Consider the following 57671-nt stretch of genomic DNA (forward strand, 5'->3'; position numbering starts at 1 on the left):
TTTATATGCATAATTCACTGTGCTGTCAAACAAAAAAACAACAATAGGAGCTAACAGCTATCCTTACCATTTCTTCTCAAATTGTTTTCCTTTAAAATGTTTCAGTGGTTATGTAATTAAATTCCATTAACCTATATAAATAACTAGTCCAAAAAAAATCTATATGCATATCATGTTATAGTAAAGAATTTAGGAGATCCTAAAAGGAGGCATTTTCATGTTTGAAGATAAATCTAAAATAAATTACCCATATGAATTTACTGAAACTACAACAGTTCCTCTAAAGAACCCCATTGATAAAAAATTCAAGAACGGGACAGGTACACATAACTTTCCAATTAAGAAGCACTATAAAGAGCAAGTTCTATACACTGAAAAAATCAATAATAATAAAAATAAATAATTGTATAGATCCTTATAACAATTAGCCAAATAAGAAGCAACATTTGGCCATGCATAGTTATTTGGTTAGTAATGTAGAAACCTTTATTATACAATTCATGCACCTTTTAAAAAGTGCTGTATACAGCGCTTTTTTATACATAGATAAATTTAAGCTAACGCAACCAAGAAATAAACTGCAAAATTACTCCACCTTATTTTCGTTTAACAATTAAATCTACATATTAAAAGGGAGCAACAGTAAATGTTGCTCCCTTTTGAAATGTAATTTTATTCACCCTACATAACCCTCTTAAACATCTTCTCCAACTCATAAGTAGAATGATGCACAAGAATTGGTCTTCCGTGCGGGCATGTGTACGGGTTTGTTGTTGTACGTAGTTCTTCCAGTAAAGCAAATATTTGATCGTTCGTTAAATATTGATTCGCTTTAATGGATGCTTTACAGCTCATCATGATGGCTGCTTCTTCACGTAACTTTTTAATATCAACTTTTTTTAGTTTAACGACTTGCTCCATCATTTCATCGATAATTTCTGTTTCTTGTCCTTTCGGGAACCACGTTGGATGTGAGCGGACGATAAAGGATTGATGGCCGAATTGTTCTAAAAATAGCCCGACTTTTTTTAGTTCTTCTAACTGTTCTTCGACACGTAAAAATTCAGTAAGAGATAGATCAATACGGTACGGTACAAGTAACTCTTGTACTTCTTGCGCTACTCTTCCTACTTTATCACGGAAGTATTCATAATTAATACGTTCCTGCGCGGCATGCTGGTCAATCATATATAAGCCTTTATCATTTTGAGCGAAAATATATGTTCCGTGCATTTGTCCAATTGGATAAAGCGGTGGTAAGTCATTCCCATTCATTTCAATCTCTTTTATTTCCCGAACTTCTTCTTCTAATTCCTCTAGTTCAAAGTCCTCTTCATTACTGTCCCACGATTTCTCTTCTCGAATTGGTTCTTCAATTATCGGTCTAGTAGATGGCTGCCAACTTTGTTCTTCTCTTATGAGCGACTGTGGTGGTTGCCATTCTTGTTTCGGCGGTTGCCACAGTTGTGCTGGCTGTTTCACAGGCAGCGGTTCTTCTTGTTTTTCATCCATGCCAGTTGGTAAAACGATGTCCGGCATGGATGGTTCTTTCGGCTTCGCATGCTCAAACTGGAACTGTTCTTGCACACTTTCGTCTTTTTCTTTTTTCTTCGTTGTTACGCCTGCATCTGGAATGAGCTGTATTTTTTTAAATGCAGCTTGCAATGTTTCTTCGATAAGCTTTAGCAATTCTTGTTCTTTACTAAAACGAACCTCTAATTTCGCTGGATGTACGTTAACGTCAACTAGCATTGGATCCATTTCAATCGATAAGAAGCCAATTGGATATCGGCCGACTGGCAGTAATGTATGGTATCCTTGCTGAATTGCTTTCATTAGTACAAAGTTTCGAACGTAACGACCATTTACGATCGTTGACATATAATTACGAGATGCTCTCGTTACTTCTGGTAATGTTACATAGCCTTTAATTGTAAAGTCTAAAGATTCCGCTTCAATTGGAACAAGCTTCTTCGCAACTTGAATACTGTAAATCGATGCAAGTACTTGTCTTACATCACCGTTACCTGATGTATGAAGCAATTTCTTTTCATTATGAAACAGTTTTAACGATACTTCTGGATGTGACATTGCAATACGATACACGATATCTGTAATATTCCCGAGCTCCGTATGAATGGTTTTCATATATTTAAGACGCGCTGGTGTATTAAAGAATAAGTTTTGTACTGTAATATCTGTTCCTTTTCGGCTCGCAGTTTTCTCTTGCTTTATAATGTCTCCACCTTTAATGATGAGGTGTGTACCAGGCGCATCACCTGTGCTAGTAATTAATTCTAATTCACTAACAGAGGCAATACTCGGCAATGCCTCACCGCGGAAACCGAGTGTTCTTATACGAAACAGATCGTTTTCATCTTTAATTTTACTCGTCGCATGGCGTTCAAAAGCGACGATACAATCTTCTTCTGCAATACCATCACCGTTATCAATGATACGAATTTTCGATAACCCAGCTTCTTCTAAGTGGATTTCAATAGATGTACTATTCGCATCGATAGAATTTTCCACAAGTTCTTTTACGACTGAGGCAGGACGCTCTACTACTTCCCCTGCCGCAATTAAATTAGAGAGTTGGTCATCGAGTTTGCGAATTTTCCCCATCTACTTACTCATCCTTTCTTTAACTTCTTCTGTAAGCGATACAATTCGTTCATCGCTTCTAAAGGTGTCATATCAAGTAAATCGATTTTTTTAATTTGCGCAAGTACTGCGCTTTCTTTTTGATCAAGCACAGGCTTGTCTTGTTTTTTTGAAGATTGGTCTCCTCCAAAGAAAGATAGTTGTGACTCTTCTTCAGTCTCTTCTTTCTTTTCTTCTATTTCTGCCGGTTCTTCTTTTACAACTACAGGTTCTGGAACAACTTCTTGTACCTTTACTTCTACACGCTTTGGAATAATAATTTCTTCCTGTCCTTCTAGTTGTGCTAACACTTCTTTCGCGCGGGCAATTAAGCTATCTGGAAGCTCGGCAAGTTGCGCAACGTGAATTCCGTAACTTTTATCAGCTGCTCCATCTTGAATTTTATGAAGGAATACTACTTTTCCATTCTCTTCAATTGCTGAAACGTGTACATTTTTCAGTTGATTTAAACTCTCTTCTAACACAGTCAATTCGTGATAATGCGTAGAGAATAACGTTTTTGCACCAATTTGGTCATGAATATGTTCAATGATTGCTTGTGCAAGTGCCATGCCATCATACGTAGATGTACCGCGTCCAATTTCATCGAATAAAATTAAACTTCTTTCTGATGCATTTGCAATTGCATTTTTCGCTTCTAACATTTCGACCATAAATGTACTTTGACCTGAAATTAAATCATCTGCTGCACCAATTCTCGTAAAGATTTGGTCAAATACAGGTAATACTGCTTCTGTTGCTGGTACGAAACAACCAATTTGTGACATAACCGTTACAAGTGCTAACTGTCTCATATACGTACTTTTACCAGACATGTTCGGTCCTGTAATTAAAAAGACATCCATCTCCTCTGGCATAATACAATCATTCGGTACATACAATTTCCCGTTCAATACTTTTTCAACGACAGGATGACGACCATCTTTAATAAAGATTTCACGCTTCGTTGTTAGTACAGGTTTTACAAACTGTTCTTCTTCACTAACTGTCGCAAAACTTTGCAGTACGTCTAATTCACTAATTACTTTCGCTAAATGTTGTAATTTCGGAATAAATACTTTTACTTCTTCACGAAGCGCTGTAAATAAATCGTATTCTAGTTGTACAATTTTTTCTTCTGCTTCTAAAATTAACGTTTCTTTTTCTTTCAGTTCATCTGTAATGAAACGTTCAGCATTAGCAAGCGTTTGTTTTCGTTCGTAGCGGCCTTCTGGAAGTGCTGCAAGATTCGCCTTCGTCACTTCAATGTAGTAGCCGAAAATACGGTTGTACCCGATTTTTAACGATTTAACTCCTGTAATATCACGCTCTCGTTTTTCAAGCTCAGCGATCCACGTTTTTCCGTTTTTACTAACGTAACGATATTGATCAAGCTTGTCATTATAACCGTCTTTAATAATATCTCCATCTTTAATAGAAAGCGGTGGGTTTTCTTGAATACTTCTTCCTAGTAATTCAGTTAAGCTCTCACATGGATCCGCTCCTTGAATTAACCTTGCTGCATAAGCATTATCTAACAAACTAATCGCTTCTAAAATAGCTGGCACTTGAAGTAAAGATCGTCTTAACTGTAATAAGTCCCTTGCATTGACATTACCAAATGCAACTTTTCCTGCTAAACGTTCTAAATCATATACTTCTTTTAATTTTTCTTTTAAATCTTCACGTAAGAAGTAATCATTTACAAATGTTTCAACCATTTCTAAACGCTCTTCAACTTTTTCTTTCTGAATAAGTGGACGTTCCATCCACTGTTTTAACATACGACCACCCATAGCTGTTTTTGTTTTATCCAATAGCCATAATAATGATCCTGTTTTTTCTTTCGTTCGAAGTGTTTCCGTCAGCTCTAAATTTCGCTTTGAATGCACATCAATTTTCATAAATTGATTCGTATAATAAATTTCTACAGGTTGTAAATGATCTAATGAACGTTTTTGCGTTCTTATCACATAGTTAAATAAGCGTCCAATTGCTTTAATTAACTTTGCTTGCGAAACATTTTTCACAAGATGTTCTAATCCTTCAGGAATTGCCGTTGCATCTTCATATGAAATTGTCATTTTTAACGTTTCAGTTAATTTATTTAATTCATCTTTAGAAAATGAAGAATCTACAACAATTTCTTTCGAACCAGTTGCATACACTTCCAATAAAATATCTTCTACTGAACCAGTCAATAACGTTACTGTATTTTGTCCAGTCGTTAAATCATTACAAGCTAAAGCATATGATCCATCTTCAAAATGTGTTAATGCGGCTAAGAAGTTGTTTTCTTTCTCATCAATTGTACGCCCTTCCATCATCGTTCCTGGCGTAATTAGTTGTACTACTTCACGGCGCACTACACCTTTAGCTGTTTTTGGATCTTCCACTTGCTCACAAACAGCAACTTTATATCCTTTTTCAACAAGTTGTTCAATATAATTTTTAGCTGCATGATGGGGTACACCGCACATCGGTATACGATCACTACTGCCACCATCTCGGCTCGTTAATGTAATCTCAAGCTCATGAGCTGCTTTAACGGCATCTTCAAAGAACATTTCATAAAAATCGCCTAATCGGAAAAATAAAAAGGCATCTTGATAGTCTGCCTTAACCTTTAAATATTGCTGTATCATAGGGGTATATTGCGTCATACTTTTCCTCCATAATTCTTACATAGTAATCAATTTTCATATATGTCACATTTCACGGACATCCATATCTCCTATTTCAGGAGTCTATCTTCATTATAACATATTTCATAAAGAATCATGTTCATTCAGCGCCACTTATGTAAAGTAAAAAGCTAGGAAGAACTTCTCCCTAGCTTTCTATTACTCTTCTTCTGCATCAACGATAAAGTTCGGATCTAATTCTTCAAATTCATCATCAGCAATTTGGAAATCATCATCTGATTCTACGCAGCCTTCAGGATTTACACTTACACAAATTTTCGTTTCTCCAACTACTTCTGTTACAAATTCACGTTCTACAGTTACAACAATTTTATTACCGTTTGGTGATACAAGCGCTTCTAAACAATTTGGTGGCTGAATAACACGAGCAATAATTTCTAAATCGTCACCAGAAAAGTTTTTATCACGATAACCAATGCTGACTTCGTCCGTGTAGTTCACGCGTTCTGTTACAACTTCAGTCTTTGTATTTCCATCAAATGAATACCAAGTGTTCACATCATAGAAACCTTCAATTTCCACATGCTTCCCATTCTTTCTTGCTTCGTACGAGTGGTTAATTACCCAGCACCCTAAAATACTTGTTGGTTCATTATTCGATTCACATGTATGCGTTGACTTTGTATACTTACGTCCTTTTCCAACCACTGCTTTTGTAATAATCTCTCTAAATTCGGACATTCGTAACCCTCCTCAATCACTATTCACTTAATCATATGCGTGACAATAGCGGAATGTGTCATTCTTTTTTTGAGAAGAACTTACGTTTAATCAACTAAAAAAAAGAGATGTCAATATGACATCTCTTTAACAACCACAATTTCCTTTTTTACTTTCTACCGCTGCGCCAGTTTCACCCTTTAGTACATCGCCACCAGTTGAAATTAATATTTCATCTGTTACGTTGTTAGAAATTGTACTAGCAACTAACTGTAATAAGTCATTTACATATGTTTGTGAAGATTTAAATTCTTGTACAACTGGAATACTGTCTAACTTATCTTGCAATGCATCAATTTCAGCTTCTACCTTTTTTAAAGCTTCCCATTTCCCGTAATGTTGCAAGTTTACTGCTTGTTTTTGCAGTGCTTTAATTTCATCGATTGCGCGCTTTACATTTTCATTTTTATGAATTTGCGCCTCTGCTTTCTTAAAAAAATCAACCTCTTCTGTTTCAGAAATCATTTTTGCTAATTCTTTCGCTTGTTCAACAATGTCATCTTTCGAATATACTTTCATCTATTATTTCACCTCAATCGGCTCTTCAACTAATTCCCCGTTAAGAGACCAAGTTTTTGCTTCCGTTACTTTTACTTTCACAAGCTGACCAATTAAAGATTTTGAAGCAACGAAGTTTACAAGTTTATTCGTACGAGTATAACCTGCAAGTACTTCTGGATTATTTTTACTTTCCCCATCAACTAACACTTCTACAATTTGACCTTTGTAACGACTATTCTTTTCAATTGCCAACGTATTTACTAGTGTATTTAAGCGTTGAAGACGTTCTTTCTTTACTTCCATCGGTACATTATCTTTCATTTTTGCAGCTGGTGTACCTTCGCGCGGAGAATAAATGAATGTAAAGGCAGTATCAAACCCTACTTCACGATATAACGACATCGTTTCTTCAAATTGCTCATCTGTTTCATTTGGGAAACCAACGATAATATCTGTTGTTAATACTGCATCTGGAATTGCTTCTTTAATTTTTCTTACAAGTTCTAAATAATGCTCACGCGAATATTTACGTGCCATAATTTTCAGCATATCCGTACTTCCAGATTGAACTGGTAAATGGATATGTTCTACTAGGTTGCCACCTTTGCCAAGCACTTCAATTAAGTGATCATCGAAATCACGTGGATGGCTCGTTGTAAAACGAATACGGGCAATATCAACTTTACGAAGTTCGTCCATTAAATCGCCAAGACCGTATTCTATATCTTCAAAATCTTTACCATATGCATTTACGTTTTGACCAAGTAACGTAATTTCTTTATAACCATTCGCAGCTAAGTGACGAATCTCTTGGATAATATCTTCTGGACGTCTACTTCGCTCTTTTCCGCGTGTATACGGTACAATACAATACGTACAGAATTTATCACAGCCATACATAATATTTACCCAAGCTTTAATATCACCACGGCGTACTTTCGGAAGGTTTTCAATTACGTCGCCTTCCTTTGACCAAACTTCAACTACCGTTTCCTTCGAGAACATCGCATCTTTTAGAATGTACGGTAATCTATGAATATTATGCGTTCCAAACACCATATCTACATGCTGATTTTTTTGCATAATTTTATTTACAACAGATTCTTCTTGAGACATACAACCACATACACCAATTAAAAGGTCCGGATTTCTTCGTTTTAGTGACTTTAAATGGCCTAGTTCACCAAACACTTTATTTTCAGCATTTTCACGAATGGCACAAGTGTTTAATAAAACTACATCTGCATCCTCAGTTGAAAAAGTTGGTTCATATCCAAGTGTTGTGAAAATACCTGCCATTACTTCCGTATCATGCTCATTCATTTGACAACCATATGTACGAATATAGAACTTTCGGCCTGTACCAAAATTGCGAAACTCTTCAGGTAAGCCAAAATCCCGTTCAATTTTAACTTCTTCTTTCCCGCGCTTTTTCGCATCCTTTAAGGAAGGTGGTTGATATACACTTTCAAAGTATTTACTATAATCTTTCTCTTCTTTTTTCGTAGAGGAATTTGCTTGTTGACTTGCTAATCGTTGTTGCTCGTTCATCGGTAATCTCCTTTCACCCTTAACTATACACACTCTATAGTCCATTTTAATGCGCTTAGACTCACCTCAAAAATGGTTAGATAGCTTGGAGATAACTTGTCCTTTGAAACTTGAGTAATCAATCTAATCATTCATAAGAATGAAGTCTTCCCCACGCAAATAGACATTCCCTTTTTATCATTTCTTGTTGTCCTACCCAAAAGCATATTGCTTTATCCCTATAAACATTACCATAGTATGACGTGTTTCGCCAATTTTAACAATTCAGAGGCCCTTTATTATCTTACATTTCATAAGCAATGAACTTGCCATTTTCATACAACGATTTACATATTATTTTACCATTCTGAATTTTCTAAGTAAATAAAACTACCCTATATTTTTTGCACATAAAAAAGGTTGCCAAATCGGCAACCTCCTCTTCTTACATTACATAAATTCAGCAACAAGCTCATCAAACATTTTCTGATCCATATTTAAATCAGATTTCACTAAAGGCTCTTCACTATAGCCTTTAACAAGTTCTTGATATGATGGTTGCTTAGTATTTTGATAAATTAAACCTGTTACTAAACCGTTATTTTCCATTAACGTTTGCATAGCCATCATGCGATTAGATGGATCATATCCCTCTACTGTGCTTAGTTTCGTTAAATTCTCTTTAAACCAATCGTAAGTATTTACTTTATTGTAAGTAACACATGGGCTAAATACGTTAATTAATGAAAATCCTTTATGGTTAATACCAGCTTCAATAATTTGTGTTAATTCTTTTAAATCACTCGAAAAGCTTTGCGCCACAAATGTCGCACCAGCTGTTAAAGCCATTTCCATTATATTTAGTGATGGTTCAATTGAACCTTGTGGTGTGCTTTTCGTTTTAAATCCAGCTTCACTACGTGGTGAAGTTTGCCCTTTTGTTAATCCGTAAATTTGGTTATCCATTACGATGTACGTAATGTCGATATTACGACGAATAGAATGGATTGTATGTCCCATACCAATCGCAAATCCATCACCGTCACCACCTGAAGCGATAACTGTTAAATCACGATTTGCCATTTTCACACCTTGTGCAATCGGAAGGGCACGACCATGAATACTATGCACACCATATGAATTAATATAACCTGAAATACGGCCTGAACAGCCGATACCAGAAATAACAGCAAGTTCATCTGGATTTAAGCCAACGTTAGCTGCTGCACGTTGAATTGCAGCTTGCACTGAGAAGTCTCCGCAACCTGGGCACCAGTTTGGCTTTACACTGTTACGAAAGTCCTTAAATGTTGCCATTTAATACAACCCCTTTTTTGCATTCGTTGTAAATCTCTTTCGGCAAGAATGGGTTTCCATCATATTTTAAAAGACTAGAAATTTTCTCACCATTACCAAGATTCATTTTCATAATGTTAGCAAGTTGACCTGTTGCATTGTTTTCTACTACTACAACACGCTTCGCCTTTTTCACAAGTGGATCGATTTCAGCTGTTGGGAACGGGTGAATTAAACGCACATGAGCATGGTTTACTTTCATACCCTCTTGTTCTAAACGCGTCATTGCCTCTTCGATCGCACCACGAGTTGAGTTAAATCCAACAAGCAATACATCTGCTTCTTCATGCTTAACATTTTTATAAACAGGGGTATTAAACTTCAAGTTCTCCATTTTACGGAAACGTTTGTCCATTTGATCTTTACGGTTTATTGCTGATTCCGATGGCTTTCCAGTTTCATCATGTTCTACACCTGTAACATGGTGAACACCATTTTTCATACCAGGTAAAACACGCGGCGAAACGCCGTCTTCAGTTACTTCATAACGCTTGAAGTATGCTTTATTTTCACGTTCTGGTAATTCTGCTTCTAAATCAAGCTTACCACGACGGATTTCCACTTTATCTAATTTAAGTGGTTCTACTGTTTGTTTTCCTAACGAAAGCTGTAAATCTGTTAAGAAAATAACAGGAACTTGATATTCTTCAGATAAGTTAAATGCTTCTACAATGTCATAGAAAGCTTCTTCAACTGTACTTGGCGCCATTACGATTTTTGGAATTTCACCATGCGTACCGTAAATCATCGCCATTAAGTCAGACTGTTCTTGTTTCGTTGGTAATCCCGTACTTGGACCACCACGTTGTGTATCAACAATTACTAATGGGGTTTCTGTAATACCTGCTAAACCGATTGCTTCCATCATTAATGACAGACCAGGACCAGCAGATGCAGTTAATGTACGAACACCAGCATAGTTTGCGCCGATTGCCATTGTACAAGCTGCAATTTCATCCTCAGTTTGGATTACTGTTCCGCCGACTTTCGGTAATTTTTTAATTAAGTATTCCATAATTTCTGATGCAGGTGTGATTGGGTATGCTGACATAAAACGAGCACCACCAGCTACCGCACCAAATGCGATTGCATCGTTTCCAATCATAAACATGCGTTTTTTACCATCAGCTTTTTCAAGCTGCATCATGTTTACTTTCTCACCTAGTAATTCTTTCATATATTGAGAGCCGCGTTTAATTGCGTCCATATTCTTTTGAACGACTTGCTCTCCTTTACGACCAAAGATTTCTTCAACAACATCTAAATAAGCTGTTTCGTCTAATCCTAATACTGCACTTGATGCTCCAACAGCAACCATGTTTTTCATTAATGATGTGCCTAATTCTGAAGCAATATCTGTAAACGGTATCACATATAGATTTACATCTGTATTGTCGGGTATTGTTGGATTAAATTTCGCATCCGCAACTACAATTCCACCTGGACGTAGTTCGTGGAAGTTAAAATCAATTGTTTCTTGGTCAAAAGCAATTAAAATATCTAAATCATCTGAGATCGCGCGTACTTCTGTTGTACTTACACGAATTTTATTATTTGTATGGCCGCCTTTTATACGTGATGAGAAGTGGCGGTAACCGTATAGGTAATATCCTAATCGGTTTAATGCAATACAGAAGATTTCTCCTGTACTTTCAATTCCTTCACCTTGTTGGCCTCCAACTTTCCATGAAAGTTGACTAATCATCTCCTACACCCCTTTTGGCTGCATTCATTGTAGTGTATTTTTTTACAGTAATAGTTTAGCATTTTTTATGCAAATAAACTACAACGGACGCAAATTATGCCTCTTCTGATTTCCCTGAATCTTTAGTATAAAGCTATTTTGTTTTTCATTCTAGTATTAGGTCTTAAAAAAAGCAATAAAATCAAATGAATTAATTTTAATTTTTCTGAATTTTAAACCGCAAACTTAAAAACTCATATGTTCAACAAAATTATCATATAAAAATCTTTCTACAGTAGATGCAGCATAGTATTTATAAAGCTCATTCATGACATTTTCATAATCTCCATAGGCAGATACATTGACAACCGTATCTACAATCCCATCAAAATCTGAACCAAACCCTATATTGTTTTCTCCACCTAGCGAGCAAATATATTCGATATGTTTTATGATATCAGTTATATTTGCTTGCCTTTCACTTGTTAGAAACTGCGGTACAAAAGTGACACCGATCATGCCATTTTTCTTTATAAGAGCTTTAAGTTGTTCATCGTTTAAATTACGTGGGTGCTCGCAAAGTTTCATACAATTTGAGTGGGAAGCAATAGGATTTTTTGCAATCTCTATAACATCCCAAAAACTTCTTTCATTTAGATGAGACACATCAGTCCATACATGTAGCGCATTCAGTTCTTGTACAACCTGTTTACCAAAATTCGTTAAACCCGCCCCACGTGTCTCTAGCGCACCATCAGCTAAGAGATTGGCATAATTCCATGTTAGTCCAAAAGAACGTACTCCTAGGCGATACAACAACCGTAATTTCATTGCTTCTTTTCCAATTGCTTCGCATCCTTCTAGTGTTAATATCGCTCCAACCTCGTCCTGTTTTAACATGTTAATATCATCTTTTGTCTGAATAAACTTTACACCTGGTAGGGATAAAATTTCATTATAAAAAATATCTACCATTTGTAATGCTGCTTCAAATCGGTTTTCATATGCCACTGTTTCTGGTACATATATAGCAAAACATTGTATACTTCCTTTTCTTCTCTTTAACTGTTCAAATGTAATATGTAATTGTGAATCATCGTTAAAATTCCTTTTCCCTTGTGCACTCCATAACTGAAGAAGCACGTCACAATGAGCATCAAAAATTTTCATTTTCAGTCCTCCATTATAAAAACAACCTGTTTGCATACTGCAAACAGGTTGTTTAAAACTTAACGAGGTTCTACAATTAATTTTATTGCTGTACGCTCTTCGCCATCAATCATAATATCTGTAAACGCTGGGATACAAATCAGGTCCAAACCACTAGGCGCTACAAATCCTCTTGCGATTGCTACTGCCTTTACCGCTTGGTTCAATGCACCTGCACCAATAGCTTGAATTTCTGCTGTTCCGCGTTCGCGAATAACACCTGCAAGTGCACCAGCTACAGAATTAGGGACCGACGTTGCTTTAACTTTTAATATTTCCATTCCGCGTTTCCTCCTCGTTTCTTTAAAAAGTATTAGCAATTATTTCACTTTAACTTATATTCACGAGGAATGGCGCGTATTCCTGCTAAATTTCCGTAATTTTTCTAAAAAATTAAAATATAATAACTTATCTAAAATTTAACGGAAATTTACTCAAAAAATGGTTGATCGTCATTAATTAAAATGCGCTCAATTTTCTTTGCTTTTCCTGTATTTGGATCCACATCAATTAACACTGCACTTAATTGCGTTCTACCACTTGTTACTTCAAATCGTACCGGTAAGTTCGTTAAAAACTTCTTCAATACCGCTTCTCGGTCCATACCTAATATTCCATCATATGGCCCTGTCATCCCAACATCTGTAATATATGCCGTTCCACTTGGTAAAATACGGTTATCCGCTGTAGGGACATGCGTATGCGTACCTACTACTGCTGTAGCACGTCCATCTACATACCAACCTAGCGCTTGTTTTTCACTTGTAGTCTCCGCATGGAAATCAACAAAGATAATATTCGTACGTTTTTTCGCAATATTAATTAATTCATCCACTTTACGGAATGGACAATCAATCGGAGGAAGGAAAGTACGTCCTTGTAAGTTAATAACTGCAACTTCTGTTCCATTACAGTTCACAAAGATAAGTCCTTTTCCTGGAGTTCCTTCTGGGAAGTTAGCTGGTCTTGCAAGATATTTTGCATCATCTATGAATTCAAATACTTCACGATTATCCCAAGCATGGTTTCCAAGTGTAACTGCTTGCGCCCCACACTCTAAAAAGTTTCGATATATTTTTTCTGTAATCCCACGGCCACCTGCTGCGTTTTCTCCATTAATGATTGTTACTGTAGGTGTATATTTTTTCTTTAATGCCGGTACGTATTGTTGAATCATACCTCTACCAGGAGATCCTACTACATCCCCAACAAATAATATTCTCATATGTCTTACCCTTTCTATGTACTGCATTTTTTATTGCTATAGCATTAAGGAAATTCCTTATAATATGTTTATTATAAGTTTGTTTCACTTTTACGCTATATAACTAACTGTCTTTATTTTATCCAATTCCAACACAAAAAAATAAAGTGGTGTTTCACCACTTTATTTTGCGTATTCCACTGCACGTGTTTCACGAATAACAGTTACTTTAATATGTCCTGGGTAATCCAGTTCATTTTCAATACGTTTTCGGATATCACGAGCTAAACGATGAGCTTCTAAATCATCGATTGTATCTGGTTTTACCAAAATACGAACTTCACGTCCTGCTTGAATTGCAAATGATTTTTCAACGCCTTCATAAGACTCTGAAATCTCTTCTAACTTTTCAAGACGACGAATGTAGTTTTCAAGCGTTTCACTACGAGCTCCCGGTCTTGCAGCTGATAAAGCATCTGCTGCTGCAACTAAAACTGCAATGATAGAAGTTGGTTCTGTGTCACCATGGTGAGATGCGATACTGTTTATAACTACAGGATGCTCTTTATATTTCGTTGCGAGTTCAACACCAATTTCAACGTGGCTACCTTCTACTTCATGGTCAATCGCTTTTCCGATATCATGTAATAGACCAGCACGTCTTGCTAGTTTTTCATCCTCGCCAAGCTCTGCTGCCATAAGTCCAGTTAAATATGCAACTTCCATAGAGTGTTTTAAGACGTTTTGTCCATAACTTGTACGGTATTTTAAACGACCTAAAATTTTAATTAAATCTGGGTGTAATCCATGAACACCCACTTCAAACGTTGTTTGCTCTCCGACTTCGCGAATATACTCGTCCACTTCACGTCTTGATTTTTCGACCATCTCTTCAATACGCGCTGGGTGAATACGTCCGTCCTGTACTAGTTTATCAAGAGCGATACGAGCTGTTTCACGACGAATTGGATCGAATCCAGAAAGGATTACCGCCTCTGGTGTATCATCGATAATTAAGTCAATACCCGTTAACGTTTCTAACGTACGAATATTACGACCTTCACGCCCGATAATACGTCCCTTCATTTCGTCATTTGGAAGATTTACAACCGAAACGGTTGTTTCAGCAACATGATCAGCTGCACATCTTTGCATTGCAAGAGATAAAATCTCTTTTGCTTTCTTATCCGCTTCTTCTTTCGCGCGAACTTCACTTTCTTTTACCATAACAGCGATTTCATGAGAAACTTCATTTTCTACTTTACCAAGAATAATTGCTTTCGCTTGTTCGCGTGTCAGATTGGAAATGCGCTCTAATTCTGTTTGTTGCTTTTGAACTAACTCTCCCACTTTGCTTTCCAACTCTTCAATCTGTTGTTGTCTCGCTACAAGAGAATCCTCTTTCTTCTCTAACTGTTGCTCGCGTTTATCGAGCGTTTCGTCTTTACGATCAAGGTTCTCTTCTTTTTGCATTAAACGATTTTCTTGTTTTTGTAATTCGCTTCTACGGTCACGAATTTCTAATTCAGCTTCTGTACGAAGTGTATGAATTTCATCCTTTGCTTCTAAAAGCGCTTCTTTCTTAAGTGCTTCAGCCTCACGATTCGCTTCGTCTAGAATACGTTTCGCTTCATTAGCCGCACCATTAATCTTCGCTTCAGCAATAGACTTTCGAACAAAAAAGCCAACAACTGCACCGACTGTTGTTGCAAGCAAAATGGAGATGAGTATCCAAACTGTACTACTCATGATTTCACCTCCCCTTGCTATGAATGAAAAAAGACTGTCGGCATGTACATTAAATTACAACATACAGCAAAGACCGTCGTCCCGCTTTTTTAAGGGACTTTCTTCATTTCACAATTAAAATGTCATATTATTATTTCGGTAAGTTTTAAACCTTACTCCGAATATTACTTCTCTTCTTGAGAAGAGTATATCGTATATAAGAAAAAATATACATTCTCATTGTATCTATCGTAATTTTCATTGTCAAGCGTTGTCTACTTTTACTTTCTTTACCTTCAGTCCTGAATGTTATCTGAATTTGAAAAATTGATAGCATATTATCCTGGAAAACCTTAGTAAATACCATTTTATTCCCTTAAAACGCATGAATATTCCTCTTTACACATCCCATTTGAGTCAAAAAAATATTTTAACCACTACGATAGATACCCCTTTAATAGAAGGTAAAAAATAAAAGACACGGGACCCGTGTCTTTTATTTTTTAATCTTGAAGAGTTGAATCTTCCGTGTCTTCCACACCAGAATCTTCACCAATTCCGTGATGATCACGAACAAAGAAGGCAATTTCCTCTCTTAAGTCCGTATTCTCTTTTAAGAATTGCTTCGAATTTTCACGACCTTGTCCTAAACGTTCTTCATTATAAGAATACCAAGCACCGCTCTTTTGAACGATATCAAGCTCAGAAGCCATATCCAAGATTTCACCTTCTCTTGAAATACCTTCTCCGTACATAATATCAACTTCAGCAACACGGAATGGTGGCGCTACTTTATTTTTCACTACTTTTACTTTTGTTTTATTACCAACGATGTCGTTACCTTGCTTTAATTGCTCCGCACGACGCACTTCAAGACGGACAGTTGAATAGAATTTCAACGCACGACCACCTGGAGTTGTTTCTGGGTTTCCGAACATAACCCCAACTTTTTCACGAATTTGGTTAATAAAGATTGCAATTGTTTTTGATTTGTTGATTGCCCCTGAAAGCTTACGAAGTGCTTGTGACATTAAACGTGCTTGTAAACCTACGTGTGAGTCACCCATGTCGCCTTCAATCTCTGCTTTCGGTACAAGAGCTGCTACAGAGTCAATTACGATAATATCAACCGCACCACTTCGTACAAGTGCTTCTGCAATTTCTAATCCTTGCTCCCCTGTATCAGGCTGTGATAATAGTAATTCATCTATGTTAACGCCTAATTTTTGTGCATATACAGGATCCATTGCGTGCTCCGCATCGATGAATGCTGCTTGTCCACCTTGACGTTGTACTTCTGCAATTGCATGTAATGAAACTGTCGTTTTACCTGAACTTTCAGGTCCGTAAATTTCGATAATACGGCCACGTGGGTATCCGCCTACCCCTAGCGCCACATCAAGTGCTAAAGAACCACTTGAAATTGTAGAAATTCTACGTTCCGCTTGTTCTCCTAATTTCATAATTGAACCTTTACCGAATTGCTTCTCTATTTGTTTTAACGCCATATCTAATGCCGCTTGACGATCACTCATTCAAAATTCCTCCTTAACTGAATTGCTAATCTTATTATACCTATTTTCAATTCAATTTGCCAACAAAAATCGAACATTTATTCGATTTTTTTATTTTCCATCACACAAATACGGAATTTAACTATAAAAAAAGCTAGAAGAAACTTATATCTCTTCTAGCTTTTTATATAAATGATAAAATCCATATTTTGCTGATCGTTCTCTAATTTGTTGACGACTTCCACTTAAATTAAGAGGAAAGACTGCAGTTTGTTCACCTTTAATCGCTAATCCAACAAATACTGTTCCTGGCTCTTTCTGTTCTGAAGCATCTGGCCCTGCTACCCCAGTGAAACTAATTCCGATATCCGCTTTTAATAAATCCTTAACATTTTCAGCAAGATAACGAGCACATTCCTTACTAACTGCACCATCAGTATGCAACACTTCTTCAGGCACACGTAAAACATGTTGCTTCACATCATTATGATAACAAATGACACCGCCCTTAAATACAGAAGAAACACCAGCATTTTCAGTTACTTGATTTCCAAAAAGACCACCTGTTAAACTTTCTGCACATGCTAAAGTTAACCCTTTTCTCTTCAATAACTCGATTGCCTTATAATGCAAAAATTCTTGGTCATATCCGTAGAAAAATTCTCCTACTCTTTCTAAAATCAAATCTTCCACATGTTGAATTAGTTTCTCCGCTTCGCTAACATTTTGATGCTTAGCGGTTAAACGTAATGTCACTTCTCCATCATTTGCTAGCGGGGCAATTGTTGGGTTTGTTTGTCCATCAATTAAATCTTGAACTTTCACCTCTAATTGGGACTCCCCAATACCGAAGAAACGAAGCACACGTGAATAAATGTTTTCTCCTGTTGTAAAATTACGTAAAAAAGGCTCTACGTAACTTACATACATTGGTTTCATTTCTTTTGGCGGCCCTGGTAATAAAATATAAACTTTTCCGTTCTTATTTACCCCCATACCCGGCGCCATACCGTGGTCATTTGCAAATACTGTTGCTCCATTTAAAACGAGCGCTTGCTTTTTATTATTCTCCGTAAATTCACGGCCTGTACGCTTAAAGTAATTACTTATTAAGTCTAATGCCTTTTCATCATACACAAGCTTTTCATCTAAACTAGTCGCTATCGTTTCTTTCGTTAAATCATCTTTTGTCGGTCCTAATCCACCTGTAAAAATAAGGATATCAGCACGTTCTTCCGCAGCTTCAATCGCCTTTTGCAGTCGCTTATTATTATCACCAACAACAGTATGATAGTACACGTTAATTCCAATTGAAGCCAACTTTTCAGATAAAAACTGGGCATTTGTATTTGCAATTTGTCCAAGTAATAATTCAGTTCCAACCGCAATAATCTCAGCATTCATCCCAATTCCCCCATAAACTTCTATTTTGAGTTTACAAAAGCAGCTCTATTTTTCCAGAAATAATCCCATCCTGAAATAACAGTAAAGATTAATGCAATCCATATGAAGATATCCGCAACTGGAATATGGATTAAATTTAAAGGTACATCGTGTAATAAATATGCTGCAATCGCAATAATTTGTGTCCATGTCTTAATTTTCCCTAGCTGATTTGCCGCAACTACTTCCCCTGTTCCAGCAAGTACAAGACGTAAACCTGTTACAGCAAACTCACGACTGATAATTACAATAACAATCCAAGCCGGTACATATCGCATCTCTACCAATGTAATAAGTGCTGCTGAAACCAGTAATTTATCAGCTAACGGATCAAGAAACTTTCCTAAGTTCGTTACAAGATTATACTTCCTTGCGTAATGTCCATCAATCCAATCTGTAGCTGAAGCAACGATAAAGATAAGTGCCCCCACTAAATGTTGAATTGGTAAATCAACATCACCAATTGTGTATGAACCCCAATTAAAGGGCGCTAACATAATTACCATGAAAATTGGAATTAAGAAGATTCTAGATATTGTAATTTTATTTGGTAAATTCACAGCTATTCCTCCATCATATCAAAAACATTTGTTCATTGAAAAAAGTCATCGAAGCGATGACTGTTATTGTGCAGGTTGCCCTATCCCTTGGTTTTTTATCACCAATCTTTGGTGAAGTTCTTTTTCTGGGTCCAATGGGAAAGCAACCACTTGGCCATTCAGTTTAACTTCAACATTCGTTGCATTTCCAATATTAAGTCGTACTTCTTTTAATGTTGATACATCACGTTTTTCTGTTTGACCACCTTGTACTGTAGTGTTTAAAATTTCGTTACCCGCATCATCTTTAACATCTACATAGCTTGTACCCTTCGCTATGATTTCCAATTCTAACGTTTTATTATTATGAATTTCCAAAGTAGATACCTTACCAGTTGTTCCAACTACTTTCACTTCTTGCTGTCCCGTTGGTGGTGCTGGTTGCTCTTCTTTCTTTGGTTCTTCTTTCTTTGGTTCCTCTTTTTTTGGTTCTTCCGCTTTCGCTTCATCTTTCTTCGTATCTAACGGAGAATCTTTTGCTTTTTGAACTTCAATTTTCTCACTTTGAGCACTCGGAACTTTTTCATCATCTTTTCCAGTTAACGCTTGAAACACAAACCAGATTACCACTCCAACTGCGATTACTAACAACGCAACTAAGATTTTCGGCATGTGATCTGCAATTGGCCATGATGAAGATTTTTGCATTGTTTCTTGTGTTTTTTGTCCCGTTGATACTTGTGGAACTTCACGCTTCTCAGATTGTGGTATCGTACTCTGATGTTCTACAAGCAGTTCCTCTCCATTTAATCCAACCGCATCTGCGTATTGTTTAATGAATGCACGCGCATAAAAAGCTCCTGGCAATACATCATAATTGCCTTCTTCAATTGCCACTAAATGGCGTTTTTGAATTTTTGTAATCTCATGCAGCTGATCAATAGTCAAGCCTTTCGCTTCTCTTGCTTCTTTCAGCTTTTGTCCCAATTCCGTCACTACTAACACCTCAATATTTCTTTAAAAGTCAAACATAGAGAAATTATTTTGCGTACCTTGCTCAATTTCATCTACTAAATTATATTGAATTTCTTCATCATAATCGTTGCGCAACTCGATAATATAATCAAAATCATCCAATGTGTATTCTGACTGACTCACAAATACATCAGGATGTTCTACAACTTTTGTTGCAGGCAATCTCATAATTTCACGAACGAGCTGCCAATGTCTTTCGTTAGCACGCTTCGTTGACACAATTCCATCTAGGATGAAAATATTGTCATCGCTATACTCATCTTCAATTAATTGACTACGAACAGTTTGCTTAATAAGAGTAGATGATACAAATAACCACCTTTTATTTGCACAAACACTTGCAGCAACAATGGATTCTGTTTTTCCGACACGAGGCATTCCGCGTATCCCAATTAGTTTATGGCCTTCTTTTTTCATAATTTCTGCCATAAAGTCTACAAGTAAGCCTAATTCATCACGCACAAATCGAAATGTTTTCTTATCATCTGCATCTCGTTGTATGTACCTACCATGCCTAACCGCTAGCTTATCTCTTAGCTTGGGCGGACGATATTTCGTTACCGTTATGTTATCCATCGTATTTAAAATTGATTCAAGTCTAGAGATTTGCTCTTGATTATCACACATAAGAAGTAACCCACGTCGTGCATTATCTACACCATTAATTGTGACAATATTAATGCCGAGCATACCGATTAACGAAGAAACGTCACCAAGCAAGCCAGGTCGGTTTTTATGTATTTCATATTCAAAATACCATTCAATCATCCAAGATCACTCCCCTTGCTTACTTTACACCTACGTACTATATTATATGATTTCACCTTAATAGGGAAGCTAAATGTATAATCTATCCTGTGTAATTATTATACAAAAAAAGTAGAGAGGAGAATCTCCTCTCTACTTTTACTTATGTTGTACAAACTTAACCATTAAGTTTGCAATGGTATGTTGCTCCTGTTCATCAGCAACTTTCCAAAGCTCAGCTAATAATTTCTCTTGGTCATTGCGTCCTTCTACTTCATTAGCAAGGTAGTCGCCAACACGAAATGCCATATCTGATACCGCACCGCCGTCTAAACCTTTTCCTTGCGCTTGCTCTAAACGATCTCCTAAAAAGCTCTTCCACTGATCAAAATTATCTAATACTGACATAATTAAGCACCTCACTATTGAGTAATAAAATCATGCTTAATTTGTGCAACTATTCATTTTTTATGTAAGAAATTTTTAGCAGTGCCAACCACCATTCACTCCGATGATTTGTCCAGTTATGTAAGATGCTCCTGGTGATACGAGGAATGCAACTGTTTTTGCTACTTCTTCTGGTAACCCTATTCTACCTAATGGTATATCTTCAGCAATTCCCATTTTATCTTCTTCAGAAAAAACACTTAACATTTCCGTTTCAATTGCTCCTGGTGCTACCGCATTCACACGTAATCCACTTAAAGACACTTCTTTCGCCAAAGCTTTCACATATGAATTTTGCGCCCCTTTTACCATTGAATAAAGCACTTCACAAGAAGCCCCTATTTGTCCCCATATAGATGAAACAATTACAATATTACCACTTCTCCTCCCAATCATAGGCGGAAGTGCCATTGAAAGTAATTTATATACGTTCTTCACTTGAAGTTCTACCATATAATCCAATTCATCGTTTGTTACATCTGTTACTAGTCCAAAAATACTCTTCCCAGCTGCATATACAATAACATCAATAGGATGTTCAATTTGTCTCCACAATTGCTCTGCTCCATCACTAGAAGCCAAATTCGCTTGCACAGGGATAACTTCCCCCCATGCTTTCTGCAATTCCAATACCTTTCCTTCACTGTTATTGTAATGAACATAAACTGTATATCCATCTTGAATTAATTGTTTCGAAATAGCAGAGCCAATCCCTCCGCTCCCTCCAGTTACTAACGCATACTTTTTCATAAATTCCCTCTCTTATCTCTACAAGTTCACTTTTCACACAACTAAATAATACCCTCATCTTACAATTTTTCAATGATAAGATGAGGGTATCTTTAAAATGTTATTTTTTCGGTAACACCTGACAAACACTCATTTTTTCTTCTGATAACAATAATTTTGCTACTTCTTGTAAGTCTTGAACGGTTAGCCCTTCTAATACAGTCAATGCATCAAATAGACTAGATTCATTAAACGCATATCGTGTAAATTGATTTGCAATATATTCTGGTGAATTCAACGAGCGTAAAAAACCACCAATTTTCTTTTTCTTCACTCGTTCTAATGCCGCCGCATCTAATTGATCATAATCTGTTTTTAATAAAATATCTTTTAAACGATCTGCCAATTCATCAGGTTGTTTCGTATCACCGCCAACCATTGCAAAACCGAAGTTATTTTCTTCTGTATAGTCATACGAGAATGAATCATCAATAAGCCCTTCATTATATAAAGCTTCGTAATGAACAGAACTTTTTCCAAATAAATAATCTAAAAGTAACGTAAGCGCAATTTCTTGTTTTAAAAGCGCTTGCCCTTTTTCTTTTAAATTAGTCGCTTTAATACCAACTAAACATTTCGGTGTTTGCACAGGCATTGAAATAATTTTTTTCTTTTCATTTACCTCATTTGGTTCCTCTTCAAATGAACGCACAATTTCTGGCTGGTTTTTATAATCTTTTTTTGCTTGATTTTCACGTACTAAATCCATTGTTTTCTCTGGATCAATTGCACCCACAACAAATAATAACATATTGCTCGGATGATAAAATGTTTCATAACATTCATATAATAAATCTTTCGTAATTTTACTAATAGATTCGATTGTCCCTGCAATATCAATTTTAATTGGGTGTTTTACAAACAAGCTATCAATTAACCCAAAGTACAAACGCCAATCTGGGTTATCTTGATACATTTGAATTTCTTGCCCAATAATCCCCTTCTCTTTTTCAACTGTTTTTTCAGAGAAATAAGGCTCTTGCACAAAGTTTAGTAATGTATTTAAATTTTGTTCTACGTTTGAAGTACATGAAAAAAGGTAAGCTGTTCGTGTGAAGGATGTAAAAGCATTTGCCGATGCTCCTTGTTTACTAAACAATTGGAAAGCATCGTGATCTTCTTTTTCAAATAATTTATGCTCAAGAAAATGTGCAATCCCATCAGGTACACGAATCATTTCTTCTTTCCCTAATGGTACAAATGTATTATCTACTGAACCATATTTCGTCGTAAACGTCGCAAATGTTTTATTAAATCCTTGTTTCGGTAAAACATATACATCTAATCCATTAGGAAGTTTTTCATAATAGAGTGTTTCTTTTAATTGCTCATAAATAATTTTCTCCATTTACTCTCCCTCCGTTCCTTGTAAAAAGTAAATTGTATCTAGTTCAATATTTTTAGCAACTTTTACAATTTCTTCTTTTGTCACACTTTCTATACCTGTAAGCCATTCTTCAACTGGACGTGTACGATCTGAAATAATACCATGATATAGCATTTCTACAAATCCACGCGGTGTATCAATCGCCTCTAATATTTGATTTTGGATGACACTTTTTGTTTGATGTATTTCTTCTTCAGAAAACTCTCCGTTTTGCATCGCAAGCATTTGTTCTTTAATAATCTCAACTGCTTTTTCATAATTTTTCGCTTCAATTCCTGACATAACAAATAATAAACCTTTATGACTTTCAAAGCGCGATGCTGCATAGTACGCTAAACTATTTTTTTCACGCACATTTACGAATAACTTCGAATGAGAAAAACCACCAAACAATCCATTGAACAATTGCAATGCAAAATAATCTTCATCTTTATATGTGACAAATGTACGATAACCGATGTGTAATTTACTTTGTTTTAATTCTTGTTTTTCAACAACTTCTTTTTCTTCATTATTTCGTCTATGAAGGAGTACATTTCTTTCTCTCACTGGACGAGCTGAAATAGAAAAATACTTACTTACAAGATCAACGGCGTTTTCTGAAATATCACCAATAATATATAGATCCATCTCATCTTCCGCTAACACCTTTTGATAATATTGATACAGACTTTCATTTGTAATAGAAGCAACACTCTCTTTTTTTCCATTTGCACTTAAACGATACGGTTCTACTTTGCACATTTCTTCAATTAAACGCTCGTTTGCATAACGCATTTTATCGTCATAAGTAGCTTCAATTCTCTGTAACAGTGCTCTTTTTTCACTTTCTACGATAGAAGGTAGGAAACCGTTCCCCTCCGTCGCTGGATGTAACACAATATCCGACAACATAGAAAGCGCTTTTTCAAATAACGGTGGTGCATCATGTAAATATACTTCATTTGCAATGTCTACATAAATGGAGATAATATGGTCTTCCCCTTTTTTACTTACATCTACTGCTAAAGAAGACCCGTATAATTCTTCTAAATATTGACGAAGACGAATTACAGAAGGTAATTTTTCTGTCGCACTTTGCAATACGTATGGCAATAGGGCACGCTCTGTCACCGTCTCCTCATTTAAAGGCGCTTTAAAACGAAATACAAAGGTATTCGTTTTATATTTATCAGTCGGAATAATATGTACGCGCAAACCACCTAACTCATGTAGTTGTTGTTCCATTAGTTTCATTTATAGCCCTCCTTTACGTATATAGGAATATTCCTCTTCAATATACAGTTTTTAGAAATAAAAAATCAACTTTTCTTCCTTATTATGCTTACATATGATTCTTTCTAAAAACTTTAATATGTAAGGAACATAGTAAAATTCCGTATTAAATATATTCTATGTAAAAAAGCCCACACTAATGTGCGAGCTTTTTTATACTTATAAAATACTTATAAAATACTTATAAAATACTTATCGTTTTCCTTTTTCATAAGGAGTTCCTAATGCTTTCGGAGCTTCAGAACGACCTACAAAACCAACAAGCGCTAATATTGTGAATACATATGGTAATATCGTTAATAAAACACTTGGAATTTGATCTAATACAGGAATTGTTCCGCCCGTTACACTAAGAGATTGTGCAAAACCAAAGAATAGAGCTGCACCTAGTGCGCCTAGTGGATTCCACTTTCCAAAAATCATAGCAGCTAAAGCTAAGAAACCTTGTCCTGTAATAGTTGCCCCTGAGAAGTTATTAGAAATTGACATTGCAAAAATCGCTCCACCAATTCCAGCAAACACTCCTGAAATACAGACTCCAATATAGCGCATTTTATATACGTTAATCCCCATCGTATCCGCTGCCATTGGGTGTTCACCAACAGCACGTAGACGAAGACCGAACGGTGTTTTATAAATAACATACCAAACAACGAATGCTAAAATAATGGCAATATACGACGTTATTGGTACGTTCGAGAAAAATATTTTCCCTAAAACCGGAATATCCGAAAGGCCTGGAATATCAATCTTTTCAATACGATACTGAATAAAGTCAGTCTGCCCTTTATCAAAAATCTTCTTAATTGCAAATACCGTTAAACCAAGAGATAAGAAGTTAATTGCTACACCACTTACAACTTGATCTGCTCGGAATGTAATAGAAGCTACCGCATGAAGTAATGCAAATAATCCACTACCAATTGCCGCAAATAATAACGCAATCCACGGAGTCATCGTTCCCCAAGTATCACCCATTAATAAGTTTGTAACAACTCCAATAAATGCACCAAATAGCATTAGTCCTTCTAATCCGATATTTACAACACCCGATCGTTCACTAAATACACCACCTAGTGCTGTGAAAATGATAGGTGCCGATGTATATAACGTACCCGTCACAAGAATGGCTAATATATCTAAAAAGCTCATTTATTTCCCCTCCTTGCTCATGCGTGTAAGCGCCCATCTTAACACATAACTACATGCAACAAAGAAGATGATACATGCAATAATTACATTAATAAGCTCTGATGGTACATCTGCCTCAAAGTTCATTTGAGGGGAAGCACTTTTCAAACCACCAAATAATAAAGCTGAAAGGATTATCCCAAACGGATTATTCCCTCCAAGTAATGCTACAGCAATCCCATCAAATCCTACTCCTGTAAACGAAGACATCGCTGTCATACTCTGGAATGTTCCTAATCCTTCCATCGCTCCACCAATCCCCGCAAATGCACCAGCAATTGTCATGGAGAATACTACATTACGAGAAACTTTCATACCTGCATATTGAGAAGCATGCTGATTAAATCCTACCGACTTTAATTCGTAGCCTAAAGTTGTTCGATCTAATAAGAACCACATTAAAATAGCAATTAATATTGCTACAATAATTCCCCAGTGAAGACGCGAACCATCAGTAATAGAAGCAAGCCAGTCTGAAGATAGTGATGCACTCTCTTTAATGTCATACGTTTTATCATTACCTTCATGTAAAAAGCGCTTAATGATGTCATATGTTACATATAATGCGATATAGTTCATCATAATTGTTACAATAACCTCATTAACTTGAAACTTTCCTTTTAAATATCCAGGAATGAAGCCCCAAATTCCTCCTACCAATGCTGCGAATAAAATAGATAATGGAATATGAAGGAAAGCTGGTAGTGAAACTGCATAACCGAACCAAACCGCTGCAAGCCAACCAACTAGCAATTGACCCTCTACCCCGATATTAAATAAACCTGTACGAAATGCAAACGCCACTGATAAACCAGCAAGAATAAGCGGTATCATTGTACGAAGCGTTTCACCAATCGCACTTGCGCTGCCGAACATCCCTGTCCAAAGTGCACTATAACCCACAATTGGATCATAACCACTAACTAGCATTACAATCGCTCCGACAAGTAAGCCAAAAATAACGGATAGTACTGGGACTAAAATATTTATCGTTCGTTCTGTTAAAAGTTTTTTAGCCATTTGTACCCACCTGCTCCTTCTTTGTTCCTCCAGCCATTAACAATCCAAGCTGTTGTTCATTCGTTTCTTTCGCATCAACTATTGCTACAATTTTCCCTTCATAAATAACAGCAATTCGATCGCTAACATTTAAGATTTCATCTAACTCTAGTGATAAAAGTAATACACCTTTCCCTTTATCCCTTTGCTCTATTAATCTCTTATGAATAAATTCAATTGCTCCTACATCTAAACCACGTGTTGGCTGTGCTGCAATTAATAAATCCGGATCGCGGTCTACTTCACGTGCAATAATTGCTTTTTGTTGATTTCCCCCAGATAGAGCGCGTGCTAACGTTTGCTCACTAGGTGTACGTACATCAAACTGTTCAATAAGAGCCTTTGCTTTTTCTGTAATTTTGCTGAAATTTAAAATCCCTTTCTTTGAAAACGGATTCTTATAGTACGTTTGCAGAACTATATTATCTCTAACAGAAAAATCAAGGACGAGTCCGTGTTTATGACGATCTTCTGGAATATGACCAATTCCTTCTTCTGTTATTCTTCTAACAGGCCAATTTGTTATTTCTTTCCCTTTAATTGCAATAGAACCTGACTCAACTTTTCGTAAACCAGTAATTGCTTCTATTAATTCACTTTGTCCGTTTCCATCAATCCCTGCAATCCCAACAATTTCCCCCGCACGAACAGTTAAGTCAAGGCCTTTTACAGCAGGTAGTTGACGTGCATCGTGAACAACAAGGTTTGCAATTGAAAGTACCTCTTCTTTTGGTTTCGCGTCTATTTTTTCTGTTTTAAAATTCACTTGACGTCCGACCATTAATTCTGCAAGTTTATTTTCATCCGTATTTGCAACGTCAACCGTTCCAATTCCTTTTCCTTTACGAATAATCGTACAACGATCGCAAACTTCCATAATTTCTTTCAACTTATGTGTAATAAGAACAATAGATTTTCCTTCTTGCACAAGCTTTTTCATAATTTGAATTAGCTCATGAATTTCTTGCGGTGTTAACACAGCTGTCGGTTCATCAAATATTAAAATTTCTGCACCGCGGTAAAGAGTTTTTAATATCTCAACACGCTGTTGCATACCAACTGAAATATCCTGTATTTTCGCATATGGATCTACAGCTAAACCGTATTGTTCAGACAGTTTTTGAATTTCTTTAGCAGCTTCCTCAACAGCAATTTTCCCTTTTTTCTTCGGTTCATTTCCGAGAATAATATTTTCTGTAACTGTAAAATTATGAACAAGCATAAAGTGCTGATGAACCATTCCAATACCAAGGTCATTTGCCACATTCGGATTGGTAATGTTTACAGACTTTCCTTTAATTTTAATTTCACCTTGTTCTGGTTGGTACAAACCAAATAGTACATTCATCAATGTGGATTTCCCTGCACCATTTTCTCCAAGTAAAGCATGTATCTCACCCTGCTTTACTTGCAGCGTAATATCATCATTCGCTACAATGCCTGGGAATACTTTCGTAATGTTATTCATCTCAATTACGTATTCCATTGTGTTCCTCCTTTTAACAGGGAACATTCCCTATTACACTATTAACTTATTAAGCAATTCGGAAGTTTTATACATACAAAGGTTAGTTCTATGAACTAACCTTTGCTATTTCTCTATTTATTTTTTTAGAGAAGCTTCATATTCTTTATACTCTTTATCTGTAGCTGGTACTTTAATTTCACCGTCTGTAATTTTCTTTTCAAGCTCTTCTACTTTTGTTAAAATTTCAGGGTTAACTTTTTTCACGTTGTCAGTTGTTTTTGCAATACCAACACCGTCATCTTTTAAACCAAACGCTTCTACTTTACCGCCTTTTAACTTACCGTCTTTCGCTTCTTGTGCTACTTTTTCAACAGCGATATCTACACGTTTTACCATTGAAGTTAATGTTACGTTTTCAGGCATACCTTCTTGGTTTTGGTCACGGTCAACACCGATTACCCAAACATTTTCACCTTTTTTCTTACGGTTTTTCGCTTCAGTGAATACACCGTTACCTGTACCACCAGCAGCATGGTAAATTACGTCTACGCCTTGACCGTACATTGCTGATGCAAGAACTGTACCTTTTTCAGGTTTATCGAATGCTTCTGCATATTCAGATACGATTTCAATGTTTGGATTTACTGCTTTTGCACCCGCTTTAAATCCATTTTCGAATTTACTAATTAAATCACTCTTCATCCCACCAACAAATCCTACTTTATTTGATTTTGTTGACATAGCTGCTACCGCACCTACAAGGAATGATCCTTCATGATCTTTAAATGTAATGCTCGTTACGTTTGGTGCATCTACTACAGTATCAACGATTGCAAATTGTTGTTTTGGAGATTCTTTTGCTACTTCTTTAATTGCACCTTCTAATTTATAACCAATTCCGAAAGATAAATCATACTTATCTTTTGAAAATTTCTTTAAGTTTGGAATATAATCCGCTTCTTTTTCAGACTGTAGGTAACGATAATTTGTCTTTTCCTTTAATCCATTATCTTTACCAAACTTTTTTAGTCCTTCCCAAGAAGATTGGTTGAACGATTTGTCATCAACGCCCCCAACATCCGTTACCATACCAACCTTGAAGTCTTTCGTGTCTTTCTTGTCACTGCTTGCCTTATCCGAGTTACCACATGCACCTAAAACTGTACTTGCTACTAATGTTAATGATAATAAAAGACCTGCTTTTTTCTTCATACTAGAAACCCCTCCAAAAATGATATATATTTATTTATTCTTTCGCTGCTGTCCCTTACTTCTTGCTGTCACCTCCCTAAAAAGGAACTTACCTACATACGCTTTCTTAATACGTGGAAGCTAAACTTATCAGCTCTAAAGTAATTAATAGAATATAAGATTGGCTCATCATTTTGATCATAGTGCATTTGTTTTAATACAAGCAGTGCTGTTTCAGGCTCACATTCTAAAATTGGTGAGATTTTAGGGTGATAGCCAATTGGCTCAATGTGAGCAACCGCATATGTTATGCGCTTATGCGTGTTATTATGTATCACCGTTAATAATGATTCCTCATTGTAACCCGATAAATCTGGCAATATTTCTTTTGCAAGTTTATCGATACAATATACAACAGGTTCCCCATCTGCTGTACGCACGCGTTCAATCATCACTGCATTAAAACCATCTTCACTATTAAACTTCTCTTTTTCCTCTTCTGTTAAAGTTGTAGTAGATGATGATAAAAAAATCGTTCCTGGTGTTTTCCCCACACTAGAAATCATATCTGTAATACTAGAAAGTTGTTCTATTCCAGAAGAAAATAATGGCTTTGCATTTACAAATGTCCCTACACCATGTCTACGAATGACAACATTTTCTTCTTCTAAAATACGTAACGCTTCCCTTAAAGTCGCTCTACTTACGCCAAGTTCTTTCGCTAAATCAAACTCTGATGGTAACTTTTGTCGTTCTTTATAAGCCCCATCTTTAATTTTTTCTTTGATGTGATCAATCACCCGTAAATATAGGTGACGACTATCGGATTTTACTGACATAAGACTCCCCCGCATTTCAATTATTCGACCTCTGATGTAAGACTTCTTTTCTCTTTTTTCAACTTACAACATAGTACAAATGACTAACCACTAAAAATAAGCACAATTGTCGAATAAATAATAATAATTTTTTAAAATGAAATTTTCACTCTTTACTGTATAAAAAAAACTTTGCACCATAAACATTCCTCATTTCGAGAAAAAGTTCGGCACAAAGATCCTTTACATCCTTTGTTACACACTTTTCCCCTCATAGTCTAGCAATTCATGGTTGCCAGGTAGAAACTTATGGACCTTATCTCCAAGATTATATGAGGCAGTGATTCTTTTCGAAGTAATCTTACCACTTGCTCTCATACGTGTCAACAAAATCCAACATTTTTCTGTATTAAATATCGAACATTTACATAAAACACACTCAAAGTATTCGTATTCTATAGGGACCTTATAAATGTAAGCCCTTTCTTTATTGCTGAGTATAGTATATAACAAAAACACTATATAAAAAAGCCTAATTGTAAAAACAATTAGGCTTTTTTTAAGAACTTTTTTCTTGTACATCATTAATGAGTACTTCTCTCGGTTTACTACCTTCATATGGACCTACTACACCATTCATTTCCATTGCATCAATTAGACGAGCAGCTCGCGTATAACCTACTCTAAACCTACGTTGTAGCATAGAAACAGATGCTGTTTGCATTTCCACTACAAGTTGAACCGCTTCATCATATAATTCATCTTCTACTTCCTGCTTCGTATCAGGAACATCTTGCGGAATCATATCTTCTTGATATTGTGCTTTTTGCTGTCCAATAACATATTCTACAACTCTCTCAACTTCATCATCTGATAAAAATGCACCTTGTACACGTACAGGTTTCGATGCACCAATTGGTATAAACAGCATGTCGCCACGACCTAGTAGCTTTTCTGCACCACCACCGTCAAGAATTGTACGAGAATCTGTTTGAGAAGATACAGCGAATGCAATACGTGATGGAATATTTGCTTTAATAACACCCGTAATAACGTCAACTGACGGACGTTGCGTTGCAATAATTAAATGAATACCAGCAGCACGAGCCATTTGCGCTAGACGCATAATCGCATCCTCTACATCAGACGAAGCAACCATCATTAAATCTGCTAACTCGTCCACAATTACTACAATATACGGTAATTCGGGTTGTTTCGCTTCTGATTGACTATTATGTTCTTTTATATAATCATTGTATCCTTCAATGTTACGTGTACCACTATGAGCAAATAATTCATAACGACGTTCCATCTCACTCACAACTTTTTTCAATGCTTGCGATGCTTTTTTCGGATCAGTTACAACTGGCGTTAACAAATGAGGCACACCGTTATATACATTTAACTCTACCATTTTCGGGTCAATCATCATTAATTTTACTTCATGCGGTTTTGCACGCATTAAAATACTAACAATAATACCATTAATACATACACTTTTCCCGCTACCTGTCGCACCAGCTACGAGTAAATGGGGCATTTTATTTAAACGGGCTAATACAGCTTCACCTGTAATATCTCGGCCAAGACCAATTAACAACTTCTCTTCCGGATGATTATTAGCCTTAGAATCAAGAACTTCCCTCAGCGTTACCATCGAAACTTCTGAGTTCGGAACTTCGATCCCTACAGCTGATTTCCCGGGAATTGGCGCCTCAATACGAATGTCCTTTGCAGCTAAAGCAAGGGCTAAATCATCACTTAAACTGACAATTTTGCTTACCTTTACCCCCATATCAGGATACACTTCATATTTTGTAACTGCAGGACCTCTATGCACTTTGGTTACTTTCGCTTTCACTCCGAAACTTTGGAATGTACGTTCTAATTTACGAGCATTCTCATAAATTTCCGCGTTTTCATTTGTAACTTGCTTATTCTTTGGAAATTTTAATATATCAAGTGAAGGAAGCTTGTAATCTTTATTTTCTACATTTGAAAATTGCATAGGAGGTGCTTGCGCTTCACTCTCTAACGATTCAACAATTTTTTCTCCACGCTTTTTCTTTGATTCATCAATTGGTGGAGTCTCTTCAATAAACGGTGAAGTGATCAAATCTTCTTGCTCTACTTCAATTCGTTTACCCTCTTCTTCATTTACAGGATAATTCTCAGTGAAATTTGAAATAATTGGCGGATCAATTTGGATTTCTTCCATCGGCTCAATAACTTCTTCTTGTTCTGCAGCACGTTTGCTTCTTGTACTTCTTGTTGTTTTTTTCTTTTCTGTTTGTTCAGCCGTTCTTTTGGATCTCCAATCTTTATAATCCCCTTGTATCACTTGAAATTGACTTCTAAGAATTCTACCAACTGGAGCTAACACTTCTCCAATATGTTTATTTGTTATACAGAGTACCCCGAGAATAACTAAAATAATTCCAATGATATAGGCTCCTACTTCGTCGAATAGGAAGTAACATGTCGCGAACATAAGCGCACCAAACATACCACCACCTAAATGAACGCTATCTGGCCCTTTTTTCATTTCAAGAAAGAAGTTATCTTTCGTACTCACAATAACAGAAGTATTTTGCACTGCTCCATCTTTTGTAAGAAGGTTAAATAATGTAATATGACTAAACATTAATATTGCCAATACAATTAAATAAAATCCAATTAACCGTTTATTTAAAAGGTTCGGCCATCCGCGTTTTATAACAAAGGAAACCGATAAAGCTATTACACCTAACACACCAATTATGTACCACTCACCAAAGAAGAAGCGAAAAAATAACACAAACGATTTCCCTACAACGCCTAGCTGTAAAATCGTAATGATCGAAAGTGCAAAAAGAGTTAAACCGACGATTTCATAATACAAAGTTGGCTTTATCGTACGTCTTGCCTTTGCCTTCGTCCCTCTTTGCTTTTGTTTTGCCATTTCTTCACCTCGTGTTCTACATATAAGTAAAGCTCTCCTAAAAACGCTCTATTTATATGTCTGTTTTCTCTATTTTTCAGGTCTTTATATCTTCTATTTTTACACTTCTTGTAAAATGCTAAATAAACAGAAGAAAGCAGCCTACTCATGGCTGCTCAACCGTCTTGTTTTTTATATTATACCATAGCTTCTAAACAAAATCCTTCTTTTTGCTAAAAGGTTATTTTCTGACCTGGCTCAAACTCTAAATAGTGAAGTGGGTCCGTACTTAGCACACGTACAATAGAATAACACCCATGTTCCTCTTCAGAAACCATTAATTCCACACCATTTATATTTACAACTTTTTGACTTTCACATTGTGAATAATCGGCCGGATACACAAGTTGCTCTGGCATAATTGTATATAAAATCATTGTAACATTGTCCCTTCTGCACTACCTTCCGCGCGAACATCGATTAATTCGTTTAATTTTCGAATTGCATTTCCAATACCACCAACATCATCTATAAGACCGTACTTTACTGCATCCCCACCAATTACATTCGTCCCAATATCTCGCGTTAAATTTCCTTTCGCAAACATAAGCTCTTTAAAACGATCTTCTGTTACTTTCGAGTGCTTCGTCACAAAACGAATGACTCTTTCTTGCATCTTATCCAAATACTCAAATGTTTGTGGCACACCTATGACAAGACCTGTTAAACGAATCGGATGAATTGTCATCGTCGCAGTTTCCGCAATAAACGAATAGTCAGTAGAAACAGCAATCGGTACACCAATGGAATGTCCCCCACCTAAAACTAAAGATACTGTTGGCTTTGAAAGTGAAGCTACCATTTCAGAAATTGCTAGTCCAGCTTCAACGTCACCTCCAACCGTATTTAATATTAACAGCAAACCTTCAATTTTTGGATTTTGTTCAATCGCAACAATTTGCGGAATGATATGCTCGTATTTTGTTGTTTTATTTTGCGGCGGTAATTGAACATGACCTTCCACTTGTCCGATAATCGTTAAACAATGAATACGTGATTCATTCATCTGTGGTACATTTGTCTGTCCAAGCTGTTGAATTTTTTCTACTATTGAAGCCTCTTTTCCAACTTCTTTTGGCTCAGCTTCTTTTTCTTCATTTGTATATCGATCACGTTCTGTCATTTCGCATCCCCTTTCACTCGTATATAACTATTATTTCTTAAGTTATAAATTTCATTCGATAGGGTTAAAAAGAAAAAAAGATCACCCATAAGGGTGATCTTTTTTATACTTCCATAATAATCGGTAAAATCATAGGTTTTCTCTTTGTCTCTTCGTACAAGAACTGTCCTAATAATTCACGAATATTTTGTTTTAACATTGACCATTCAATCGAATATTCTTTAATTGACTGCTCAACAATCATACGTACAATCTCTGTAGATCGTTCAATTAACGCTTCTGATTCACGAACATATACGAAACCACGTGAAATGATTTCTGGACCAGAGATAATTTTCTTTTCATCTTTACCAAGTGTTACAACAACTACTAATATTCCATCTTGAGATAACATCTTTCTATCTCGAAGAACGATATTACCAACGTCACCTACACCTAATCCATCAATTAAAACATTACCAGCTTGTACTTTACCGACTAAGTTCGCTTCATCGTCACCAAAAGCAATTACATCACCTTTTTCTACGATAAAGATATTTTCTCTTGTAATACCTACATCTTCAGCTAAATACGCATGTGCTTTTTGCATACGAAACTCACCATGTACGGGTACAAAGTACTTCGGTTTCATTAAATTTAACATTAATTTTAATTCTTCTTGGCTACCGTGACCTGAAACGTGAACTTTTCTTTCGCCGTAATAAACAACTTCAGCTCCAGCTCTAAATAACAAATCAATAATTTTTGATACAGATATTTCATTACCCGGAATTGGCGAAGCAGCAATGATAACAGTATCACCTTTACGAATTGAAATTTGTTTATGTGCTTGTTTTGCCATTCTAGATAGAGCAGCCATCGGTTCACCTTGACTACCTGTCGTTAAAATAGCTACCTTTTTCTCTGGGAAGTTGTCTACTTCTTGTAATGAAATAACCATACCTTCTGGAACATCTAAATAACCAAGACGTCTTGCAATGTCTACTACTTTCACCATACTACGTCCTACTACCGCTACTTTTCGCCCTGTTTCGGCAGCTGCATCAAATACTTGTTGAATACGATGTACATTCGATGCAAATGAAGCAACGATAATACGACCTTCTGCACCGTAGAACACTTTAGAAATTTCTACACCAACTTCTTTTTCTGAACCTGTATACCCTGGACGCTCTGCATTTGTACTATCAGATAATAGGCAAAGTACACCTTCATTTCCGATTTGCGCCATTTTCCCAAGATCTGCTCCACTATTTCCAATTGGAGTTTGATCGAATTTAAAGTCTCCCGTATATACGATTGCACCTTTTGATGTATGGAAACAAACGCCAACAGAATCCGGAATACTATGTGTCGTTCCGAAGAATGACACTGTTGTAGTGTTAAACTCTACTGTTGAATTTGAATCGATTGTTTTTAGGTCTACACGGCCTAACATGCCCGCTTCACCAAGTTTTTCTTGTATAAGTCCTACTGTTAATTTCGTTGCATAGACTGGAATAGATAATTTACGAAGCACATACACAATTCCACCAATATGATCTTCATGACCGTGAGTAATAAATAAACCTTTTACTCGCTCTTGATTTTCCACTAAATATGTAATATCAGGAATAACGATATCAATTCCAAACATTTCATCTCCCGGGAACATTAACCCCGCATCTACGATAAAGATTTCAGAATCAATTTCAACACAGTACATGTTTTTCCCGATTTCACCTACTCCACCAAGAGCAAATACTTTAACAGACTCATTCTCTTTTCTCTTCATGTTGTTGCCTGGTTTAAAAATCTTGCAAACACTGATTTCACTAAAATTGCAGAGACACCAGGGGAAACTCTACAACCACCATATTTTCACCGTCCAAGACGAATGTCCTTACCGTTATGCGATATCATGTCCTTGTTTATTTTTTAAACCAGGTTTCACCTCTCTTTCATTATATAAATCAAATATCTTATTCGATATGATATGAAAATTTAATTAAATTATAATTTTTCCCAATTTTGCTAAGCATACCCGTACTAAGCTACTTAGCCATATTATACCTGATACAAGAAATAGAACACAAGTTAAATCGTGCGAAAGAAAAAGTAAAAGAAAGGAACAGCACTAAAAGTATATGGCTTATTTCCGCTGCTTTTATACTCCATGTTATTTGAAAAAATAACTTAAATACTTTAAATTACTTTCATTTGATGGATTTCCTAGATTTTTTTCTTGAATTGCACAAAAACACTTATAAAATGAAGCTTTTTTATAGATTACGTCATATTTGAGGCAATTCCTATAAAAACATAATCGAAAGTATTTTCTGTACTAGCAACTACTTTTCAACAAAATTAAAGATGTAAGATCCTTTTCTTATAAACATTGCATTACATGACAAAAGGCTATGAATTACAAAATCTAATAGAAATTTAATAAGGTTAAATTTTTAGCAGGATTTGACAGCCATTATCGAGAAAAAGATGTTGGAACCAAATTAATGAAAGAACAATATCATACTTTAACAAGTAGAGAACGCGTAGCGTAATATACTCGTTTTCAACATAAAATGTTTTCTATATTATAGGGTCATATACAGACGAGAAAGGCGATCCTAAAATCATTTTACAAAAGATTCACTTTAAAACAGATTCAAACATTTTCATATCAATAAAAAAATGACCTAGTTTCACACTAGGTCATTTTTATTAACGAGGAATAGATTGCATTACAGATTGTAACGTTACTCTTTCTTCTTCTGTTAATGGAAGAAGTGGTAAACGTACAGAACCTACATCTAATCCAACCATTTGTAACGCTGTTTTTACTGGAGTTGGACTTGGCGCCATAAATAACGAATCAGTTACTCTTACAAGTAATTGATGTAATTTTTGTGCCTTTTTAAACTCTCCTGCTTGAAATGCTGTAATCATTTCTTGCATTTCATTTCCGATAACATGAGATGCTACCGAAACGATACCTTTAGCCCCAACTGCCATAGCCGGTAACGTTAAACCGTCATCACCGCTGTATACCGCAAAGTCGTCCGCTGTTTTTTCAATGATTTCTGTCATTGTCAACACATCGCCGCCGGCATCTTTAATAGCAACAATGTTTTCTATTTCTGATAAACGAACAACTGTATCAACGGAGATTTGTACAATAGATCGTCCTGGAACGTTATATAGCATAACCGGAAGCGGCGTACTTTCAGCAATTGCTTTAAAATGCTGATACATTCCTTCTTGACTCGGCTTATTATAATACGGTGCTACTAGCATTACTGCATCCACACCAACTTCTGTTGCCTTTTTAGTTAAGTCAATAGAAGCATGCGTATTATTGCTACCTGTTCCAGCGATTACGGGCACTCTTTTATCGACAACAGATACGACATGGCGATATAACGCTACCTTCTCTTCTGAAGTTAATGTAGGAGATTCTCCTGTCGTTCCTCCTACCACGATTGCTGTTGTACCGTTATCAATTAAATAATTTACCAATTTCGTTGTCTTTGCAAAATCGATATTCCCGTTTATATCAAACGGTGTTACCATCGCGGTTGCAATTGTCCCAAAATCTATCATGGTCTCACTCCTTATTGTTCCAGTTGCTTTTCTTTTGAAAGCTCAAACGCACTATGTAATGCATTTACAGCCTCCACTAAATCAGTTTCTTTTACAAGAACCCAAATTGTTGTATGACTATCTGCCGATTGCAGGATTTGAATACCTTTTTCCGCTAAAGCTGTAACGATTTTCGCAGTAACCCCTGGGTATCCTGCCATTCCAGCTCCAACGATAGATACTTTCGCACAATGCTCTGTCACAATTGGCTCATATCCAAGGTTCTTTAATAATTTAACTGCATGACTTGATACATTATCACTCACCGTATATGCTACACCAGTAGGTGAAATATTAATTAAATCGACACTTATTCCTTCGTTCGCCATCTCTTTAAACACATGTTGTTGCAAATCATATGCCGTTTCTTTTGCAAGCACTTTAATTTGCGTTACGTTTGATACGTGGGCGATACCTGTAACAGGACGTTCTTCTACATCACGACCTCTTGTAGCACCGTTATATGCTGAAATAAGCGTACCTTCACTATCAGAATACGTAGAACGTACACGAAGTGGCACTTTTGCATGCATCGCAATTTCAACTGCACGTGGATGAACGACTTTCGCACCTTGATAAGCCATGTTACAAATTTCGTTATACGTTACAGTTTGAAGATGACGTGCATCTTTTACAATACGAGGATCCGCAGTCATAACACCTTCTACATCAGTGAATATATCGATGTATTCAGCATGAAGTGCAACACCTAATGCTGAAGCTGAAGTATCACTACCTCCGCGTCCAAGTGTTGTCGTATCACCTTTTTTCGTTTGCCCTTGGAATCCTGTAACGACGATTACATCTACATTTTCTAACTCTTCATGTATACGATCGCAATTCATTTCAATAATCTTTGCATTCGTAAAGTCATCATTCGTTACAAAACCAGCTTGTGCACCATTTAATGCTGCTGCTTTTATACCGTTCTCATTCAACATATTAGAGAAAACAATTGCAGAGATTAACTCTCCGCACGATAATAATAAATCTTGCTCACGTTTAGAAATAGTAGATTCCTCTTGATTTACAAGACTTAATAACGTATCCGTTGCATATGGTTCACCTTTACGACCCATAGCAGATACGACAGTAACTACTTTATAACCAGCAGCTAATGATTTCTTTATATGATGAAGCGCATGCTTACGTCCATTGTCATCACGTACTGATGTGCCACCAAATTTTTGAACAATTATTTTCATATTTTGCACCTTCTCTTAGCCGTTTACACTAATTGTAATTTTACTAAGCGCTCTGCAATTTGAACAGAATTCCATGCAGCGCCTTTTAATAAGTTATCAGATACGACCCAAAGATGGAATCCTTTATCGTTATTTAAATCTTTACGGATTCTTCCAACGAATACTTCGTTTTTACCTACTGCAGTAGCTGGCATTGGATATAACTGCTCTTCTGGATTATCTTGCAGAACAATACCTTCCGCATTTGCAAGTAAGCTCTTTAATTCTGCTACTGTTACGCCTTCTTTTTCTACTTCGATGTAAACAGACTCAGAGTGTCCTGATACAACTGGTAAACGTACACATGTTGCCGCTACTTCTAATTCAGGCATATGCATAATTTTTTTTGTTTCGTTAATCATTTTCATTTCTTCAAATGTAAATCCATTATCTTGGAACTTATCAATCTGTGGAATCGCATTAAAAGCAATTGGGAAATGCTTCTTATCACCTGATACAGGAAGAACATTTGCCTTAACTTCTTCGCCATTTAAGATTGCTTGTGATTGTTCATGAAGTTCTTCAATAGCTGCCGCACCAGCACCTGATACAGCTTGATATGTGGAAACGATTACTCGTTTTAAACCATATTGCTGACGAACTGGCTCAAGAGCTACTACCATTTGAATTGTAGAACAGTTTGGATTTGCAATAATACCATTATGTTCTTTTAAGTCGTTTTCATTTACTTCAGGTACAACAAGTGGCACGTTTTCTGTCATACGGAATGCACTTGTATTATCAACAACAATCGCACCGCGTTTTGCTGCTTCTGGCGCTAATTGTTTCGATACAGATCCACCAGCACTAAATAGTGCGATATCTACTCCTTCAAAGCTTTCAGGAGTTGCCTCTTGAACTGTAAATTCTTCGCCTTTAAATACAAGTTTCTTACCTGCAGATCGTTTAGATGAAAGTAACGTTAATTTCCCGATTGGAAATTCTCGTTTCTCTAAAGTATTTAACATTTGTTCACCAACTGCGCCGGTTGCTCCAACTACAGCGACATGAAAAGTTTTTTGCTTTTCCATCACTATGCCCCTTTCTAGATACCAATCCTTCTATAACTTAGAATCAGAAGGAGTATACAATACCCCTTCTAATCTTAATAACGTTAATTTTATCATATTCTACAGTAAGAATGATGGTTTCATCAAAAATTGTCCGTTTTTTTTCGTTTTTTAATTCATATATCTGAATTTTTCTACGACCACCGGTTGCAATTGCTTTCCTTGCAGCGCTTCTAATACTGTATCTTCCAGTAACTCCATACGAGCTACCATTGAGTTCGGTTTTTTCTCTGGCGCATCTTGACCGAATGGGACGAAATAGATATTTTTTGTGGCCATTAGGCGCATGAGATTTACCCCATTTAATCCTAAAGCATCATTCGTCGAAACTGCCAATACGACAGGCTTGCCATTTCTTAGCGTCGCTTTTGCTGCCATTAGTACTGGAGAATCTGTCATTGCATTTGCAAATTTACTCATAGAATTTCCTGTTAAAGGAGCGATTACCATGCAGTCTAATGGAATTTTAGGTCCAAGTGGCTCTGCTCCAACAATTGAATTAATTGCTTTAAAACCTGTTATTTCTTCAATCTTCTTAATCCACTCTGCTCCTTCTCCAAATCTAGTATTTGTTGATTGAACAGTGTATGAAACAACGGGACGTACTTCTGCCCCTTCAGCAATTAATTTTTCTAAGTGCGGCATAACTTCCTCATACGTACAATGTGAACCCGTAAATCCGAAACCAATTCGTTTCCCCTTCAAACTCATTTCTTTTCCTCCTCCTTTGCAATTGCATCTGCTGCTAATAACTGAGAAAGAACATTTGCTAAAATTTGCCCAGCCGTTTTGGGAGCAACAATACCTGGTAATCCAGGTGCTAGCAACGCTTTGACTCCTCTTTTTTCCGCATATCTAAAGTCAGTACCACCTGGTTTAGAAGCTAAATCAATCACTAACGTATGAGCTGGCATTTTTGCAATAACATTCGCTGTTACAACGAGGTGCGGAATTGTATTGATTACAATATCGATATTCCCTACTTCTTTCTCTATGTCTTGCATATGAAAAGGAGAAAACATCATTTCTGTAATACGTGCAATATGTTCAGATCGTCTTGCTCCAACTTTGACATGGGCTCCTAATGATTGAAATGCTCTCGCAACACTCATTCCTGTTCTACCAAATCCTAGAACCATTACATTGGACCCATGAATTGTATAGTCGGTATGTTGAATTACCATCATTAATGTACCTTCTACAGTTGGAATAGAATTGTATATTGCCACATCATCACGATCAAATAATTTAACAAGTTTTCGGTTCGTAGTAGATACGAGATTTTCCAAGTAAGGTGTACCAATACCCGAATATATAGTAAAGTGTTCTGGTGTATTTTCAATTTGTTCTTTCGTTATTGAAACTTTTTCATTTGAAAAAATAGTATCTACTTCTCCTTTAGCATTTGTACCTGCAACCGGCAAAATGATTGCGTCTACAGAAGTGAAATCTAAATTTTGTATACTTTCTTTTGCTGCCCCTGTGAAACCATGATCTAACTGATCAAACCCTATCAAAGAAAGTTTCGCATCCAATTCAACTAGCTTACGAATTACTTCTAGCTGCCTTGCATCTCCTCCTATGACAGCAATATGCATCTCAGTCAACATTCCCTAATTCACCTTCTTTTTCTGTCATTTATAAGAAAAGTGCCTACTTTTTCTTTTTCCTCCACATCATATGTAATGTACGAGTTTATGGTGATTGAAAATCCAAATGCACATATGATTTATCAGGTTTCTATGTAGATACAAAAAAAGATGACCAAAATGGCCATCCTTCACTCCGAATTTGAACGATCTACACTATCACAAAGAAGCATATCATGTCCGACTTTCTTTATTTGATTCCATGCCACCCTTACTTCTTGTGGCTCCTTTTTAAAACCTCCCCACTTCCCTACAGGTATTATAAGTGTTTGTATTTGTCCGTCTTTCTCATTAATCTCTAAATCCATATAACCTAAGACTCCCATTTTTTCCGCTTTTTCTATATCTACAACCTCTTTACCACTTAATTCACTTAATCGCATACATACTCCACTCCCCTACTGAATTTTTCATTTGCATTGTCTATAATTAGTACCTATTCTATATGTATAAAAAAAATAACCTTCTCTCATTTAAAAAGAGAGAAGGTTATTTTCAGATACATCATAAAAATCGATTATAGTTTTATTCCTTTTGGAAGTTTTCCGTCTGGACTAATAAGTGCCGCAGAGAATTCATCAGTAAACATGTTGCGAATTAATCCGTCCACATTTTCTTTTGTTACAGTGTTTACACTTTCAATAATCTCATCAAGTGAACGATGTTTACGAAGAAGCAATTCATTTTTACCGTTACGACTCATACGGCTATTTGTACTTTCTAAACTTAACATTAAGTTTCCTTTTAATTGCTCTTTACTATTCATAAGCTCTTTTTCTGTAATACCTGTATTTTTCAATGTCTCTAATGTTTCTTGCATTGTTTCATACAGTGTATCTAATTGTTGGCTACCTGTTCCACCGTAAAGTGTTAACATACCTGTATCTTCATAAGAAGAGTGGTAAGAAAATACCGAGTAAGCTAATCCACGTTGCTCACGTACTTCTTGGAATAAACGGCTACTCATGCTACCGCCTAAAACATTATTTAATACAATTAAGTTATAAATATCTTCGTGTCCCATTTGTAAGCCTTTATATCCTAGACATAAATGAGCTTGTTCCGTTTCCTTTTTACGGGCTACCTTATTGAAATGGAAAATTGGGCTATGTACTTGTTCACGGTTTGTTGTTCCTTCATAACTACCGAAATATTGCTCCACTGTTTGTAAAAATGCTTCATCAATATTTCCTGCAACTGATACAACTACATTTCCAGGTGTGTAATGATCTTTTATATATTGACGTAACGTATCACCTGTAAACGTATTAAGCGTTTCTTCTGTTCCTAAAATAGGATATCCAAGTGGATGCGTTTCATATGTTGCTTTCGTTAACATATCATGCACAATATCATCTGGCGCATCTTCGTACATTTTAATTTCTTCACATACGACATTCTTCTCTTTTTTCAGTTCTTCCTCATCAAATGTTGAATTAAAGAACATATCTGCTAAAACATCTAAAGCATATTTAGCATGCTCATCTAATACTTTTGCATAGTAACAAGTATATTCTTTTGAAGTAAATGCATTCACTTGACCACCAATGCTATCAAATGATTCTGCAATCTCTCGTGCACTACGTGTTTCTGTCCCTTTAAAGAACATATGCTCTAAAAAGTGAGAAATCCCATTATTTTTTTCATTTTCATTTCTTGATCCCGCATGGATCCAAATACCAATTGCAACCGATCTTACAGTTGGTATATTCTCCATAACTATTCTTACACCATTTTTACAAGTATATTTTTTAATCAAAAACTTTCCTCCTACTGCCAGTTTCTCTAAATAAAACGCTATTATTTAATGATAACAAGTTTAAGGATGAATGTCATGCAAATGTATTTAATCCACACGTTTTTCATCCAGTAATTCAGTTATATTCCCCACTTTATATCTTTGTTCCTTCAATTTTATAATCATTGTTTCTAAAGCCTCTGCTGTAGACGAAGTAGGATGCATTAATATGATAGCACCTGGATGTATTTTTCTCATTACTCTCTGCAATAGTACATCCGGCTCAGGTCGCTTCCAATCGATCGTATCTACAGTCCACATAATCGTTCCCATTTGAAAATCATCTGCAATCTTTACGACTTCATCTCGAAAGCTTCCACTCGGCGGAGCAAACCATCTTACTTTTTGATTCGTTGCTACTTCTATCATTCGATTTGTTTTTTGTAACTGATCTCGTATTTCATCTGACGATAACGTTTTCATATTAGGGTGTGTGTATGAGTGATTTCCAACTTCTTGTTTTGCATCGACAATCATTTTTGCAAACCGCAAATTTTCTTTCACCCAACGTCCTTCTAAAAAGAAAGTGGCCTTCACATCATGCTTTTTCAAGATTTCTAATATGCGAGGCAAATACTCATTTCCCCATGCCACATTTATTGTTAATCCTACCATCTTTTTATTTGGATGCCCTCTATAAATTGGAGCTGGTGATAAATCTTCCAAATGAACACTCGGTGAGACTTCTTTGAATTCAAGATATTTTTGATCAAATTCCTTTAGCTTCTTCATATTATTATACGATGCTTCAATATCCACTTGTCTTCCATTATATCCAGGTGTTGCCTTCCATATTTTATCAATCATCGCATTTTGAGGTGCAATCTCATACTGTTTTGCATGCTTTTGAATTTCTTCATGCAAGTTATCTTGTGCAAAAACAGAATAAGAGCCTAAACTGACATATAAAGAAAATATACATATGTATGCCAATATACGAACTTTCATATAAACCCTCCCAAATTAACTATATAAAAACATTTTCTTCTTATCTTTGTTAATTTGAGCGTTATAATGAAAACTATACCTATACCGACATAAAAATATATGAACATCATGTTTTTTACATAACAAAAAAAGCCAGTTTAACTGGCTTTTACTTATTGCTGCTCTTGTTTGTTTTCTTCTTTAGCAGCTTCTTTTTCTTGCTCTTCTTTTAGCAATACTTTTCTAGATAGATTTACGCGACCTTGCTTGTCAATCTCGATAACTTTAACTGTAATTACATCACCGATTTTCACAACGTCTTCTACTTTACCTACACGCTCAAGTGCAAGTTCAGAAATATGAACTAATCCATCTTTACCGCTGAATAATTCAACGAAAGCACCAAATTTCTCAACACGTTTCACTTTTCCTTCGTAGATCTCACCTACTTGTACTTCGCGAACGATATCTTCGATAATCTTCTTAGCTTTGTCGTTCATTTCTTGATTTATTGATGAAATGAATACTGTACCATCTTGCTCGATGTCAATTTTAACGCCAGTTTCTTCAATAATTTTATTGATTTGTTTACCGCTTGGTCCAATAACGTCACGGATTTTATCTGGGTTAATTGTCATTGTAATAATCTTTGGAGCGTAAGCTGATAATTCAGTACGTGGCTCTGCAATAACAGATAACATATGATTTAGAATGTGCACACGACCAATTTTCGCTTGTTGTAATGCCTCTTCTAAAATCTCACGTGATAAACCATCGATTTTAATGTCCATTTGCAGCGCAGTTACACCTTGTGCTGTACCTGCTACTTTAAAGTCCATATCACCTAAATGATCTTCCATACCTTGAATATCAGATAAAATTGTGTAATGCTCACCAGATTTAACCAGACCCATTGCAATACCTGCAACTGGAGCTTTAAGTGGAACACCCGCATCCATCATTGCTAAAGTACTACCACAAATACTTGCTTGTGAAGTAGAACCATTTGATTCTAATACTTCAGATACAAGGCGTACTGTGTATGGGAAATCTTTTTCAGATGGAATTACAGGCTCAAGTGCGCGCTCTCCTAGTGCACCGTGACCAATTTCACGACGACCTGGTCCACGCATCGGTCTTGTTTCACCAACACTAAATGATGGGAAATTGTAATGGTGCATAAAGCGTTTTGATTCTTCTACACCAAGACCATCTAAAATTTGCACATCGCCTAATGCACCTAATGTACAAATACTTAATGCTTGTGTTTGTCCACGTGTGAATAAACCAGAACCGTGTGTACGAGATAAAATACCAACCTCTGATGCTAAAGGACGGATTTCGTCACCTTTACGGCCATCTGGGCGAATTTTTTCAACTGTAATAAGACGACGTACTTCTTCTTTTACAATTTTATATAAAATCTCATTTACTTGTCCTAATGTATCAGCGTCAGCTTCCTCAGCTTCGTAATGCTCAATTACACGCTTTTTCACTTCGTTAATTGCATCTTCACGTGCATGTTTCTCATGTACTTGAATTGCAGAATGCATATCCTTCTCAGCCATTTCACGTACAGCTTGATTAAGATCAGCGTCAACTTCATAAAGTTTCACTTCTGATTTCTCTTTACCTACAGCTTGTACAATCTCTTCTTGGAATGCAATTAAACGTTTAATTTCGTCATGACCAAACATAATTGCTTCTAACATTGTTTCTTCAGGTACTTGATCTGCTCCTGCTTCAACCATGTTAATCGCATCTTTCGTACCAGCTACAACTAAGTGGATATCACTTTGTTCTTGCTGTTCTACTGTTGGATTAATAACGAATTCGCCATTAATACGACCAACTGTCGCACCAGCGATTGGACCTTCAAATGGAATATCTGAAATCGATAACGCTAATGAAGAACCAAGCATAGCTGCCATTTCAGAAGAACAATCTTGATCAACACTCATTACAATGCTGACAACTTGTACTTCGTTACGGAAACCATCTGCGAATAGTGGACGAATTGGACGGTCGATTAAACGACTTGCCAAAATTGCTTTTTCACTTGGACGACCTTCACGCTTAATAAAACCGCCAGGAATTTTTCCGACTGCATATAAACGCTCTTCATAGTTTACTGTAAGTGGGAAAAAATCTACATTTTTAGCTTCTTTTGATGCAGTTGCTGTAGATAGAACCGCTGTATCGCCATATCTTACTAATACTGCTCCGTTCGCTTGTTTGGCAAGCTGACCAGTTTCAACTGTTAGCTGGCGACCAGCTAAATCTATCGAGAAGACTTGCTTTTCTTGACTCATTTAAGTACCCCTCTCAATTTAAAGTATTCAATTCTTCTATGTAAATGGATAGTATATCACAATATTCTACCTCTAGTATTGCCTAAAATTAAGTAAGCTATAAAGCGTAGAAGATATATTTTTACCTAACAAAAAAGCGGGAATATTCCCGCTTCTTTGACTATCGACGTAAGCCAAGCTTTGTGATTAATTCACGGTAACGTGTGATATCGCTATTACGAAGGTAAGTTAGTAAATTACGACGTTTACCAACCATCTTTAATAGACCACGACGTGAATGATGATCTTTCTTGTGAGTACGTAAGTGCTCGTTTAGAGTGTTAATTTGCTCCGTTAGGACAGCAATTTGAACCTCTGGAGAACCAGTATCAGTCTCATGAGTTCTAAATTGTGCAATGATTTCATTTTTACGCTCTTGTGTTAAAGCCATCCTATTTCACCTCCTATTAATTAAACCCCCAATTACCTAGCAAGCGTCGGTGAGTCGCAATGCCAAGCAATGGTTGTCATAAAGTACATAACATAGAATACTACTTTTCATTTGAAAAAGCAAGTATATTCTTTTCGCTCGCAAAATATTCTTGTGCTGTTTTCTTATCTTTTGCGATTTGTTCAACTAACTCATCAATGCCATTGAATTTCTTCTCTTCTCTTATACGCATATGCCACTCTACTGTAACATTTTGATCGTATATATCTTTGTTAAATTCAAATAAGTGCACTTCAATTGATAATTGGCGCCCATCTTCTTTAAAAGTCGGTTTATATCCAATATTACATACACCATCGTACCATTCATCGTGAACTTTTAATCTCACTGCATAAACACCTACAGGTGGCAATAAATACTCATCACTTAAACCTACATTAGCTGTTGGAAAACCAATTTGACGCCCACGTTTGTCGCCGTGTATAACTGTTCCCGTTACAGTATAGGCTCTACCTAAAATAGATGGAATTTGTTCCATTTCGCCATTTCGAATTAACTTTCGTAATGCTGTAGAACTTACTTTCTCTTCTTGAAATTCAACTTTTTCAATCACAGTCTGTGTAAACTCCCCTCTTGCATGAAATGGTAAAGTCTCCATCTTTCCTTTTCCTAAACGTCCATATGAATAATCAAACCCTGCTACTACATGCTTTACATTTAAACCAATAATATAATCATCTACAAATTGTTGTGGTAATAACCCTGCAAATGATTCATCAAATTTAATCACATATAATATATCGATTCCTAAGCTTTCGACTATTTTTTCTTTATCACGCATTGGTGTAATATACTCCACATGCGCATCCTTTTTCCCTAAAACAACAGATGGATGAGGATGAAATGTCATAACTGCACTTTTATATCCTCGGTCGTCCGCTATTTTTTTCGCAGTTCGAATTACACATTGATGTCCTAAATGAATGCCATCAAAAAATCCTAATGCCATTACAGTAGGTGGTAATTCTAATTTATTTTGTTCATGTGGATGAGTTAAATGAATAAGTTTCACGCTTGAATTCACCTTTTTCTGTAATAATCCTTCCAATAATTCATTATAGCTTTAGTTCTTGATTATTCACAAGTACTTTCATCGGCTTTAACATGCCAGGATGTTTCGGATGATGTTCATAAATTGCTAAGCAACGATCATTTTTATCAAACACTGTAATAAATGGTGCTGTTATTTCTAATTCATTCTTTAAGAACATACCATTCTTGATTTTCTCTGCTTGCTTTTCATCTACAACCATTTTTGGAAACTTACTTAATGCTTCATCAATTGAAATGAAGATAGACTCTACTGTTCCATTTTGCACGTTTTCTTCAATTTCTTCAAATGATATGCAATCTTCTAATAAAAATTCACCAGATGCCGTTCTTACAAGGTGAGACATATGTGATGGGAAACCAAGTTTCTCCCCGATCATTACCGCTAACGTTCTTACATATGTTCCTTTACTACACGTTACACGGAAACGGAATGAAATATTTTCTCCTTCAAAAACTTCACGGTCATCAAGTAATACGAATTCATGAATCGTAATTGTACGAACTGGACGTTCTACCTCTTGTCCTGCTCTTGCATATTCATATAATTTTTTCCCGTTTACTTTTACAGCTGAGAACATTGGTGGCATTTGTTCAATCGTGCCTGTTAATTCCGCTAGTACCTCTTCTACTTCTTTACGTGTAATAACACGGTTTACATCTTGTTTCTCCACAACTTCACCAGAAGCATCTTCTGTTGTTGTTGAAAACCCTAATGTTACTTCACCTTCATATGTTTTCGTTTCACTTGTTAAAAATTGTGCAATCTTCGTTGCTCTCCCCACACAAAGTGGCAATACTCCCGTTACATCTGGGTCTAATGTTCCCGTATGACCAATTCTCTTTTCTCGCAATATCTTTCTTAATTTAAATACACAATCATGTGATGTCATGCCTTTTGGCTTATGTAATAATACTACACCTTCCATATATGTTCACCTCATCATAATTCTTTCGTAGTAAATATCCAAAACTTATTTTGCATTGAAAAAATGGATAGACAAATGTCTATCCATTATTCTTCACGTTTACCGTCTTTATTAATTTCATGTAAAAGTGTATCAATTCGATGACCATATCCGATAGACTCATCAAACTCAAAGGTAATTTCCGGTGTTTTACGAAGACGAATACGTTGGCCAATTTCTGAACGAATAAAGCCTTTTGCCTTCGCTAAACCTTTTAACGTATTTTCTTTCTGTTCTTCGTCACCTAAAACAGAAATATATACTTTGGCAATTTGCAAATCACCACTCACTTGTACATCTGTTACTGTAACAAATCCGATACGTGGGTCTTTAATTTTACGACTAATGATGTCGCCTAATTCTTTTTTCATTTGCTCGCCTACACGGTTTGCACGTAATTTCATAACTCTTCACCTCATTCAATACCATTCCAATTGTGTTATCGTACGTTCAATTTCAGGAAATGAATCGATGTACTCCAGTACACGATTCATTTCTTTTTCACAGATAACACGATTTGAGGATACGGAAACAACCGCAATTTCTGTACGTTGCCATACATCTTGATGCCCAACTTCAGAAACAGCTACATTATAGCGCTGTTTCACACGAGTTAGCACTCGTTGCAAAATTGCCCGTTTCTCTTTTAAAGAATGCACATCGTAAATCATACACTCGAATGAGAGTGAAGCGACAATCATCGCTTCACTTCTTCCATAACGTATGCTTCAATGATGTCCCCTTCTTTAAGGTCATTATATCTTTCAATTGTAATACCACACTCATAGTTTTGTGCAACTTCTTTTACGTCGTCTTTGAAACGTTTTAACGTATCAAGTTGTCCTTCGAAAATTACGATACCATCGCGGATAATACGAACGCCACTATCGCGTGTAATTTTACCGTCAATTACGTAACAACCTGCGATTGTTCCAACTTTTGTTACCTTGAATGTTTGACGAACTTCCGCTTGACCGATTACTTTTTCTTCGAATTCTGGATCCAGCATACCTTGCATTGCTAATTCAATTTCTTCGATTACTTTGTAGATAATGCGGTGTAAGCGAACATCAACGTTCTCTAATTCAGCTGTACGCTTCGCGTTCACATCCGGACGTACGTTAAATCCAATTACAATTGCATTAGATGCAGAAGCTAAAATGATATCAGATTCTGTAATCGCACCTACACCAGTGTGAATGATTTTAACTTTTACGCCTTCAACATCAATTTTACGAAGTGACGCTGCCATCGCTTCAACAGAACCTTGTACGTCTGCTTTTACGATTAAGTTGATTTCTTTTACATCGCTCTCTTGGATTTGTTGGAATAAATCTTCAAGGCTTAATTTAGATTTCTCACCACGTTGTGCAACTAACGCTTCTTGTGCACGTGATTCACCGATTTGACGAGCTTTCTTCTCATCAGCGAATGCCATGAAACGATCTCCAGCTTGTGGTACTTCATTTAAACCTGTAATTTCAACAGGAGTTGATGGACCAGCAACTTTTACACGACGACCAATATCACTTACCATTGCACGAACACGCCCGAATGAAGTTCCAACAACGATTGGATCTCCAACTCGAAGTGTACCGTTTTGAACTAATAATGTCGCGATAGTTCCTTTACCTTTATCAAGCTGTGCTTCAATTACAGTACCCGTTGCATAACGATTTGGGTTTGCTTTATATTCTTCTACTTCACTTACAAGAAGAATCATCTCTAGCAAGTTGTCAATTCCCTCGCCTTGGATTGCAGAAATTGGTACGAAAATTGTATCTCCGCCCCAAGCTTCTGGAACTAATTCATATTCTGTTAATTCTTGCATTACACGATCAGGATTCGCCGCTGGTTTATCCATTTTATTCACAGCAACAATAATTGGTACTCCAGCTGCTTTTGCATGGCTAATCGCTTCAACTGTTTGAGGCATAACACCGTCATCAGCTGCAACAACAAGGATTGTAATATCAGTTACTTGCGCACCACGAGCACGCATCGTTGTAAATGCCGCGTGACCAGGCGTATCTAAGAATGTAATTTTCTTATCATTTACTTCAACTTGGTATGCACCAATATGCTGAGTAATTCCACCCGCTTCGCCAGCAGTTACTTTTGAATTACGAATTGAGTCAAGTAATGTTGTTTTACCATGGTCAACGTGCCCCATAATCGTAACAACAGCTGGACGCTCTTTTAAGTTTTCTTCATCATCTTGCTCATCAATGAATGTTTCAAACTCAGTTTCACTTACAACTACTTCTTCTTCTACTTCAATACCGTAATCAGTAGCAATTAACTCAATTGTATCTTTATCCAAGTCTTGGTTAATTGTTGCCATAATTCCAAGCATGAAGAGCTTTTTAATAATTTCAGATGGCTCTTTACTTAACTTTTTAGCAAGTTCACCTACTGTAAGGCTTCCAGAGAAAGTAATTTTATCTGGTGTTTCTACTATTTGCGTTTGTTGTCTTCCAGCAAAGTTATCTTGACGTTTGTCTTCATTTCCTTTGCCTTTTTTCTTTTTCTTATTGCTGTTCTTTTTACTGCGAACAACTTTCTCTTCTACTTCAAACTCATCTGCAACAGAAGGTTTTTCCGCTCCAGTGTTATATTCATTATCTAATTTATTTACTACTTCATCTTCTAACATTGTCATATGATTCGAAACCTCGATATTCATCTCTTTAAGTTTTGTCATAAGATCTTTACTTGAGATATTATTTTTTTTTGCATATTCATGTACTCGAATTTTACTCATACCTTCACCCCCGGTAATTTGTATCGAGCATGCTACGTAGCTTTTTCGCAAAGCCTTCATCTAACACAGCTACAACGACTCGCTCGTCTCTCCCAATCGCATGCCCTAATTGTTGTCGATTTTCGACTTTTTTCATTGGTACGTTGTAGTACGTCGTTTTATCAGTGATACGTTTAGTAGTGTTCGCTGACGCATCTTCAGAAAGCAATACGAGCTTTGCTTTACCACTTCGTACTTCTTTTAAAACGAGTTCTTCACCCGAAATGATTTTTCGAGCGCGATTTGCTAGTCCTAAAAACGATTTCCAATCGGACACTTATTTCGACTCCTTCTCAACAAGCTCAAGAAGCTCTTCGTACAGAGAACTGTCGATTTTCGCTTTTAGATGATGTTCCAAAATGTTTTTCTTTTGGGCTTGCATAATGCATTCTTTATCTTTTGACAAATATGCACCTCGTCCTGATTTTTTTCCAGATAAATCAATAGACACTTCGCCCTCTTTGGAACGAACAATGCGAACGAGCTCTCGTTTTGATTTCATCTCTTGCGTCGCGATACATTTTCGTAACGGAACTTTTCGATTGCTCATACTCATCACCTCTATTCGATTTCGTCTTCAACTGAATCGAATCCGAATGCGATTACGCTATCTTCTTCTGTTACAATTCCAAGTTGTTTCGCATCAGACTCACTTTTAATATCAATTTTCCAGCCTGTTAATTTAGCTGCAAGACGCGCATTTTGTCCACGCTTACCGATAGCCAATGATAGCTGGTGGTCTGGAACAACAACAGTTGTTGCTTTTTCATCTTCATCTACAAGTACTTTAACAACTTGTGATGGGCTTAAAGCATTTGCAACATATTCAACTGGATCATTTGACCAGCGAACGATGTCAATCTTTTCACCTTTTAGTTCATCTACAACACGTTGTACACGTTGTCCTTTCGGTCCTACGCAAGAACCAACTGGATCAACATCAATGTTTTCTGCATGCACAGAGATTTTAGAACGATCTCCTGCTTCGCGCGCTACAGAGCGAATTTCTACAGTTCCATCATAAATTTCTGGAACTTCCATTTCGAATAAACGTTTTAAAAGACCAGGATGTGTACGTGATACGTAAATTTGTGGTCCTTTTGTTGTCTTTTCTACTTTTGTAATAAATACGCGAATACGATCATGTGGCTTATATTGCTCATTTGGCATTTGCTCACTTACAGGTAATAAAGCTTCTACTTTACCTAAGCTTACGTAGATGAAACGAGCATCTTGGCGTTGTACAATACCAACCATAATGTCTTCTTCACGATCACTAAATTCTGAGTAAATAACACCACGTTCTGCTTCACGAACTCGTTGTGTTACAACTTGTTTTGCAGTTTGCGCTGCAATACGACCAAAATCTTTTGGCGTTACTTCAATTTCTAGTACGTCGCCATCTTGGTAGTTTGGATTAATTTGTCTTGCCTCTTCTACAGAGATTTCAAGACGTGGATCAAACACATTATCAACAACGTCCTTACGTGCTAAAACTTGAATTGTTCCCACTTCTGGGTTAAAGCTCACACGAACGTTTTGTGCTTGGTTAAAATTGCGTTTATAAGCAGAGATTAACGCTGCTTCAATCGCATCAATAATAATATCTTTACTAATACCTTTTTCTGACTCTAATACGAGCAAAGCATCTAACAACTCAGTGCTCATGAAGATCCCCCTTCTTACTAAAACGTAACAGCAAGTCGCGCATTTGCAACTTTATCCATTGGAATTTGGATTTCTTTTTTACGTGTTTTAATTGTTAATAGTAGTGTAATTGTAGTACCGTCGTAGGAAAGTAACTTTCCTTCAAACATCTTTTCGCCATCAATCGGCTCATATGTTTTAATTGCCACTTGTTTTCCTACCGCTTGCTGGAAGTCTTTCTCTTTCTTTAATGGGCGTTCTGCTCCAGGAGATGATACATCCAAAAAGTAAAGGTGAGGAATTGGATCCTCTTTATCTAAAGCTTCGCTTAAACGTTCACTTACCGCACCGCATTCTTCAATGTCGACTCCCTTTTCAGAATCGATGAATACGCGTAAGAACCAGTCTTGTCCTTCTTTCACATACTCTACATCTACAAGTTCAAGATTTAACTCTTCAACGATTGGCTGCGCAAATGCTTCTACAACTTCTGTGACTTTCTTATCCATAAACAGCCTCCTTCCTGCCGCCATGTACCATTTACAAGAAAAGATCCCGTTCATAAAGACGGTCTATCTTATTCTTTCTCGTTAGCTAACAAAAGCCCCTGCCGTTAAGCAGGGAATATCTGTCTTAGTATTACCAAATTTAAGAAGTAAAACTTGTAACAAAATATGTATATACGACAGAAATGTCTTTACTATCTACATGAATAAAATGTAGATAGTAACACGAAAGAGTGGGTTTCCCCACTCTCTTTTTCACAAAATATACATGACATGGTTATCTCGGTTTATAGTATACCATAGCAAATATTGATTTGCAAAGACTTTTCCTACCTATTAGAACAGTGATAATTGGTTTTGATCCGGCAAATCTCCTAAACAACCTTGGCTATCTAAATACTCAATAATTGTTTTCGAAACCTTACTTCGTTGCTGTAAGTCTTCTTTTGATAAGAAGTCTCCATTTTTGCGCGCTTCCACAATACTTAAGGCTGCGTTCGTACCAAGACCAGGCACTGCATTAAACGGAGGGATTAATGAGTCTCCATCAATAATAAATTCCGTTGCATGCGAACGGTATAAATCAACCTTTTGGAATGAGTATCCACGCTCGCACATTTCAAGCGTCATTTCTAGTACCGTTAATAAACTTTTCTCTTTCGGCGCTGCATCCAATCCTTTTTGAGCTATTTCATCAATTTTCACACGTATGGATGCTGAACCTTTCGCCATCGCCTCTACATCAAAATCATCTGCACGGACTGTAAAATATGCCGCATAGAATAAAAGTGCAAAATGTACTTTAAAGTATGCGATACGCACAGCCATAAGTACGTAAGCAGCCGCATGGGCTTTAGGGAACATATATTTAATCTTCTTACATGAATCAATATACCAACCTGGTACATTATTACCTTTCATGTCATCTTCCCATTCTTCCGGTACACCTTTACCTTTACGAACCGACTCCATGATTTTGAAGGCTAATGATGGATCTAAACCTTGATAGATTAAATATACCATGATGTCATCACGACAACCGATAACTTCACTCAGCGTACATGTACCGTTATAAATTAACTCATTTGCATTACCCAGCCATACGTCAGTACCATGTGACAGCCCAGAAATTTGGACCAATTCTGAGAATGTCGTTGGTTTTGTCTCTTCTAACATCTGTCTTACGAATTTCGTACCGAATTCTGGGATACCAAGTGTACCTGTTTTACAGTTAATTTGTTCTTCCGTTACCCCTAACGTTTCTGGACCAGAGAAAATTTTCATTACCTCTGGATCATCCGTCGGGATTGTTTTCGGATCAATACCACTTAAATCTTGTAACATACGAATAACGGTCGGATCATCGTGTCCTAGTATATCAAGTTTCAATAAATTATCATGAATCGAGTGGAAGTCAAAATGCGTTGTTCTCCACTCAGCACCAATTGAATCAGCAGGAAACTGTATTGGGGAGAAATCAAAGATATCCATGTAATCTGGCACAACGATAATACCACCTGGATGCTGTCCAGTTGTACGTTTTACCCCTGTACATCCCGCTACTAAGCGGTCAATCTCTGCATTCCGAATTGTTAAATTGTGATCATTTGCATAACCTTTTACATATCCATAAGCTGTTTTTTCCGCAACTGTACCAATCGTTCCAGCACGGTATACATAATCTTCACCGAACAGTACTTTCGTATAGTTATGGGCACGTGGTTGGTATTCCCCGGAGAAGTTCAAATCGATATCGGGTACCTTATCTCCTTTGAATCCAAGGAACGTTTCGAATGGGATATCATGTCCATCTTTTACATATGCCACATTACATGTCGGACAATCTTTATCTGGTAAGTCGAAACCAGAGCCTACCGAACCATCATTAAAGAATTCAGATTGCTTGCATTTTGGACAGACATAGTGTGGTGGTAATGGGTTTACTTCTGTAATTTCCATCATCGTTGCAACGAACGATGAACCTACTGAACCACGCGAACCTACTAGATATCCGTCGACTAACGATTTTTTCACAAGCTTATGTGAGATTAAATAAATAACGGCAAATCCATGTCCAATAATACTTTTCAATTCTTTTTCTAAGCGAGCCTCTACAATTTCTGGTAGTTCTTCACCATATATACTGCGTGCCATTTTATAACTCATATCACGTGTTTCATCATCGGCACCCTCAATTTTCGGTGTATATAGATCATCTTTTACCGGACGAACATCACCAATTAATGACGCAACTTTTTGTGTATTCGTTACAACAACTTCTTTCGCTTTGTCCTCACCTAAAAATGAAAAACACTCTAGCATTTCATCAGTTGTACGGAAATGTACTGGCGGTAATGAATGTCGATTTAACGGATTTGCCCCGCCCTGTGAACTAACTAAAATTTTACGATACATTGCATCTTCTGGATCTAAGTAATGCACGTTCCCTGTAGCGACAACTGGTTTATCTAACGTCTCACCTAGTTTTACTAAGTTAGAGATAATTGTTTTTAATTGTCCTTCATCTCGAACGAGTTCACGCTCTACTAAATGACGCAACACCTCTGGAGGCATTACTTCAATGTAATCATAGAACTGTGCAATTTCTTCTACCTCTTCAGGAGCTTTTTGCATCATTGCCTCAAATACTTCACCTTTATCACAAGCCGTTCCTACTAAAATTCCTTCACGGTATTTTTTTAATAGTGACCTCGGTACTCGTGGTACACGGTAAAAGTAATTAAGGTGAGAATATGAAACAAGTTTATATAAATTTTTCAACCCAACATCTGATGTGGCAAGTAACGTCATATGACTTGGACGGCCACGCTTATACGCATCCCCTTGTCCCATGCTATCATTTAATTGATCGTGATATTCAAATCCCTTTTCAATTACATCTTTCAACATTTTCACAAGTAAATATCCCGTCGCTTCTGTATCATAAATCGCACGGTGATGTTGCGTTAATTCAATATCAAGTTTTTTGCACATCGTATTTAATCGATGATTTTTCATTTCTGGGAATAAGAATCGTGCAAGTTCTAACGTATCAATAACGGGGTTATTCGTTTTTTCTAACCCAGCCTTTTTAAAACCTACGTTAATAAAGCCCATATCAAAGCTTGCATTATGGGCAACAAGTGTATGGTCCCCCATCCATTTCTCAAACTTTTTAAACACTTCGTCCACTTCTGGTGCATCAGTTAACATATCATCTGTAATACCTGTTAATTCAATAATCGTCGCTGATAATGGTTGATGTGGATTTGCGAAAGATTCAAAGCGATCAATGATTTCGCC

Annotated in this window: 50 protein-coding genes and 1 riboswitch (1 of these 51 only partly in view); of the genes, 1 reads left to right on the forward strand and 49 read right to left on the reverse strand. The window is 36.5% G+C overall.

The window, feature by feature from the left end:
* Window positions 1-217 precede the first annotated feature (217 nt).
* A complete protein-coding gene (locus BUA87_RS19450; RefSeq protein WP_000461138.1) occupies window positions 218-403 on the forward strand; it encodes a hypothetical protein in 186 nt (61 codons plus the stop codon).
* Between the two features lie 278 nt (window positions 404-681).
* On the opposite strand, the gene mutL is transcribed toward BUA87_RS19450, so the two are convergent.
* The 49 genes from mutL to BUA87_RS19705 all read right to left on the reverse strand — a co-directional run.
* On the reverse strand, window positions 682-2625 hold the full coding sequence (gene mutL / locus BUA87_RS19455) for a DNA mismatch repair endonuclease MutL (protein WP_016080555.1): 1944 nt from the start codon (window positions 2623-2625) through the stop codon (window positions 682-684).
* Window positions 2626-2633: 8 nt separating this feature from the next.
* Window positions 2634-5306, reverse strand: a complete 2673-nt coding sequence (gene mutS, locus BUA87_RS19460) for a DNA mismatch repair protein MutS (RefSeq protein ID WP_065229237.1) — start codon at window positions 5304-5306, stop codon at window positions 2634-2636.
* A gap of 180 nt (window positions 5307-5486) precedes the next feature.
* The gene (cotE, locus tag BUA87_RS19465; protein WP_001288799.1) at window positions 5487-6029 is read right to left on the reverse strand and encodes an outer spore coat protein CotE; all 543 of its coding nucleotides are present in this window, start codon (window positions 6027-6029) and stop codon (window positions 5487-5489) included.
* A gap of 126 nt (window positions 6030-6155) precedes the next feature.
* Window positions 6156-6587 carry a YlbF/YmcA family competence regulator gene (locus tag BUA87_RS19470; protein ID WP_000870460.1) on the reverse strand — a complete coding sequence of 144 codons (432 nt, stop codon included), beginning with the start codon at window positions 6585-6587 and terminating at the stop codon, window positions 6156-6158.
* Between the two features lie 3 nt (window positions 6588-6590).
* Window positions 6591-8120: a tRNA (N6-isopentenyl adenosine(37)-C2)-methylthiotransferase MiaB gene (gene miaB, locus BUA87_RS19475; protein ID WP_001005391.1), complete on the reverse strand. Its 1530-nt coding sequence runs from the start codon at window positions 8118-8120 to the stop codon at window positions 6591-6593.
* 429 nt (window positions 8121-8549) lie between these two features.
* Window positions 8550-9416 carry a 2-oxoacid:ferredoxin oxidoreductase subunit beta gene (locus tag BUA87_RS19480; RefSeq protein WP_071713495.1) on the reverse strand — a complete coding sequence of 289 codons (867 nt, stop codon included), beginning with the start codon at window positions 9414-9416 and terminating at the stop codon, window positions 8550-8552.
* On the reverse strand, window positions 9403-11160 hold the full coding sequence (locus tag BUA87_RS19485) for a 2-oxoacid:acceptor oxidoreductase subunit alpha (protein ID WP_000625417.1): 1758 nt from the start codon (window positions 11158-11160) through the stop codon (window positions 9403-9405). The genes BUA87_RS19480 and BUA87_RS19485 overlap by 14 nt, the downstream gene beginning before the upstream one ends.
* A gap of 225 nt (window positions 11161-11385) precedes the next feature.
* A complete protein-coding gene (locus BUA87_RS19490) occupies window positions 11386-12309 on the reverse strand; it encodes a dipeptidase (protein WP_000688047.1) in 924 nt (307 codons plus the stop codon).
* A gap of 59 nt (window positions 12310-12368) precedes the next feature.
* Window positions 12369-12629, reverse strand: coding sequence for a stage V sporulation protein SpoVS (spoVS, locus tag BUA87_RS19495; RefSeq protein ID WP_000404341.1), 261 nt, complete (start codon window positions 12627-12629; stop codon window positions 12369-12371).
* 149 nt (window positions 12630-12778) lie between these two features.
* Complete coding sequence (locus BUA87_RS19500) at window positions 12779-13573, reverse strand: TIGR00282 family metallophosphoesterase (RefSeq protein ID WP_001221097.1); 795 nt, start codon at window positions 13571-13573, stop codon at window positions 12779-12781.
* Window positions 13574-13735: 162 nt separating this feature from the next.
* Window positions 13736-15301 carry a ribonuclease Y gene (gene rny / locus BUA87_RS19505; RefSeq protein ID WP_000099769.1) on the reverse strand — a complete coding sequence of 522 codons (1566 nt, stop codon included), beginning with the start codon at window positions 15299-15301 and terminating at the stop codon, window positions 13736-13738.
* Between the two features lie 482 nt (window positions 15302-15783).
* Window positions 15784-16815 carry a recombinase RecA gene (gene recA / locus BUA87_RS19515; protein ID WP_001283854.1) on the reverse strand — a complete coding sequence of 344 codons (1032 nt, stop codon included), beginning with the start codon at window positions 16813-16815 and terminating at the stop codon, window positions 15784-15786.
* A 144-nt stretch (window positions 16816-16959) separates the two neighbouring features.
* The gene (locus BUA87_RS19520) at window positions 16960-18198 is read right to left on the reverse strand and encodes a competence/damage-inducible protein A (RefSeq protein ID WP_065229238.1); all 1239 of its coding nucleotides are present in this window, start codon (window positions 18196-18198) and stop codon (window positions 16960-16962) included.
* A gap of 20 nt (window positions 18199-18218) precedes the next feature.
* On the reverse strand, window positions 18219-18797 hold the full coding sequence (gene pgsA / locus BUA87_RS19525; RefSeq protein WP_001052977.1) for a CDP-diacylglycerol--glycerol-3-phosphate 3-phosphatidyltransferase: 579 nt from the start codon (window positions 18795-18797) through the stop codon (window positions 18219-18221).
* 63 nt (window positions 18798-18860) lie between these two features.
* A complete protein-coding gene (locus BUA87_RS19530; protein WP_000137474.1) occupies window positions 18861-19772 on the reverse strand; it encodes a helix-turn-helix domain-containing protein in 912 nt (303 codons plus the stop codon).
* A 21-nt stretch (window positions 19773-19793) separates the two neighbouring features.
* Window positions 19794-20579, reverse strand: coding sequence for a DUF3388 domain-containing protein (locus BUA87_RS19535; protein WP_000574107.1), 786 nt, complete (start codon window positions 20577-20579; stop codon window positions 19794-19796).
* Between the two features lie 138 nt (window positions 20580-20717).
* A complete protein-coding gene (locus BUA87_RS19540) occupies window positions 20718-20966 on the reverse strand; it encodes a DUF3243 domain-containing protein (RefSeq protein WP_000114444.1) in 249 nt (82 codons plus the stop codon).
* Window positions 20967-21041: 75 nt separating this feature from the next.
* Window positions 21042-21755 (reverse strand): elongation factor P 5-aminopentanone reductase, encoded by a 714-nt coding sequence (locus BUA87_RS19545; protein WP_000759626.1) that lies wholly within the window; start codon window positions 21753-21755, stop codon window positions 21042-21044.
* Between the two features lie 100 nt (window positions 21756-21855).
* On the reverse strand, window positions 21856-23142 hold the full coding sequence (locus tag BUA87_RS19550; RefSeq protein ID WP_000411277.1) for an EF-P 5-aminopentanol modification-associated protein YfmH: 1287 nt from the start codon (window positions 23140-23142) through the stop codon (window positions 21856-21858).
* On the reverse strand, window positions 23143-24417 hold the full coding sequence (locus BUA87_RS19555) for an EF-P 5-aminopentanol modification-associated protein YfmF (protein WP_000772413.1): 1275 nt from the start codon (window positions 24415-24417) through the stop codon (window positions 23143-23145).
* A gap of 231 nt (window positions 24418-24648) precedes the next feature.
* Window positions 24649-25608, reverse strand: coding sequence for an ABC transporter permease (locus BUA87_RS19560; protein ID WP_000008857.1), 960 nt, complete (start codon window positions 25606-25608; stop codon window positions 24649-24651).
* Entirely contained in the window at window positions 25609-26667 is a 1059-nt protein-coding gene (locus tag BUA87_RS19565; protein ID WP_001085255.1) for an ABC transporter permease, read from the reverse strand.
* Window positions 26660-28192, reverse strand: a complete 1533-nt coding sequence (locus BUA87_RS19570; RefSeq protein WP_000456925.1) for an ABC transporter ATP-binding protein — start codon at window positions 28190-28192, stop codon at window positions 26660-26662. The genes BUA87_RS19565 and BUA87_RS19570 overlap by 8 nt, the downstream gene beginning before the upstream one ends.
* A 117-nt stretch (window positions 28193-28309) precedes the next feature.
* Complete coding sequence (locus BUA87_RS19575; protein ID WP_000725773.1) at window positions 28310-29386, reverse strand: BMP family lipoprotein; 1077 nt, start codon at window positions 29384-29386, stop codon at window positions 28310-28312.
* A gap of 92 nt (window positions 29387-29478) precedes the next feature.
* Entirely contained in the window at window positions 29479-30204 is a 726-nt protein-coding gene (locus tag BUA87_RS19580) for a GntR family transcriptional regulator (protein WP_000114182.1), read from the reverse strand.
* A 233-nt stretch (window positions 30205-30437) separates the two neighbouring features.
* Window positions 30438-30539, reverse strand: a riboswitch (purine riboswitch).
* Between the two features lie 203 nt (window positions 30540-30742).
* A complete protein-coding gene (locus BUA87_RS19590) occupies window positions 30743-33124 on the reverse strand; it encodes a DNA translocase FtsK (protein ID WP_071713499.1) in 2382 nt (793 codons plus the stop codon).
* 212 nt (window positions 33125-33336) lie between these two features.
* On the reverse strand, window positions 33337-33540 hold the full coding sequence (locus BUA87_RS19595; RefSeq protein WP_000605020.1) for a YlzJ-like family protein: 204 nt from the start codon (window positions 33538-33540) through the stop codon (window positions 33337-33339).
* Window positions 33537-34286: a translocation-enhancing protein TepA gene (gene tepA, locus BUA87_RS19600; protein WP_072940510.1), complete on the reverse strand. Its 750-nt coding sequence runs from the start codon at window positions 34284-34286 to the stop codon at window positions 33537-33539. Before tepA ends, BUA87_RS19595 begins: the two co-directional genes overlap by 4 nt.
* Before the next feature lie 103 nt (window positions 34287-34389).
* On the reverse strand, window positions 34390-36060 hold the full coding sequence (locus BUA87_RS19605) for a ribonuclease J (protein ID WP_000823089.1): 1671 nt from the start codon (window positions 36058-36060) through the stop codon (window positions 34390-34392).
* 926 nt (window positions 36061-36986) lie between these two features.
* Window positions 36987-37865, reverse strand: a complete 879-nt coding sequence (gene dapA, locus BUA87_RS19610; RefSeq protein WP_000564763.1) for a 4-hydroxy-tetrahydrodipicolinate synthase — start codon at window positions 37863-37865, stop codon at window positions 36987-36989.
* 11 nt (window positions 37866-37876) lie between these two features.
* The gene (dapG, locus tag BUA87_RS19615; RefSeq protein WP_072940513.1) at window positions 37877-39109 is read right to left on the reverse strand and encodes an aspartate kinase; all 1233 of its coding nucleotides are present in this window, start codon (window positions 39107-39109) and stop codon (window positions 37877-37879) included.
* 23 nt (window positions 39110-39132) lie between these two features.
* Window positions 39133-40179 (reverse strand): aspartate-semialdehyde dehydrogenase, encoded by a 1047-nt coding sequence (gene asd / locus BUA87_RS19620; RefSeq protein WP_000414846.1) that lies wholly within the window; start codon window positions 40177-40179, stop codon window positions 39133-39135.
* Window positions 40180-40329: 150 nt separating this feature from the next.
* A complete protein-coding gene (gene dpaB, locus BUA87_RS19625) occupies window positions 40330-40929 on the reverse strand; it encodes a dipicolinate synthase subunit B (protein ID WP_000053596.1) in 600 nt (199 codons plus the stop codon).
* The gene (gene dpaA, locus BUA87_RS19630) at window positions 40926-41828 is read right to left on the reverse strand and encodes a dipicolinic acid synthetase subunit A (protein WP_000954735.1); all 903 of its coding nucleotides are present in this window, start codon (window positions 41826-41828) and stop codon (window positions 40926-40928) included. The genes dpaB and dpaA overlap by 4 nt, the downstream gene beginning before the upstream one ends.
* A 170-nt stretch (window positions 41829-41998) precedes the next feature.
* The gene (locus BUA87_RS19635; RefSeq protein WP_016512390.1) at window positions 41999-42250 is read right to left on the reverse strand and encodes a YlmC/YmxH family sporulation protein; all 252 of its coding nucleotides are present in this window, start codon (window positions 42248-42250) and stop codon (window positions 41999-42001) included.
* Window positions 42251-42384: 134 nt separating this feature from the next.
* Window positions 42385-43626 carry a M16 family metallopeptidase gene (locus BUA87_RS19640; RefSeq protein WP_072940516.1) on the reverse strand — a complete coding sequence of 414 codons (1242 nt, stop codon included), beginning with the start codon at window positions 43624-43626 and terminating at the stop codon, window positions 42385-42387.
* A gap of 87 nt (window positions 43627-43713) precedes the next feature.
* Window positions 43714-44613 carry a polysaccharide deacetylase family protein gene (locus BUA87_RS19645; protein ID WP_000868221.1) on the reverse strand — a complete coding sequence of 300 codons (900 nt, stop codon included), beginning with the start codon at window positions 44611-44613 and terminating at the stop codon, window positions 43714-43716.
* Window positions 44614-44765: 152 nt separating this feature from the next.
* Window positions 44766-46904, reverse strand: a complete 2139-nt coding sequence (gene pnp / locus BUA87_RS19650; protein WP_000076745.1) for a polyribonucleotide nucleotidyltransferase — start codon at window positions 46902-46904, stop codon at window positions 44766-44768.
* A gap of 160 nt (window positions 46905-47064) precedes the next feature.
* A complete protein-coding gene (gene rpsO, locus BUA87_RS19655; protein WP_001229392.1) occupies window positions 47065-47334 on the reverse strand; it encodes a 30S ribosomal protein S15 in 270 nt (89 codons plus the stop codon).
* Window positions 47335-47434: 100 nt separating this feature from the next.
* Entirely contained in the window at window positions 47435-48406 is a 972-nt protein-coding gene (gene ribF, locus BUA87_RS19660) for a bifunctional riboflavin kinase/FAD synthetase (protein WP_000766705.1), read from the reverse strand.
* Window positions 48407-48449: 43 nt separating this feature from the next.
* A complete protein-coding gene (gene truB, locus BUA87_RS19665) occupies window positions 48450-49373 on the reverse strand; it encodes a tRNA pseudouridine(55) synthase TruB (protein WP_000399362.1) in 924 nt (307 codons plus the stop codon).
* A gap of 86 nt (window positions 49374-49459) precedes the next feature.
* On the reverse strand, window positions 49460-49816 hold the full coding sequence (gene rbfA / locus BUA87_RS19670) for a 30S ribosome-binding factor RbfA (protein ID WP_000776437.1): 357 nt from the start codon (window positions 49814-49816) through the stop codon (window positions 49460-49462).
* 15 nt (window positions 49817-49831) lie between these two features.
* Complete coding sequence (locus BUA87_RS19675) at window positions 49832-50113, reverse strand: DUF503 domain-containing protein (RefSeq protein ID WP_000634350.1); 282 nt, start codon at window positions 50111-50113, stop codon at window positions 49832-49834.
* Complete coding sequence (gene infB, locus BUA87_RS19680) at window positions 50110-52176, reverse strand: translation initiation factor IF-2 (RefSeq protein ID WP_000036347.1); 2067 nt, start codon at window positions 52174-52176, stop codon at window positions 50110-50112. The genes BUA87_RS19675 and infB overlap by 4 nt, the downstream gene beginning before the upstream one ends.
* Window positions 52177-52180: 4 nt before the next feature.
* Complete coding sequence (locus BUA87_RS19685) at window positions 52181-52492, reverse strand: YlxQ family RNA-binding protein (RefSeq protein WP_001286522.1); 312 nt, start codon at window positions 52490-52492, stop codon at window positions 52181-52183.
* On the reverse strand, window positions 52493-52765 hold the full coding sequence (locus tag BUA87_RS19690) for an RNase P modulator RnpM (RefSeq protein WP_000071125.1): 273 nt from the start codon (window positions 52763-52765) through the stop codon (window positions 52493-52495).
* Window positions 52766-52776: 11 nt separating this feature from the next.
* Window positions 52777-53883, reverse strand: a complete 1107-nt coding sequence (gene nusA / locus BUA87_RS19695) for a transcription termination factor NusA (protein ID WP_000102598.1) — start codon at window positions 53881-53883, stop codon at window positions 52777-52779.
* Between the two features lie 17 nt (window positions 53884-53900).
* Window positions 53901-54371, reverse strand: coding sequence for a ribosome maturation factor RimP (gene rimP / locus BUA87_RS19700; RefSeq protein WP_000359095.1), 471 nt, complete (start codon window positions 54369-54371; stop codon window positions 53901-53903).
* Between the two features lie 333 nt (window positions 54372-54704).
* Window positions 54705-57671 carry the 3' portion of a PolC-type DNA polymerase III gene (locus BUA87_RS19705; protein WP_016512389.1) on the reverse strand. Its footprint extends 1335 nt past the window's final position, so only the last 2967 of its 4302 coding nucleotides appear in the window; its start codon lies off the right edge, out of view; its stop codon occupies window positions 54705-54707.

Source organism: Bacillus sp. bc15 (assembly GCF_900142585.1).
GTDB classification, from domain to species: Bacteria; Bacillota; Bacilli; order Bacillales; family Bacillaceae_G; genus Bacillus_A; species Bacillus_A cereus.

Bases quoted from the DNA above. Each gene is read 5' to 3' on its own strand.
- BUA87_RS19450 (WP_000461138.1), top strand. From the start codon at position 218: ATGTTTGAAGATAAATCTAAAATAAATTACCCATATGAATTTACTGAA.
- mutL (WP_016080555.1), bottom strand. From the start codon at position 2,625: ATGGGGAAAATTCGCAAACTCGATGACCAACTCTCTAATTTAATTGCG.
- mutS (WP_065229237.1), bottom strand. From the start codon at position 5,306: ATGACGCAATATACCCCTATGATACAGCAATATTTAAAGGTTAAGGCA.
- cotE (WP_001288799.1), bottom strand. From the start codon at position 6,029: ATGTCCGAATTTAGAGAGATTATTACAAAAGCAGTGGTTGGAAAAGGA.
- BUA87_RS19470 (WP_000870460.1), bottom strand. From the start codon at position 6,587: ATGAAAGTATATTCGAAAGATGACATTGTTGAACAAGCGAAAGAATTA.
- miaB (WP_001005391.1), bottom strand. From the start codon at position 8,120: ATGAACGAGCAACAACGATTAGCAAGTCAACAAGCAAATTCCTCTACG.
- BUA87_RS19480 (WP_071713495.1), bottom strand. From the start codon at position 9,416: ATGGCAACATTTAAGGACTTTCGTAACAGTGTAAAGCCAAACTGGTGC.
- BUA87_RS19485 (WP_000625417.1), bottom strand. From the start codon at position 11,160: ATGATTAGTCAACTTTCATGGAAAGTTGGAGGCCAACAAGGTGAAGGA.
- BUA87_RS19490 (WP_000688047.1), bottom strand. From the start codon at position 12,309: ATGAAAATTTTTGATGCTCATTGTGACGTGCTTCTTCAGTTATGGAGT.
- spoVS (WP_000404341.1), bottom strand. From the start codon at position 12,629: ATGGAAATATTAAAAGTTAAAGCAACGTCGGTCCCTAATTCTGTAGCT.
- BUA87_RS19500 (WP_001221097.1), bottom strand. From the start codon at position 13,573: ATGAGAATATTATTTGTTGGGGATGTAGTAGGATCTCCTGGTAGAGGT.
- rny (WP_000099769.1), bottom strand. From the start codon at position 15,301: ATGAGTAGTACAGTTTGGATACTCATCTCCATTTTGCTTGCAACAACA.
- recA (WP_001283854.1), bottom strand. From the start codon at position 16,815: ATGAGTGATCGTCAAGCGGCATTAGATATGGCGTTAAAACAAATAGAG.
- BUA87_RS19520 (WP_065229238.1), bottom strand. From the start codon at position 18,198: ATGAATGCTGAGATTATTGCGGTTGGAACTGAATTATTACTTGGACAA.
- BUA87_RS19535 (WP_000574107.1), bottom strand. From the start codon at position 20,579: ATGATTGAATGGTATTTTGAATATGAAATACATAAAAACCGACCTGGC.
- BUA87_RS19540 (WP_000114444.1), bottom strand. From the start codon at position 20,966: ATGTCAGTATTAGATAATTTTGATCAGTGGAAGAGCTTTTTAGGAGAT.
- BUA87_RS19545 (WP_000759626.1), bottom strand. From the start codon at position 21,755: ATGAAAAAGTATGCGTTAGTAACTGGAGGGAGCGGAGGGATTGGCTCT.
- BUA87_RS19550 (WP_000411277.1), bottom strand. From the start codon at position 23,142: ATGGAGAAAATTATTTATGAGCAATTAAAAGAAACACTCTATTATGAA.
- BUA87_RS19555 (WP_000772413.1), bottom strand. From the start codon at position 24,417: ATGAAACTAATGGAACAACAACTACATGAGTTAGGTGGTTTGCGCGTA.
- BUA87_RS19560 (WP_000008857.1), bottom strand. From the start codon at position 25,608: ATGAGCTTTTTAGATATATTAGCCATTCTTGTGACGGGTACGTTATAT.
- BUA87_RS19565 (WP_001085255.1), bottom strand. From the start codon at position 26,667: ATGGCTAAAAAACTTTTAACAGAACGAACGATAAATATTTTAGTCCCA.
- BUA87_RS19570 (WP_000456925.1), bottom strand. From the start codon at position 28,192: ATGGAATACGTAATTGAGATGAATAACATTACGAAAGTATTCCCAGGC.
- BUA87_RS19575 (WP_000725773.1), bottom strand. From the start codon at position 29,386: ATGAAGAAAAAAGCAGGTCTTTTATTATCATTAACATTAGTAGCAAGT.
- BUA87_RS19580 (WP_000114182.1), bottom strand. From the start codon at position 30,204: ATGTCAGTAAAATCCGATAGTCGTCACCTATATTTACGGGTGATTGAT.
- BUA87_RS19590 (WP_071713499.1), bottom strand. From the start codon at position 33,124: ATGGCAAAACAAAAGCAAAGAGGGACGAAGGCAAAGGCAAGACGTACG.
- BUA87_RS19595 (WP_000605020.1), bottom strand. From the start codon at position 33,540: ATGATTTTATATACAATTATGCCAGAGCAACTTGTGTATCCGGCCGAT.
- tepA (WP_072940510.1), bottom strand. From the start codon at position 34,286: ATGACAGAACGTGATCGATATACAAATGAAGAAAAAGAAGCTGAGCCA.
- BUA87_RS19605 (WP_000823089.1), bottom strand. From the start codon at position 36,060: ATGAAGAGAAAAGAGAATGAGTCTGTTAAAGTATTTGCTCTTGGTGGA.
- dapA (WP_000564763.1), bottom strand. From the start codon at position 37,865: ATGATAGATTTTGGGACAATTGCAACCGCGATGGTAACACCGTTTGAT.
- dapG (WP_072940513.1), bottom strand. From the start codon at position 39,109: ATGAAAATAATTGTTCAAAAATTTGGTGGCACATCAGTACGTGATGAC.
- asd (WP_000414846.1), bottom strand. From the start codon at position 40,179: ATGGAAAAGCAAAAAACTTTTCATGTCGCTGTAGTTGGAGCAACCGGC.
- dpaB (WP_000053596.1), bottom strand. From the start codon at position 40,929: ATGAGTTTGAAGGGGAAACGAATTGGTTTCGGATTTACGGGTTCACAT.
- dpaA (WP_000954735.1), bottom strand. From the start codon at position 41,828: ATGTTGACTGAGATGCATATTGCTGTCATAGGAGGAGATGCAAGGCAG.
- BUA87_RS19635 (WP_016512390.1), bottom strand. From the start codon at position 42,250: ATGCGATTAAGTGAATTAAGTGGTAAAGAGGTTGTAGATATAGAAAAA.
- BUA87_RS19645 (WP_000868221.1), bottom strand. From the start codon at position 44,613: ATGAAAGTTCGTATATTGGCATACATATGTATATTTTCTTTATATGTC.
- pnp (WP_000076745.1), bottom strand. From the start codon at position 46,904: ATGAGTCAAGAAAAGCAAGTCTTCTCGATAGATTTAGCTGGTCGCCAG.
- rpsO (WP_001229392.1), bottom strand. From the start codon at position 47,334: ATGGCTTTAACACAAGAGCGTAAAAATGAAATCATTGCACAATTTAGA.
- truB (WP_000399362.1), bottom strand. From the start codon at position 49,373: ATGGAAGGTGTAGTATTATTACATAAGCCAAAAGGCATGACATCACAT.
- rbfA (WP_000776437.1), bottom strand. From the start codon at position 49,816: ATGAAATTACGTGCAAACCGTGTAGGCGAGCAAATGAAAAAAGAATTA.
- BUA87_RS19675 (WP_000634350.1), bottom strand. From the start codon at position 50,113: ATGATTGTCGCTTCACTCTCATTCGAGTGTATGATTTACGATGTGCAT.
- infB (WP_000036347.1), bottom strand. From the start codon at position 52,176: ATGAGTAAAATTCGAGTACATGAATATGCAAAAAAAAATAATATCTCA.
- BUA87_RS19690 (WP_000071125.1), bottom strand. From the start codon at position 52,765: ATGAGCAATCGAAAAGTTCCGTTACGAAAATGTATCGCGACGCAAGAG.
- nusA (WP_000102598.1), bottom strand. From the start codon at position 53,883: ATGAGCACTGAGTTGTTAGATGCTTTGCTCGTATTAGAGTCAGAAAAA.
- rimP (WP_000359095.1), bottom strand. From the start codon at position 54,371: ATGGATAAGAAAGTCACAGAAGTTGTAGAAGCATTTGCGCAGCCAATC.